Here is a 57,671-nt window from a genome sequence, read left to right on the forward strand (position 1 = left end):
CAGACCCGGCACACACCTCTCAGTCACGAAAGGTCGCTCAGTCCCGCCGTCTCGTGCTCCAGAAGGTGACGTCTTCCTGTCCATGAGCAAAAGAACAATTTTGAATATAAGGGCAAAAGGGAAGGTGCGGATCATTTTGTTGATTTTAGGGGTAAGGGGTTGGGAATGTTGGGGTTTTTGGCGGGATAAGTGGGAAGATATAGTTAAAAAAATTGGTAGATAGTTTAGATGTGCCAATTATATATATTCCGTTTTCCATTATTCGATACAACCATAACGACAGAAACAACTATCAATCTAACAAGAAACTAAGTACAACTTATGATAATACTGAAGCGATAATAATTTCTTGAGTTTGCTAGGTATACGTGCATTGGTCACAATACACTTGGGGAGGTACCTTTGAGAATTAGATCCATAAAGATTACTAATTATAAGTGTTTTGAATCACTCGAACACTCATTCAAGAATTTTGGAGTTTTTGTTGGAGAAAATAATACTGGGAAATCGGCTCTTTTTCTAGCATTAGATACTTTTCTCTCTTCAACGGGTAAAAAGGCCAATATTAGTATTGATGACTTTCATATTAATAAAGACGATGAAAAAGCCAACGAGTTATCGATAGAAATAACCTTTGACAGCCTTAACGAGCAAGCCGTCCACGATTTTAAGGAATACACGCATACCCCAAAAGTTACATTAAAATTAACTGCTCGACGAGAAGGTGAAATTATCAATTCAAAGTTTACTGGCATTAGACGTGGATTAAAAGAATTCACTCAAGCTTTTGAGCTTTCAAAGATATCCCCTATCAGTGATTTCAACGAAGAGTATGCCAAGCTTCAAAAATCCTTTGATGGATTACCTCCAAAAACGCAAGTCTCTAATAAGGATGCAAAGTTAGATGCTTTGAGGACCTATGAAGCGAAGGTACCCGATGATTGTGTAGATATTGAGAGCAATGACGAAGCTTATGGGGCGATTGGCCCAAATCCAATCATAAGAAAGTATTTGAAATGGGTTTTCATACCTGCCGTAAAAAACGCTGCTGAAGAATCCCTTGAGGGACGAAACACGTTATCAGAACTGATCGCATTCGCAGCTAGAAAACAAACTAATTTTGACGAAAAAATTGCGCAGCTTGAAAAAACAATATCAAGTGAGCTATCCGAAATTCAAAACCATCAGAGATCAGCGTTAGATGATGTTGCAAAGAGCTTAAACCTGAATTTTCAGCAAATATCGATGGGTAACGAGACAATCGAACTAGATTGGGAGCATAATTCAGGTGACTTAAAAATTGTACACCCAAAAGCGGCGGTAAAACTTGTTAGTGGGTCTCATAGAGGGGCAATTGAACTTTTTGGGCATGGACTTCAGAGAAATTATTTAGTTGCACTTTTTAAAATAATTAGTGAAATTCAAGAAGAGGAATCCGATTTTACCCCAAGTTTATTGATAGCTTTTGAAGAACCTGAATTATATCAACACCCACCTCAGGCAAAGTTACTTGCAAGATATTTGTTTGAGCTGTCTAATCATGAGCAAGTATTAATAACAACACATTCACCGTTATTTATAACACCTGATTTTTTTGATAAACTTAGCACTGTTAGGAACAGTAAAGGAAAAACTATATTAAAAAATGTTTCTCTAGAAGATTTTACTGAATCTATAGGGAAGATTTTTAATACTAACACTGATGCAGTGGCTAGTACCATTGCAAGTTTTCATACTCTATTCAACTTAGAAATAGTTGAGATCTTTTTCAGCCGATTTGTAGTGCTAGTAGAAGGTTTAGAAGACCTTGGCTATCTAAATGCTGCAATTGAAGCATATGGCAAAAGAGCGAAATTTCTTGAACTTGGAATAAATATTGTCCCGGCCCTCGGAAAGAATCAAATCACACCAATAATTGAAATTTGCAAACACTTTGGAATCCCATTCTTCGTAATAATAGATTGTGACAACAAATACCAAGGTGCAAAGAAGTCTGTAAATAAAGGAATTATAGAAACTAATTTACGTTTGTTCTCTCAGCTTGGAATTGAATGCGAAAGTGGCTTCATAGAGAAAACGTTAATGCAAGAGAATTTCTGCGTATGGCCGGACAACATATCCAAATCAGTGCTTGATGAACACCCAAACTTCGAAAAGAACCTGAGTATTGCTAAGTCCACTTACGGATGTAGGGACTTCAAAAACCCAAAACTTGTTTATTCTGCTATTTTAAGACAAATTGAAGAACACGGTGAAATTAAATGTCTGCGCGCTGTTTTAGAAAATATATATAATGTAGCTGAAAAAGAAGTGAAATAATGCCTGCTGTTCAGTCCAGAGCGATATCATTTATAGACTATGACCCGGTATCAAAGGTTTTAGTTATTACCTTTGTCAAAAGTGGTAAATATGACTTTCCCAATTTTCCATTAAAACTCTACGAAGAGTTTTTACAATCCAAATCCAAAGGGAAATTTTACAACCTTTATATTAAAGGGAAATTCTAAACCTATTCCGCCGCCTCGCGGCTTCCCCGCAACACCTCAGCCCGTTCCTCAACCGACCGCACGATATCGTCAATCATATCCTCGTTATCGGTCTTCCCCGTCTTTTTCCCCGCGTGATACATCATGCCGTAGCCGGCGCTTCCGCCGGTGAAGCCGATATCGGTGAACATGGCTTCGCCCGGGCCGTTGACGACGCAGCCGATGATGGAAAGCGAGATTGGCTCGCTGATATGGGCCAGTCTGTCTTCTAGCGTCTTGACCGTCTCTATGACGTTAAAGCCTTGCCGGGCGCAGGACGGGCAGGAGATGATATTGACGCCGCGCGTGCGAAGCCCCAGCGATTTGAGCATGTCGAAGCCGACCTTGATCTCTTCCACCGGATCGGCGGAAAGGCTGACCCGTATGGTGTCGCCAATTCCCGCCCATAACAAATTGCCCATGCCGATAGAGGATTTGACCGTGCCGATGCGCGTGCCGCCGGCCTCTGTAATCCCCAGATGCAGCGGCGCGTCTGTGGCGTCCGCGAGTTGGTGATAGGCGGCGACGGTCAGAAAGATATCTGACGCCTTGACCGAGATTTTATAGTCGTGGAAGCCTTCGTCATCGAGCATGCGGGCGTGCATCAGCGCGCTCTCGACCATGGCGTCGGGGCAAGGTTCGCCGTATTTTTCCAGCAGTTCGCGCTCCAAGCTGCCGCCGTTCACCCCGATACGGATGGAGCAGCCATTGGCTCTGGCTGCCGCGACGACTTCTTTCACCCGCGACTGCCCGCCAATATTGCCGGGATTGATGCGCAGGCAGGCCGCGCCGTTTTCCGCCGCCTCTATGCCGCGTTTATAATGGAAATGGATATCCGCCACGAGGGGGACCTGGACCTGATCGACGATGGACCTTAGCGCGGCCGCGCTATCCGGATCGGGTACGGAGACGCGGACGATATCGGCCCCCGCCTCTTGCAGGGCCAGCACCTGCCCCACCGTCGCCTCGACGTCATGGGTCAGCGTATTGGTCATGGACTGCACGGCGATGGGGGCGTCGCCGCCGACCTCGACGCTGCCAACGCGGATCTTGCGGCTCTTGCGGCGCTCAATCGTGCGCCACGGGCGGATGGAATTGATATCTGTCGGTTGGGAACTCATGGGGCCTTAGTGCCACGGCCACGTGTCAGAATAAAGACGAAAAGGCGGCGAGTGGTGTGCGGCTATTTATATTCGTAATCGCAGGACGAGCAGTTTTTGGCGAGTAATGGCAAGGGTGGTTCCCCCTCCAGTCTGTTGATGAGGGATTGATTGCATTGAGGGCATCGGAAAATTGCTTCGGAGGCTACCGCAAAAGCAAACAGCGCAAAAACTATCAGAAACGCACACGCTAGCCCGAAAAGTTCAGCAATACTCCAAGAGGCCGCAAAGAGAAAAAACAAACATCCCCAATAAATCCAGCGATTATAAGGGGAGCGGATCACGCTATTGGGTCAGTTCGGCTTTCGTCGGACGCGTGCCGGCCAGAGAGGGCGAGTAAAGCGGCGCGTCGCGCAGGGGCTCCCCTGCGACGCCGAGGGGGCCGAAATCGCGCGCGCCAATAGCGAGGCTGACCGCGCCGGAATCGCGCACAGAGACGGTGTAGCCGGAGCCTTTCGGCGCCGCATAGCGCTCTCCGGTCACGAAAATCCGGCTGACCAGTGTTTTGCCTGCGCGGTTTTTGACTTCGATCCAGCTCGGCGCTGTCGCGGTGAGCGTGACCATATCCGGGTCGGCGGCCTGCGTTTCGCTGACCTCTCCGGACAAAGTGGAGACGGTGGGAATAGCAGGCTCGGAGGCGACGGTCTGAGTATTGCCGCCATACCAGACGCCGAGCATGACCGCGAAACCGATCACGCCGAGCGCGGGGATCAGCCCGCGCGGCAGGCGGAGACGCTTTTTCGGGACGAAATGCGGGCGATCGCGCATGCCGAGATTTTGCGGTACGGCGCTATCAACCTTATACCGCGCCACGGCGTCCGCCCCGTTCATGCCGATGAAATTGGCATAGGTGCGAACATAGCCGAGCACATAGCCGACAGAAGGCAGGCGCTCTATATCCAGCGTTTCAATGGCGTTGAGAAATTCCGGACGGATATGCGTGCCGTCCGTAACATCTTCCAGGCTCAGATCGAGCACGCGGCGACGCGCCCTCAGGCTTTCGCCAATATGAAGCGGTTTCAGGGGGGACGTCTCAGAGGCTGTGTCTGGCGCCGCATCTGTGTTCAGAGGCTGTGTCACGGCAAAATCATTAAAGAAGTGTGGTGAAAGTAGCGTTAATCAAAATGAATAAAAATGCAAAGCGCTTTCACATGTTTAGCCGTATTTTCGCTGTTGGATAACATGCGCCGTTTAAGCGGACGCCTCCCGCCGCCTCGCGATCATCGCGCCGCCCACGGTAAAGACTATCAGGCCGATCCAGAACAGACGAGTGAGCACCGGCGCGCTCAGCGGCAGGGCCATGGAGGCGGCAAAGCTCGTCGCCATCAGGATGGGCGCGCCCCAGATCAGCCCTTTCCACGCGCCTTCCAGCGCCGGCGCGTCCCGGCCCTTATTGCGGCGCTTGAGGAAATAGATCTGCAGGCCCGACGTGATGATATAGAGCAGGCATATCCCGAAAATCCCGAAGGCGAGCTTGACCGGCAGGCCGCCGAACTGGCCAAAGTGAACCTTGTACACCGAATCCGCGACCTGCTGCCCGATCGTGCCGTCGGCTGACCCGACCGTGTCGATAAACTCTCCGTCTCCGGTGAAGTTGTATTTCTCGGCATAGATGAGGCGGCGCGGATGCTCGGCCATGATCTGAAGGTACTGCCCCGCCGTTTTCGGATCGTGCAGGATGACATAGGCGGGCGGTTTGTCCGGATGGTTTTCAGCCATATAGCGCAGGGCTCGATCAATATTGGCCAGGGGCGCGGGGGTCTCATCGACAGCGGGTTCGCCGCCAAAAACTGGCGCAAAAACCGCGCCCCGGTCTCCGCCATATTTCATCGGGGCGAGCGCGGCAATGGACAGAACCGCCAGACCGATCATCGCCCCGGTTAGGGAGTTGGAAATATGAAACGGCGCCGTCCAGACGCTCAGCCGGTTATGCAAATCGACCTTTTTGATCTGCTCCGATTTTGACCGGCGAAAGGAAAAGGCGTCCCGGAATATATTCGGATGGGCCAACAATCCCGTAATCGACATGGCAAAGAGAAACACACCGAAAATCGCGACCACAATCATGCCGAAAGATTTCGGCAAATGCAGATAATAATGCAGATCGATCAGAAACGTGCTCCACGGATGCGCGATTTCGTCTGACAGCGCGCCCTCTGCCGTGATGTAACGTTCCTGATTATCCGTCTGCACCAAAGCGCGGCTATGGCCGCCAGACGGCATTTGAATATAGAGATGGGCAGAGCTCGGCTCTTCGTTAAATCCGGCTTCGGCGGCCCGCTGCGCGCTTTCCGGCGAAAGATATTCCACCCGCGGTTCGCCGCGCTGCTCCAGCTTGTGAATGTCTTCTTTAAACACGCTGACGGTTCCGCTCAGACAAATGATGTAGAGCACGGCGGACAAGGCTATGCCCATCACAGAATGGGCGGACAGCGCGCGCCTTACGAGCGTAGGCGCGTTGGTTCTGACAATTGGAGGCTGCGTTTTTTCGAGCATTACAAGGCCCCGTTTCCAATAAACAAAATGGCCGTACTGCTCAGTCCCAAAAGTGCATAAGTCCCGAGTTTCATCGCTCTTTTACGAGAGGTCAGGGATAACGCGCTCAGTCCTGCCCAGAGGATGGGAAAAACAAACAACGCCAAGACAAGCGAATTGGACGCATGAACCCCAGTTTGCCAGAGCAGCTCATGCAGCCCAATGGCCGTCAGAAACGACAAAGCTCCGCAGCCTAATGTCACCCAAAGTGCTGTTCCAATACGTCTGGTTACGACCAAGGCCCCGACCTTTTCAGTCGGTTTTATCTTTCTGATTTTGCGCCGGCGGGCTTTCTTCGGGGCGTTATCAAGAAACGCCTGATAGGCGACGAATAAAAGCGCCTGAAGACTGATAACAATAGCGCCCAAAGCTATTCCGCGATCTTTACCGCCAGCCGCGCCCCAAAAAAGCAGGGCAAGTAATAACATGGCCCATCCCGAATAGCTGAGCAGCTGCTTGTTCGGATGACCTTTCCAGGCCCTGTAAAGCGAGAAGAGGCCCAGGCCTGAAAGACCTGTCCCTATCAGAGCGCATATAATTTCAACAAATGTCATTTCAGCTCAAAGACCTTCCTCATCAGAGACCTCCGCCGGGCAAGCGGAGGGTCTTGAATTAAATAAATCAGAAACGATAGGCGGCCCGCGCGACGACGGTTCGGCCTTCGCCCGGGAAACAATCCCCGCGCGCCAAACATGTCCCATAATATTCTGTGTCAAACACATTCCGGGCATTTAGCGTTAAATCGACCTGTTCAAAGGAATAGCCAATCAAACCATCTAAAACAGTGTATCCATCTGTCTCGACTTTTACGACGGACGGTTGGAAATTATTCGAAGCAAGGAAGGAGACGCCCTGACTTTCATTATCTCCGGCGTGCCTGACGCCCGCCCCCAGTCGAAAGCCTTTCAGCTGACCTTGGGAGGGTTTCCACGTCACCCAGGCCGAACCTTGAACGTCGGGAATACTGGAAATCGGAATTCCATTCGGGTCTTCGGTGTCCAGCGTGCTGAAAGCGCCGTCCAGATAAATATCTCCAATTGCGGTTTGCGCTTCGACCTCAAACCCTTTTATTTTCGCAACGCCTTCCTGCTGAGAGGCCGCATTCTGCAGGGCCTGCGGATTGGGCAGATTGGATTGTTCAATATCGAAATAGGCTGCTGTGATATAAGTGCGAGTTCCGGGAGGTTGATATTTCACCCCGATTTCAATCTGCTCACCTTCCTGAGGTTTGAGGTTTTCGCCCGTATTCGCATCTACCCCGACAGTCGCCTGAAAAGACTCCGCGTAATTAACATAGGGGTTCAATCCGAATGACGTTTTATACAAACCGCCAAAGCTGAAACTTGTCGCGCTGTCATCCTGAACGGTTGTGCCATTTCCGGACTCCAGATCGTCAAATCGCACTCCGGCATTTAGAACAAAATTACCAACGCTGATTTGGTCATTAACGTAATAGCCAATGGTCTCAGTCGTGCTTTCAGAGAGGCCTCGCGCCGCGTTGAAGGCGGCTTCAGTCGGTATTTCAGAACCGTCATAAACGGGGTTGAAAAGATTGAAACTTGTGGGCCTGCCCAAGAAAGCCGCGCGGCGTTCTGTTTCGACATCCTGATAGTTTACCCCTGCCAGAATTTCGTGAGACGCCGGGCCGGTTTCGAAACTGGCGCGCAATCGGCTGTCCAATGCAAACTGGTTAGACCCGGCCGGAGCGTCATACCAGCTTCGTCCAATAGCGGTGCCGTCCGGCGTTGTGCGGGCTGTGCCTGCCCCGAGAAAGGAAACCCAGCTTTGTCTGTAGTCAGCCTCATTATTGCGATATCGCGCCGTCCCCTCGAGCGAGAAAATCTCGTTTAGTTTTTGTTGCCCGAACAGGGTGATGGAGAATGACTCGGTATCATATCTGTTAAAGTCCGGGCTGCCGACATAAAGAGATGGATCGACTTCGTTTCCGGTTGTTCCAGCGCAAATTTCAGCTTCGGAAATTTGAACCTCATCACTACCGCATCCGGAAACGGAGAGCGGGAGAAACTGGTGAGACGTATCGCTTTCCCTGTCCGTATAATTCACAAGCGCCGTAATTGTGGTATTCGCATTTTCAAATGTCACGGAGGGGGCAAAAACGAGCGCATTATCTTCGACAAAATCGACCTGGGTATCGCTGTCCCGAATGAGTCCGACGAGCCGGGCTGTCCATTCCCCGTCTCCTGATAAATCAATCCCGAAATCACCGGCGGCCTGAAAACGATTATGCGTGCCGTAATCCAGAACAATTTCGCGGCCAAGATTTTCCGACCCGGCCTTTTTGCTAACCGTGTTCAAAATACCGCCCGGAGACCCTTGTCCATAAAGAACAGAGGCCGGACCTTTCAGGACTTCGACCTGTTCCAGTGTGTAAATATCTGAGCGGGCATTATTGTAAAATCCGAAGAGAACCTGAATATTGTCGAGATATTCCGGAACGTCCAGACTGCGAACGCGGGGGAAATCCCCCCGTGTTGAAAAGCCGAATGTATCCCCGACAACGCCGGCTGTGTAATTCAGTGTATCATCCAGAGTCAGAGAGCCCCTTTCCAGAAACTCGTCCGCGTCAATGACGCTCACGGATCGGGCCGTTTCCAAAATCGGGATGTCCGATTTTGTCGCGCCAAAGGTCGAGACACGGCCTGTGACTACTATTTCGTCGTCCTGATCCGAAGCTGCCTGCGCTTGTGCTATCTGGGCCTGCGCAGAAACCGTCTGGAAAAATATAATAGGCAAGGCAGCCAAAGCGCTACCTAATAATCGGCGTTGAAGACTCACACGTCTCTCCTTCAAACTTCATTCTAATATTGCGAGTTATTCGCAGTTAATATCAGGAGGCGCCTAGCGCAACTGATAATAAGTCGCAAGAACAAAGTGAAGAAAAAGTCAGGCCTATAGGGACTTCGGTTTCGAAAAATAAATCGGGGTGGAAAATGCTGTGATATTTGGCAGGCCCAAACAACCAGAAGTCTTGATAATGGCAGTTACGCCCCGGCCCCATAAAGTTTTGGACGAAACGGTTTTTGCCAAAGGATCTTTCCCGCGCCCGCACTGGCCTTACTGAGAAAATGTAAATAGAGCCCCGGTTTCATAACCCGGCATATCGCCGCCAAAGGGCCAAACATTATGACTTGCGCCGCACCGATACACATCCATTTCAGGATCCCGAGCAGGTTAAGTGGCCCTAAATCCGCGTGTTTTCGAGTCGGGCCCTGGCCAAAGGCAAAACTGCGAACGCGAATATATTTTGCTGTCTGGCGTTTGGCCGGGATATCTTCAAAAACATAGGTTTCCTTTGTCCAGCCCATCTGGCCGCCCTGTTTCAAAAAAGCCTCGAATAATATGTCATCTTCGCCGCCGGTTTCGTTCATGGCGGGACTGAAAACCGGAGACGGCAGAGTGACGGCTTCTCTATCGATTAAGGAATTTCCGGCCCCGAAAAACCGATCAATTTTTCCGGTTTCCAGATCAGGTCTGTCTCTGGAGAAGAAACGTTTCAGATACGCGCTATGCGGCGAGCTCTCATCCACGCAGGCCCGGGTCTGGCAGAAAACGGCGCAGCAATTATGCGCTTTCAGGACCTTATACATCTCCTCCAACCAGTTCGGCGCGGCGTATTGGTCGTCATCCAGAAAAGCAATGTATCGGCCCGAAGCCACATCCATGGCCGCATTGCGGGCATTGGAGACGCCCGGTATCTTAGCATGGACATAATGAACTTTTACGCCGGAAGCCCGGTCAAAAACGGCCACGTGTTCACGGGCGTCCGCGTTTGGATTGTTATCCGCCACAACGATTTCAAAAGGGAGGTCAGCAAAAAGTTGAGTTCTGAGACTCTCGAGTGTTTTCGAGAGTCCCTCCGCCCGCCGGTAAGTGGGCACAACCACCGATATTTTATTTTCATGCCGCATATCAGGCCCAGCCAAAGAGAAAGGTTTTAAGGACCTCACCCTACACACCGCTCCTCTTAAGAAAGGCGAATAGAATTTCTTTTATGCGGCCGATGACTTTCGGCTCGCAAACAAAAATGTGGTCAAATCTTCGCCGCATTCGGGCGGCCGGACTATTGGGGTTTTCTCCGCCGATATAATTCCAGCTTTCATAACCAAGCTTTTGCAGTCTACCCGCAAAACTTGGCGCCGTGATATTTACGTCTTTCGTATATCTGGCGGAGTTACAAAAATACTTCTTGTAGGACTCATGACCTGTTGAAAGGTCATAACTTTCCAGCCCCATCCGGCCCATTTCCTCGATAACTTTATATAACAGCAATATGCCGGGGCTGTAATTTTCAAAGTCAGGGTTATAGGCCGAAATCCAGGGATGAAAACTGGTTTCATCGCGTATGCCAAAATGCCCGACAATCATCTCTCCATCGACTTTAAGGCATGTCATAAAACCGGACAGATTGCTATCTTCAGAGCTTTCCAACTGGGCGACCCGGTCTAGAATTGACGCGCTATTTTGGGACGCCGTAATGTCCAGAAGCCCCTCTCTTGAGAACTGCCGGCTCTTCCACGTCAGCAAAGTTTCAACCGGAAGGGTCTTCGCCGCGCCAAAAACAAAGTCTATCTTACCGCATTCGCGCTCAAGCTTGTTCATCAGACGGCGAAAGTTCTTATAGCGTTTTGCATGTTGGGATCGGTGGGATTCCAGATTCTTCTCCGCCGTTTGGCCGTTCAGATGAATAATGAAAGACCGTGTCGCCGCCTCTTTTTCAGCTTCGTCCAGTTCGGACGGAGTCAACAAGACGGAATTTGAGCGATAGGCTGCATATCCAGAAAGCTCGATTATCCGTTCCAGCGTCATATCTGTATATTTCGAGACGATTGGCGCGGCGTAATCCGAAAAGGGCGCGCCGACAGGTCTGATCAGGCCAAAGCTCCGCTCGAACACAGGCAGGATGGCCACAAGAGTCTCGTTTTCGCGAACCAGAAGACATCTGACGTCCTGTCTGGACTTGGCCACCAGATCCATGAATTCCGGGGACAGAAGCGGCGTGTCATATTGAAAACTGGAAAGCTTTAATTCTTTCCATTCCCAACGCTCCTGCTCCGTTAGATCTTCAGGTTTGATAACGCGGCAAGAAAAACTTGATTTCAAGGGGGCCTTATTTTCTGGCTCCAGCCGTTTTATCTCCCCGCCCTTGAGTAATTCGAAACTTAGAGCCGTCGGAGCTTTTTCGGGAAGCGGAGAAATCTTCTTCAGCACCCGGGCGGCGCCCGCCTTCGTCACGGTCGACAAATTGACCTTATCCGGAAAGGGCGCGTGAGAGCTGCTGTCCTTGCGCAAACTTGCATTGGTATGAAGCGCGTTCGCTTTCAGCAGACCTTCAGCCGTCATGAACTCGCAGGACAGTGAGACATTTAATGAATTGCCATTCTGAACCCGGTGCGGCGCAGTTTGCGGCCACGTCACGGCGAGGCCCGGCTCCAGCGAAATCACATCGGCCGCGTCTTCAAAGCGATCCTGATAGGTCATTTGCTCATCTTGGCGTCGGAGGGCAAAGGCCGAAATCTGGTCCGGCTCTACAAAGGGCGCGCGCTTGGGATAGATGGAAATTTTCTTGTCACCGCGAATCTGCACCAGACAGACGAGCGGAATATCCAGATGGTAATGGACGTGAATATTCGGCGAGGAAATCAGAACGCCAACATCTTCTTTGTAGGTCGCGGTGCCAGAGGCCTGTTTGAGCTGGTCGAAAATCGTCTCCGCCAGCGCTTCATATTCGGGCAGCTCTTTATTCACGGCGCGTAGGTTGAGCCAGATTTGCCCGTCTCTGACGGCGTCCAGAATGTCTGCACCCGATAGCGTAGGGACGTGTCCGTGTTCGGCCTTTTGCGCCGAATTACTATGGTCGGGGAAGCGATAAATTCCCAGCTTTTCCCTCGGATATCGATCCAGCAATTCCGCCAGCTTCTCATCGGAGAATTGATCAAGATGATGAAGATTATGCGCGGCTTGATATGTAGACTTACCTAGGCTTTTCTTGAGAGTGCTTGGCCAGTAGAAACGAGGATAGGGCATGCGGCCAGGCTCCCCTTCCAGCAGGAAGGCTTTCCCTAAAACGGCCAGCGATGCGCCCATATGTTCAACCCTAAAGTCTGTATCATTCTGACCCTCAAACGGGCAAAATGATGTGGTACAGGGGTTTACATGCACGTCTTATGCCAGGGCGGCCATGGAGTGGAGCTTCTGAAGTAAGTAATCTATGCTGGGTCGTGAGACGGAGCTATATAATGCGAAGAGCTGAGACCCAGATGTCTATCCTGCCAATCTGTCACATGACAGACCCGCCGCGCTCACCTATATCATGTTCATGTTGATTGCTCCTTCTTACCGCGCCCCGCTTTTTGCCTTGCTGCTTTCGGGCGGGCTTTTGATCGGCGCTTGGGTGTCTCAATACGGATTTGGCTATCAGCCCTGCACTATGTGTTACTGGCAGCGCCATATTCACAAGGCGGTGGTGATTGTGGCGGTGCTTGCCCTGATCATGGCCCGGATGGGACTGCCTTTGCATAAGGCTCTGACGCTTTTGCTTGTATTTTTACTGCTGGGGAGTGCGGGACTCGCTTTTTACCATGCCGGCGTCGAATTTAAATGGTGGGACGGGCCGAAAACCTGCTCGGGCGGCAGTGGAGCTTTGCCTGATTTTTCGGGCGGCGATCCTTTTGCCAATCTCGACAAGAAAATTATGCCGCCTTCATGTTCCGACGCGGTCTGGGTTTTCCTCGGCCTGTCGATGGCGACATGGAACGCCCTGCTCTCGCTCGGTGGCGCTGTCGTGACGGCTGTGTTAGGGTTTAGACATGCCAAACGCTAAGAGAACCAATCCTAGAATTGCCGAAATGCTCCGCGTCGATCACGCGGGGGAATACGGCGCTGTGGCTATTTACAAAGGCCAGAAGGCCGTCTTTGGCGCAAATCCGAAGACCAAAGAGATGGCGGATCAATTGCAGGAAATGCAGGACGAAGAGCAAAAGCACCTGGACGCGTTTGACAAGCTTTTGGTGGAACGAAATGTGCGTCCCACCGCCATGACGCCTATCTGGAATGTGGCCGGTTATGGTCTGGGCGTTGTCACGGCGCTGATGGGCGAAAAAGCCGCCCATGCCTGCACCGAAGCGGTCGAGACCGTTATCGAGCAGCACTATGGCAGCCAGTCCGAAGAAATTGCTGACGTAGAACCCGAACTTGCCGCCACATTCGCCGAGTTTCGCGAAGATGAACTGCATCACCGCGATATTGCCGTGGAAGGCGGGGCCAAAGACGCCCCTGCCTATGGCCTGTTGTCACGCTTTATCCGACAAGGGTGTCTGGCGGCCATTAAAATCACCGAAAAAATATAGTTATGGCTCGTTTGGGCACAGACGATAACTGCGCCCCTCCAGTTCGAAGGTTTCACTGTCAATGACGGTTACGGTCATATCGGTATCGCTGCGCTCGTCTGTATAGGTATCAACACAGTCATTAATTCCGACATAAGTGCCATCCGTTTCGGACTCCATATAGAAACGGCAATCCCGTGTCGCAGAGCCGGAAATCCAGCCCCCTTCCACGCGTCGTCGTCCGGCATTGGCCGGAGACGTGCAGCTTTCCCCTTCGATCACGTAGGTTCCGTTATCTAACGGTAGTCGGAAAGTTCCGTAGCGCGTTTTTCTCTCGCCCAAATCTTGAAAGGCCACAATACGGGGGAAATTTTCGTCCATAACATTCCCCGCGGCGTCACGTTGCGGCGCAGTGTCAAATTTGGCTTTCGCCGCGCCGAGAAACTCCTGCGGAATCTCGCCTGCGGCGATCCAGGCCTCGCATTCCGGCGCCCCGCATAGAGCTGTTGTATCAGCGCCGCCCTCAATCGCCGGCGTATATTCGACATAGCAATTATCACCGCAGGACAACCCGCTGATCCCTATCGGTTTGAATTCCAGAGCGTCATATTCTCGGAACCGGGCCTCCATCACCTCTGCGTAGTTTTCGGAGTTAATGGGCGTATCTGCTGTCACCGTCTCAGTCTCATTGTCCGATTGCGCTTGAGAGTTTTCGGGCATCGTCTCGGAAGCAGATTGCGTATTTTCGGTCTGGTTTTCGGGCATCTGATCAGGCCCGGCTTGGCTACATCCCGCCAGAGCGCCAACGGCAAGGAGTCCGTAGATAAAAGTGAGGGGAGTATGGCGGCGAGCTAAACGGGTCATGACGATCCTTGAATTTCAATTGAAGCAAGATGTATATTTTACGCAAATACGAGATCCGCGTTCCGGCGCGATCAAATTATTTGGAGACACGTCCAAGATATCATTACCGCCCATAGAAAAACCCGCACTTTCCTGATCAGGAAAGGCGGGTTTTTTAATGTTAACTCAGAAAATCTTAATTGGCAGCATCGTCAATCGTGCGGCCGACGCTTTCAGTATCTTCGCCGACACCTTCAACAGTGTTACAGGCCGTGATGGAAAGAGCAGACATAGCGACAATAGCGGCTAGAAAGTTACGAATGTTAAAGTGTTTCACAGGATACTCCCTTGATTAGTGATAGAGATTAAACCCGTTTAAAGCGGCTCGGTTCCCATTTTTATTCTGCAAAAAGATAAAATAATCAAAGACGTGATATTTCTAGTCGGCGGCCGCTGGCGTGTCAGGCGGAATTATAAGTTCCAATTGATATCCGTTTTCCGTTGGACCGCGCTCCATAATACCTTCGACCTGCGAGGCTGAAGCTTCCATAAGACGTAGCCCGAGGCCATCGACCTTGTTTTCCGCAGTTTCTCTCAAATCTGCGTCTCCGCCCACGCCATTATCCTGGCAAAGCAGCCTTATGCCGCCCTCTGAAGCGGTCTCGACGGTGAAGGTGACAATGCCGTCCCGACCCTCCGGGAAAGCGTGCTTGATGGAATTGGCAGAAAATTCACTGACGATAACCGCAATAGCCGTGGCTTCATGCGAAGAAACGGATAACTCTTCAAACCTGCCCTTCAGCTGCACATTGGGGGGAGCCGAGGTCTGCAGAAGTTTGATAATTTTCCCGAGATAGGTTTTGAGATTAATATTTCCCGAGGATTGCGCCTGATGCAATTCCTCATGCAACAGAGCAATAGACTCGACGCGGCGCTGAACCGCCTTGAACGCTTCGCGGCCGGACGGCCCCAATGCCTTATCTTTCTCCGCGCGGGAGCTATAGAGACGAATCATGGACAATACGGATTGCAGAGAGTTTTTAACCCTGTGATCCATTTCATTGGTCAGTATTTCCTGATCCGCAACGTTCTGGTTCAGTTCGATAAGGGTCTCAACCTGCTCTCCCATGACGCTTAGCAATTTCATTTGCTTCTCTGTCAGAGAACGCGGCGTGTAATCCAGAATACAAAGAGAGCCGAGAGGCTGTCCGGTCGGGCTGTTGAGCGGCATGCCGGCGTAGAAACGAAACGGTTTGCCGGACATGAAGTCTTCGCGGCAAAGCGGGTTATTTACCGTGCGGTCATCTTTCCACGTATCGGGAATCACAAAAAGTTCTGTCTGCAATATGGTATGGGCGCAAATGGATTGTTCAATCGGCGTTTCGCAAATATCCAGCCCCTTGACCGATTTAAACCATTGGCGGTCACTATCGACCAGGCTGACCAGAGCGACAGGGACGTCGCAAAAATCACGCAGTAAATCAGTAATGGCGTCGAATTTCGGGTCAGGCGGTGTATCCAGAATATTCGCTGCCGACAAAGCGGCGATCCGAATATCTTCCATAGGATGTAAGTCGGCCTTCATTCATCACCTGTAAAACTCTACGCTTTCATGCGCCAGTGTTTTCGATTACTATTTTATAATCCAAAATCAAACAAATTTATCATAGTTTAAACCTATGTTAATTTGAAACTTAAATTCCTCTGGAGTTCCTATGAAAACCCGCGCCGCCGTTGCTTTTGAAGCTGGCAAACCCCTCGAAATTGTCGAACTTGATCTGGAAGGGCCCCAGCAAGGGGAAGTTCTGGTGGAAATCATGGCGACGGGTGTCTGCCACACGGATGCGTTCACGCTGTCCGGTGACGACCCGGAAGGAGCTTTTCCCGCGGTTCTCGGCCATGAAGGCGCGGGGATTGTCCGCGAGGTCGGCAAAGGCGTCACCTCGCTCAAGCCCGGCGACCACGTTATCCCGCTTTATACGGCTGAATGCCGTGAATGCGAATATTGTCTGAATCCGAAAACAAACCTCTGCCAGAAGGTCCGCGGCACCCAAGGGAAAGGCGTGATGCCAAACGGCACGTCGCGTTTTTCCTATAAGGGCGAAAAAATCCTGCACTATATGGGGACTTCGACCTTTTCCAATTTCACCGTTTTACCGGAAATCAGCCTTGCCAAAGTTCGCAAGGACGCGCCGTTTGATAAAATCTGTTATATCGGCTGCGGCGTTACTACCGGAATCGGCGCGGTCATGTTCACCGCCAAGGTCGAGCCGAATTCCACCGCCGTTGTCTTTGGCCTTGGCGGGATTGGCCTGAATGTTCTGCAGGGCCTTCGCCTGATCGGCGCGCGCCAGATTGTCGGCGTGGATATCAACCCGGCCCGCGAAGCGCTCGGCAAGCAATTCGGCATGACCCATTTCGTCAATCCCAAAGACCATGACGATCTGGTCGGACATCTGGTCGAGCTCACCGGCGGCGGCGCGGATTATTCTTTTGAATGTATCGGCAATGTTGATGTCATGCGCGACGCGCTGGAATGTTGTCACAAGGGCTGGGGCGAGAGCGTCATTATCGGCGTGGCTCCCGCCGGCGCGGAAATTCAGACCCGTCCCTTCCAGCTCGTCACCGGCCGCGTCTGGCGCGGCTCCGCTTTTGGCGGCGCAAGAGGCCGCACAGACGTGCCCAAAATCGTCGATATGTATATGGACGGCCGCATCGATATCGACAGCCTGATTACGCACAAAATGCCGCTTGAAGATATCAACAAAGCATTTGATTTGATGCATGAAGGCAAAAGCATCCGGAGCGTTGTGGAGTTTTAAGTGCGGGAGCTAAAGAAAACCCTTTATAACCTGCGTAGGAAATTGTTCGGAAAATACGAATTGGATGACCCTCGGCCTATTGCAAAATCCGCTCCCTACACGTTTTTTTTGCCGATTTCAGAACGCTTAGATGCGATTGAGACTGGCGATATAGTGCAACTAATTTTCCGTAGTGTGTCTACCGGTTGGGAGTGGGGTGCTGAACGCATGTGGGTTCAGGTAACAGATGTTTATGACGACAAACTTAAAGGGGTCTTGGATAATGACCCATTTGATATACCACAATTAAAAGCTGGCGATGAAATTGAATTTCAAAAATGGAATGTAATTGATGTTCAATTCCATAATCAAGATAAGGAGAAGCTTTATCGCCTTCAATCAAAACAATATTGGAACCGCTGTATCGTGGATAAATGTGTTTTAGATGGAAGCAAGAAAGTTCATCTTGTTTATCGGGAAGAACCCGATCCAGCACCTGAGGACGACAAATATCCAGATAGTGGGTGGCGTATTCGGGGTGATTATCGCGGATTAACCGACGAAGAATTAGCAGACCGACCTATTAGTTACATTGCGCTTGGAAAAGTGCTAAATGAAGATGATAGTTGGATACATTTGATCGAGAAGCCTATTGGTGACTATTGGGAAAGAAATTTTGATACAAATGGGTACGAATTTTTGCCAGAGTAGTTCCTCAAAGTATAAAAAGGAAACCTATGTTCACACACATCATGGTCGGGGCGAATGACCCACAGGAATCCATCAAATTCTATGACGCGACCTTAGGGGCGCTCGGCATAAAGGGGCAACATGTCGGTGACCGCGCCTTTTATTCGCATAATGGCGGACATTTTGGCGTCGGCGCACCGCGGGACGGCCAGAGCGCGACTTTCGGCAATGGCGGCACGATCGGGTTCAAGGCGGAAACCAAAGAACAGGTCGACGCGTTTCACGCGGCAGGATGCGCCAATGGCGGACGCTGTGAGGGCAAGCCCGGCAAACGCGACGGCGCGCCCGGCGATAATTACGGCGCTTATCTTCGCGATCCGATTGGAAATAAAATCTGCGCCTTCTGGACGGATGCACCTAAATAGAGACCCAGCTTTGGCCCGTGATTAATAAATATTGCGAAAATGATAGCATTATGCTATCATTTTTAAATGGGACAGGTTTTGATCAGAAATTTGGATGACGCCGTGGTCGTCAGTTTGAAAGCCAAAGCCAAAGCGGCGGGCCTATCTCTGGAGCAATATTTGCGGGATATTTTGACAAGCGAAGTAAAACCCACTCAGAGTCAATTAATGACCAAAGCGGCAGAAATTCGCAAAACAACAAAACGGCCTATTCGGCCTCCGGAAGATATCATACGCGAAGACCGCGATACAAATCATGGAAAACTATTTCTGTGAATGCAGATTTTGTCATCGACGCCAATATCGCTGTCCGTTTTTTTGTGAATATTGAGCACTCCGAATTCATCGAAACTCTTTTTTATAAGAAACGGCCCTTTGCCCCGGATTTAATCATTTCAGAAACATCAAGTGCCTTACGCAAATATGTATTATCAGGTGATATGTCTGTAGAAGCGGCCATGGTCTCCATTAACATGCTTCCGAGCATGATTGATCAATCCCCGACCGGAAGCATGGGCGCCGACGCAATAAAGCTTTCCATAGATTTAAATCATCCCGTGTATGACTGCTATTATGCGGTTTGCGCAAAAATGATGTCACTTCCATTTTTAACGGCGGATAAGAAGTTCGTTCGTAAAATTGAAAGCTCCAATTTCAAAGTCGAGATTATTGAATTATCACAATTGGCGAAAAACTATGAAAACTAAATCCGAATGGACATCCTTTGGCGGCAAACTGTCCGTGCATGAGCATGGCAGCAAAGTCACCGGCACGCCCATGACCTTTGCGGTTTATACGCCTCCCCCCAAAAACGGACAAGACGGGCCCTTTCCTGTCCTTTGGTACCTTTCGGGCCTGACCTGCAACTGGTCAAATGTGATGGAGAAATCCGGCCTTCAGCGCGTGGCCTCAGAGCTCGGTCTGATGATCATTGCGCCGGATACGTCACCGCGCGGTGACGGCGTTGCCAATGACGAGGCTTATGATCTCGGCCAAGGCGCGGGGTTTTACCTGACCGCGACACAAGAGCCGTGGGCCCAGCATTACAAGATGGATAAATATATCCTGTCGGAACTGACGCGTCTGGTCGCCAAGAATTTCAGCGGAGATATGGAGCGTCAGGGCGTGTTTGGTCATTCCATGGGCGGGCACGGCGCGATTACCTTTGCGTTGAAAAACCCGGATCATTTCAAGAGCTGTTCCGCCTTTTCCCCGATTACCAGCCCGTCTGTTGTGCCATGGGGCGAAAAAGCCTTCACCGCCTATCTCGGCAAAGATAAATCCGCCTGGGCGGCCTATGATGCGACGGAGCTCGTGCGCTCCGGCCATACCACAGAGGCGCATATCCTGATTGATACAGGCCTGGCCGACGATTTCCGCGAAGTGCATCTGAAACCCGAAATTTTCAAAGGCGTTTGCGAAGCGGCGGGACAAAAGCTCACCTCCCGCCTCCAGGAAGGCTATGACCATAGCTATTATTTCGTCGCAACCTTTATGGAAGACCATCTACGTTGGCATGCGGATGCCTTGGCTAAATAGATTTATTCTTACGACTTGCCTCGCAGTGAGCGGATGCCAGTCCGCCCACACAGCCGAAGTCTGCGAAAATTTTCCGGTCATTCTGGAGAGTTTCGATAGTCCAGAGTCACCAAACGTTTTAGCGCTGACTCAAGACCCGAATTATGCTCTCGGTGATGACACCGATAATAATTATCTTGTCGCGACATTTATTGGCAATCACGTCGGTAGCGAACGAAACACACGACACCTTGACCTACCCCCTTTAGACTCGGCTACACTCAGTTTCGATGTCTGGTTTGAACCGGGTTTCGATTTTGTGCGCGGGGGAAAGCTTCCCGGTTTTGCACCGGACACACCGGCCTGGGGTGGAGAGACTGTCGAACCTGCTGAATGGTCAAACCGTATACTGTCGAACCTGCTGAATGGTCAAACCGTATCATGTGGCGCGAGGGCGGAAAGCTCGTTACCTATAGCTATCATCAAAATCTGCCGCATAAATGGGGTGAGGACAGTCAGGCCGTTTCTGATAGATCTCTTCCTATAGGAAGCTGGGTTTCGCTTTCACTTTATACAGATCTTATATTCGGAAAAAGCGAGGTCTGGATGAACGGTGAGAAAATAAGCGAATTAGGCGAGTTGGATTTTTACGCCCCGGGCGAAAATTCCCCGATCACCACCCTTGCCTTTCACAGTTTTTTTGGCGGGAATACACCTGAATGGGCTCCGAAAGACAAAGAAGGCCGATACAGAAATCTCACGGCAAGATTTGATAATATCGGTGTTTATCGCGGACATTGTATAAGAAAGCGCCCGCACCGCGACTTAGGATATTAAAAAGAGAGCCGAAGCTCTCTTTTCTGATCTCAACACAGCTGTCATTCCGGGGCTCCGCAGGAGAACCCGGAAGGCCGAGAGGTTGGAAACCGCCTTAAAGAAGGCTCACACTCTCTCGACCTTCCGCGTCAAGCGCGGAATGACAGGATTATAGATCATTGGGATATAATTCAAAAAGATCTGACCAATCGGGATTGTGCTTCTCGATCAAATCAAACTTCCACGGCTTACGCCACTTTTTGAGTTTCTTTTCATAAGCGATGGCATCGTTGATATAATTGAACTCTTCCAAATAAACTAATTTGGCGATTGACCATTTCTTGGCATAACCGGTCGATTTCGGATCGCGATGTTCTTGTAAACGCATGTGTAGATCGTTCGTGACGCCGATATAAGTCGCGCCTCGCCAGCGACTGGCGAGGATGTAAATGTAATAGGATTTTTTCATACCCTTAACCTGTCATTCCGGGGCGCGAAGCGAACCCGGAAGGCCGAGAGGTTGGGAACCGCCTTAAAGAAGGCTCACGCCCTCTCGACCTTCCGCATCTTCGCTTCGCTACGTGCGGAATGACAGAATTACGATCTACTCTTCGCTCATCTCTCCATCCGCCGGCTTATCGCTCAGCTTCTGCATCAGATAGACATGCTGCAAGGCCAGGCGCTTGGCGGTTTCCTTGAGGTTTGCCGCCGCGGAATGACCGCCGTCGATATTTTCATAATAGAGGAAGTCGTGGTCCTGATCTTCCATCCGCATGGCCGTTTTCCGGGCGTGGCCGGGATGGACGCGGTCGTCTTTGGTGGAGGTGACAAAGAACACTTCGGGATAATCCACGTCGGCACGGATGTTGTGATAGGGCGAGATCTTGCGCAGGAATTCCCGTTCTTCCGGCTTGGACTCATCGTCCGGATCGCCATATTCGCCCATCCAGGACGCGCCGGCGAGCAGCTTGTTAAAGCGCAGCATATCGAGCAGAGGCACCGCCACAATCGCCGCATTAATCAGATCGGGACGCTGCGTATACATCACGCCCGTCAGAAGACCGCCATTGGAGCCGCCTTCGACGCCGAGATGTTCAGGAGACGTAATGCCCTTGTCGATCAGATCTTCCGCCACGGAAATAAAGTCATCATAGATGCGCTGACGATTGGTCTTGAGACCGGCCTGATGCCATTTCGGGCCGTATTCCCCGCCGCCTCGAATATTGGACAGCACATAGACGCCGCCATTTTCGAGCCAGAGCTTACCGCGCGTGGCGCTATAGCTCGGGTTCAGCGAAATCTCGAAACCGCCATAGCCGTAAAGCAGAGTCGGGTTCGTGCCGTCCATTTCGATGTCTTTGTTCCGAACAACGAAATACGGGATTTTCGTGCCGTCTTTCGAGGTCGAGAAAAATTGCTCGGCGACCATGTTATCGGCGTCAAACCAGCTCGGTAGGGATTTGGCTTGCGCTTTTTCCATTGTCTCCGTGTTGAACGTCCAGAGCGTGTCGGGGGTGAGGAAGCTTTCCGTACTGATAAAGGCAATGTCTTCCTTGTCATTGGTCGCGCCGATATTGACCGATCCGTTTTCCGGGAAGTCGAGCGGCGTGCTGGTCCAGTCTTCGCCGTTCCAGTCAAAGGCGTAAGCTCTGCCAGCCACGTCGCGGGAAACGCTCATAAGCACTTTGGATTTGGTCACGCCGTAGCCATTGAGCGACGACTTTTCATCCGGGCTGTACACCAGGTGGACATCGGCGATTTCGCCGTCTTCCATGAAATCCTCGATGCCGAAGCTGACCAGGTCGCCGGATTTAAATCCGCGCCAGTCTTCGTTCAAAGACAAAAGAACCTGCCCTTTAAACTCGCTGCCGAGATCGGATTTGGCCGGGATGGGGAATTGGATCGGGGCCTGCGGCGCGCCGTCCTCCATCGGGACCCAGAAGACTTCGGAGTCGTAGAATGTTTTGGAGCGGGAGATAATAATTTCGCGGCGGCCATCGGACAGCTCGAACACGCCGGGCCAGTAGCCCACATCCGTTTTCTCTCCGCGTCCAAGCTCAACCGCCTCGGACAGCGGCGTGCCGCGGGTCCAGAGTTTGGCCACCATCGGATAGCCGGAATCGGTCATTGTGCCTTCGCCGAAATCGACACCGATGACCTGATGATCCGCGTCCAGCCAGGAAGCCGTGCCTTTGGATTCCTCGGTGACGAAACCGTCATCAACAAAGGATTTAGTCTCGGCGTTAAATTCGCGCCGAACCACGGCGTCTTTACCGCCATCCGAGAGATTGACAATACAATGGGCATATTCCGGCGGCAGGCAGCTATTGCCTTTATACACCCAGTTTTTGTCTTCCGCTTCGGCCAGTTTGTCGAAATCCAGAACCGTTTCCCAGGATGTATTTTCGCCAAGATAACTGTCCAGGGTGGATTTGCGCCAGATGCCGCGCACATGGTCGGCGTCCTGCCAGAAATTATGCACTTCGCCGCCGCGATAGGACACATAAGGAATTTTATCCTTGGAGTTCAGAATTTCCAGCGCTTCGGCTTGCATCTCCTCAAAACGAGGGTCGGCCATTAGCTCATCGAGCGTACGCTTGTTCCAGGTCCTGACCTGATCCAGCGCCTCTTCGCCCAGAACCTCTTCCAGATAGAGGTGATCTTCATCCGTTTGACCGGGTGTGTCGTAAGTTACCATTTTATAATCTGTATCCTTTGTCGCCATATCGTCAGAGCTGGCCATTTCTGCGGAAGCTTTTGTGGCCTCAGCAGTTTCTGTCGTTGTGTCGCCGTTACAGGCGGTCAGAAGTAAGGCTGACCCTAAAAGCAAGCCCGTTTTAAATTTGGACAGTGTCATCACTATCTCCCCAATGTGTTATTGAAAAACCAATCAATTTTGGTGTTACTTTATCAAAGCCCAGTTTGCGCGTCGAAGCAAGTGCGCCTATATGCGCAGAATGAAGTTTTTAATCATGAACGGCGCGGGAAACCGTTTTGCGTTATTCGATGCCCGCCAGCAGCCGGATTTTGCCCTGTCTGATGAACAGGTCATCAATATCTGCACGCCCGGCAGCAAAGTCATGGGAAAAAAGGGCGCGGATCAGCTCATTATTATGCGTCAGCCGAAATCCCCTGAAGCCGATATCTTCATGGAAATTCGTAATCAGAAAGGGTTTGAAGTCAATGCCTGCGGCAATGCCACGCGCTGTATCGCCTGGCTTTTCATGCGCGACGCCGAAACGGAAAACTGCACCGTTCAGACAAATGCGGATTTGCTTCACTGCCAACTGAAAGACACCTATCAGGTGGCGGTGGATATGGGCCAGCCGCGCCTGGATTGGTCGGAAATTCCACTCAAAGAACCGATGCACACTCACCACATCGACGTCAAAATCGGCCCGATCGACAATCCGATTTTGCACAACCCCGGCGCCGTCAGCATGGGCAACCCGCATTGCGTCTTCTTTGTCGAAGATTTCGAGCGCGCCAAGCCGGAGCTGGTCGGACCCATGGTCGAGTTTTACCCCCTCTTCCCCGAGCAGACAAATGTCGGTTTCGCCAAAGTCGAGAGCAAAGAGAAAATCCGTTTGAAAGTCTGGGAACGCGGCGTCGGCATGACATTGGCCTGCGGAACAGGCGCCTGCGCCGCCGTCGTCGCCGCCCACCGGCAAAAACGCACAGGCCGCAAAGTGACCGTTATTGTCGACGGAGGCGTCCTGCACATTCATTGGCGAGAAGAGGATGACCACGTCATCATGACGGGGCCGATTGAACTTGAGAAAGAAGGAGAGGTTTAGCGGTAGACCGCCCGGCCCGCGCAAAAATCAAACCTGCTGATATAGGAGCGCTATGTTTGACTGGATTTTACAGATCATAGAAACCCTCGGCTATTTCGGGCTCGCGCTATTGATGCTGATCGAAAATGTCTTTCCGCCTATCCCGTCTGAAATTGTTATGCCGCTTGCCGGATTTTTAGCGGCGCAGGGAAAGTTTTCAATTATCGCCGTGATATTGGCCGGCTCAATTGGTTCCCTTGCCGGGGCCGTTTTCTGGTTTTTTGTCGGCAAGAGCATGGGACGCGAACGCTTAATCCATTTTTCGACACACTATGGGCGGTGGATCGCTCTGGCCCCATCGGATATTGAACGCGCGGAAGGCTGGTTTCAGCGCCACGGCAAAGCGGCCGTTTTCATAGGGCGATTAATCCCGGGGGTCAGGAGCCTTATTTCTGTCCCGGCGGGCATCGCAAATATGAACTTTATCGTCTTCCTTTTATACTCCGCTTTTGGAACGCTCCTTTGGACCGGTTTGCTCGCCGGAGCGGGCTTTGTTTTGAAGTCACAATATCAGAAAGTGGAGAACTGGCTAAATCCCGTCTCCTGGGGAGTCGTTCTTTTTCTTTTTGTATGGTACATCTACGGCGTTATCACCTTTGACAAACGCCATTTTAATAATCGTGAAGATTGAACCTCACGCTTTTTCGATTAGACCTCACGCCACATAAGCCAAAGCGCCGGACCTTTCCGGATTATTCGCATCAAAGGTAAGCGTAAAAGTCGATCCCTTCCCTGACTCACTTTTTATTTTAATATCGCCGTCCATCATTCGGGCAATTTTTCGGGAGATAGAGAGACCGAGGCCGCTGCCGCCATATTCGCGAGTTTTGGAGCTATTGGCTTGGGTAAAAGGCTCAAATAATTCGGCTTGAGCCTCCTTGGCGATACCAATGCCTGTATCAGTGACACGGATTGTAAAGCGGTGAAAACCCTCATATTCTTCAGAGGAAACATGAAGGCTTACAGACCCTTTTTCCGTAAATTTAAGCGCATTTGAGACAAGATTTGAAAGGCATTGGCCCAATCGCAGCGCATCTATACTCACAAACTCCGGGCAGTCCTCCGCAAATTCTAAATCCAAGGATATGTTTTTCTGGATTGCATGATCCCGATGGAATTCGACTGTTCGGCGAATTAAGTCAGAGATATTTTCATCTTTGAAATTCAGACTTAGTTTTCCCGACTCAATCTTCGAAAGTTCCAGAATATCTTTGACGATTTCCATTAAAGTCTCGCCTGATCTGAGTATCATATCTAAAATTTTTCTTTGCTTCGGGGGCAAGTCGAAATTCGCCATAACCTGGGCCATGCCCAATACGCCGTTCATGGGCGTCCGTATTTCATGACTCATATTTGCCAGAAATTGTGACTTGGCCAGACTTGCCGCCTCGGCAAGACGTTTCTTTTGAGTGACTTCCTGACTCATGGCGCGGGTCTCATTCAATAAGACCTTATGGAATTTGGAGATGAAAAGCAGGTCAATCGAGCTATCCGTTAGTGAGAAATCTGAGAAATTCAGCTCTCTCGGAGTGCGCCCTTCTATCTCGCAAAAAGCATGCCCGAGCAGAAATATGAAACCCTGCCCGGTTCTCATGACGCCGCCCCGTAAAGCGAGGCCCTCCCCTAAGCCCTGCCCCGTTAGGACAGCCTCTCGAATATCTTTCTCTTTTTCCTGTAAGGACAGCTTCCGAGGAAAATCAATCTTGAAAAGATTTTGCAGTTTTTCCCCAAATGCGGCTTCCGTCAAATGGTGTTGCAAGGACGGCCCGAGCCCGGATATACGCGCCGTCCTATCGATTTCAATATGAGCCGGAAATAATTGGTCCAATCTGGTCTTATCGAGCGTAAGAGACATGATCTTAGACTGCCATATCCAATGCCGGGTTGGGATTGCTTTGCAACACAGCCGGGCACTCTGCACGGTTTAAAGTAAAATACGTTCCTTTCTCCGTGACTTTATACCCTATTTCCATTTGCTCATCGAAATATTCCAGAACGCCCTCAAAAATACCCAGTACCAACTCCTCCAGTCCGTCTCGTTGCGATTTATAAATAACTTCCAGCCGATTTGGCGTTGCAGAAATCAATTGAAACGACGGCAGAACAGCTTTGGGCAATGTTCTGTTTAAACTTTCATGCATGCGATCCAGATTTTCAATAAATTCGACTAAATTTCTACCTGTCAAAGCAATAATATCGCCATATCCGGCCGCGATAGTATATTCTACCCAGTGGCGGCCCGCGGCGCGAAGAACCTCATTAAGGGTCATATTGCATTGCAACGAAATCGCTTCGATGAGGCTGTAGGTCATGACGTCGTCATAATGCGCGGCGCTGATGAGATGTTCTTCCGACAGACCCGAAACAGAGAGAGATGTCTCCCAGGACTCCTCGCCAAAGACTTTGATAACGGCATGACGGGCGCCCTTGTGTATCATTCCGTACATATATTTAACGCTTTCAGTGCTATGAATATTTTGACCCTGCTTGATACCACCTAAGATTTAAAAAACTCTCAACCCCTAAGATTTTCTTCCCCTCTAAGCGCGGAAAAATTTGGTTCTGGTCAAATCGCCGTGAATTCCGTAATCCCGTTTCATGTCTGATTTGTTTCGTAAGGAAGCTTTGGAAAATCGCTCGCGCGCGCTTTACGGCGAAGTAACGCTTAAAGGGCCGCTGAGCAGCTGGCTTCTGACGGGGCTTATTCTTTTATTTGCTTTGGTCATTATGGGTTTGCTGTTCGGCCTGACGGTTGAAACCGGGGATGGATCCATGCGCCTCATCATCTGGCTTTTAAACGGCGCAAAAGACGGATAAATGGGTTTATTTTCGCGCAAAAGCCTGCCGGTTATTCTGCAAACGGAAATGACGGAATGCGGTCTGGCCTGTATGGCGATGATTGCACGCTATCATGGACACGATATTGATCTGAATGTTCTGCGCCGGCGGCATCTCGTGTCCATGAGCGGCACGTCTTTGGGCGGGCTGATGAAAATTGCCGCGACGCTGGATTTTGCCCCCCGGCCTTTGCGCGTAGAGCTTGATCAGCTTCACAAAGTCCAGACCCCGGCCATCTTGCATTGGGATCTCAACCATTTCGTTGTTCTGAAATCTGTCAAAGGTGACAAAGTCAAAATTATTGACCCTGGTATCGGTCAGCGCGTGATGTCTTTAGCCAAGGTTTCAAAACATTTTACCGGCGTGGCAATGGAGCTCACCCCGACGGCGGAGTTTAGCGCGCAGGAAGAACGCCTGCGTCCGCACCTGTCCTTGCTCTGGTCACGACTGGTCGGATTGAAACGCGCGATTTTTCAAACCTTAAGCCTGTCGATTGTCCTGCAGCTTATCATTCTGGTGAGTCCGTTTTACCTGCAACTCGTTGTCGACGGAGCGCTGCCGCGCGGAGATTACCAACTCCTCATGGGCCTGGCGATTGGCTTTGCCGGGCTTGCCGTTCTTCGCGCGGTCAGTGAAGCGGTCAGGGGTTGGGCCATTCTGATTTACGGCAATCAGATGAGCCTACAAATGGTCGGAAACGTCTTCCGCCATATGATACGCCTGCCGACACGATATTTCGAAAAACGCCATGTCGGCGATATCATAAGCCGGATTGGCAGCACCAAACCTATACAGGAAGCGCTGACCCAATCTGTTGTTTCGGTCTTGATCGACGGCGTTATGGCCGCGCTGATGCTGGTGGTGATGTTTTTCTACTCTCCCCTCCTCTTCGGCATTGTCTTTCTTAGCGCTGTTTTGCTCATCACCGCGACGCTGCTGATTTATCCGCATTTGCGGCGTACGCAGGAGGAAACCATCTATGCCAAGGCGGTCGAAAATACGCATGTCATAGAATCCATCCGCGCCAATACGACAGTCAAACTGTTCGGCCGCGAGGCGGAACGCGAAGCGTCCTGGCGCAATCTTTATTCCGACTTTATCAATGCCAATGTCGATTACGGCAAATATCTTATCCTTCAGAAATTCGCCGAAACCCTCATCAACGGCCTGCAAATAGTTGTGGTGGTCTGGGCCGCCGCCGTGCTGATGATGGGCGAAGGCAGCGGGTTTACACTCGGTATGCTCGTCGCCTTTTTGGCCTATCGCCAATATTTCACTGATGCCGTCTCTCAGCTTTTGCAAAAGGGAATAGAGTTCCGCCTGCTCTCGCTTCATCTTGACCGCTTATCCGATATTATTTTTGAGCAAAGAGAAGCGAAGCGCGCTGTTACAAGCCAGACATCCGAGATTGAAGGGCATATCTCGCTTAAGGATGTTTCCTTCCGATATGCCGAGTCCGACCCCTGGGTTCTGGAAAATCGGTCGCTGGATATTCCCGCCGGGCAAATGGTGACGCTGACGGGTAAGAGCGGCGGCGGAAAAACAACGCTCATGAAACTCATGCTGGGCTTGTACGCGCCAGATAGCGGGGAACTGAGCGTTGACGGGCAATCCCTTTCAGAGATCGGGCTGACAAATTGGCGGTCCCAAATAGGAGTCGTCATGCAGGATGACCGCCTGCTCTCCGGCACAATTGCGGACAATATCAGCTTTTTCGATCCGGAAATGGATATGGAGCGCGTTCAAAGAGCCGCTCAATCCGCGCAGATCCATGAAACGATTGCCCGCTTGCCCATGAATTACCTCTCCGTTGTCGGGGATATGGGCTCCATTCTGTCGGGCGGACAGAAGCAAAGGCTGCTTCTGGCACGGGCGCTCTATCAAAATCCCAAGGTTCTGTTTCTGGATGAGGGCACGGCCAATCTGGATACAGAGACCGAAAAAGCGATTGTCGATGTCATAAACAATCTGGAAATCACTCGTATCATTGTGGCACATCGCCCGGCTTTCATTAAAGCGTCGGACATCGTTATCACGATTTAAGACTGCCCAAAATTTAGGCGACGCCCCAATTTCAGGCTCATAAACGGAAAAATTGTCTCTTTTTTGCAACTATTCCTAGCAAAATACGTAGTTTACATATCATTAACCATTGATTGTTTTAAAATAGAGCAATAAATACTTGCCAAACATTATGGTTTCTGATGTTTTAACAAAGAGTACCTATGGTGGTGCTCTCAACACTAATGAAAGAGCAAATCAATGCGTGAGCTTACTCTTGAAGAAGTTGAAGTCGTCACAGGTGGATTTCCCATCATCATCGGCGGTGCCGGTGAAAACGGCGAAGACTAAAATAAGCGTATAGATGTGGATTCTATGACCCGCCTTTCGGCGGGTTTTTTTATGCGTCAAATTTAAAACAAGTGTAATTCTTAGATTATGGCCACCGAATTTTAATCTTTTTTTCCTATTCCCGGTATTCAAGACGAATGGGATTGTCATGGCTTACAGCCAAAATATTTGGAGAAAGATGAAAAACGGTCTGTTCCTAACCGGATCAGTCCTGTCTTTATGCATCCTACAATTCGCTCAGGCCGAGACGACCCGCACAGATCCTTCCATCACCGCAAATTCAATTGCCAATCAAATCGAAGAGCTGAACTTGGTCGAGCTCAACAGTAATGAAGCTCTCATAAAGCCAGAAGATGTAGAACTCGCTCGCAAACAAATACTTGAAGCACTTACGGGTGGAAACAGGGATAGATTTGAAAAAGCCGTTGCCTATTATCGTCAGTTGGCAAATGAAACCGACTCGCTAAGAGATAAAAATATCGTCGAGATATTTGAGACTTTTTCTAATATTTATCAATTTAAAAACCCAAGCGAAAACTATCAAGAACTCACAGACGCCCTTAGCTCTTTTTCGAAAAATCCGGACTGGCTGGTAAGTTTCCACGCGAAACGGCTACTCTCCTTTGTGCACACCCTTTCCTTTAAAAACGGTCTCGCTCTAAGAGTCGCTCAAGACGCGATTGACATCATCCCAAATGATCTTTCTCCAGAGGCGACAGAATCCCGTATTTTTGCACTTGAGCTTTTAGCGTATCTTCAGAATATCACATGGAATAAAGATCTGGCTTTATATAATACTCAACGTCTCATCGACTTGAAGTTGGAAGCGGGTCAGCCAATTGATGGAATTGAGCTCTTAAATAATTTGATGTATTCCCTCACGGAATGGCGAGATTACGAAACTCGCCTGGAATTAGCGAAAACTCTCAAACGACTCGAAACCAAATTTGGATCGACGACTCCAGGTCTTTCCAGCACACATATTGCTCGTGTTAATAATGACATTGGAAATTACGAAGAAGCAAAAGTCGCCGCTCAGGAAGCTTTGAACGAAACGAAAATAGACTCAATTTCTCATATCGCTTCTGTGCAACTTGCAACGGCCTATGCTGGCTTGGGAAATACAGCCGAAGCTAGAAAAATTCTTAGCTCTATGAGCGAGTCATTAAAAGTGAATGATGCAACAATCATTTATGCAAATGCTCTGATTGCTCTTGAAGAAGGCAATATAGATAAAGCTCTTTCTTTATTAAATCAAAAATACGATCGCAAAGTCACACAAATTCTCAAATCCACCAATCGCGACACCATGGAGATGCTTGCCGATCTGGAAAACTCCAGTGAACGTCAGGCCGAGCGTGAAGCCGCCCTGCAAAGAGAGGCCGCCCTTGTCCAAACGAAGCTCGATCAACAGCAGCGTATCAACAAACTCCTGATCGCGTTTCTTTTACTCGTCGCCATGTCCGGTGTCGGCGCCCTCCTATTCGCCCGCCACAGAGATAAACTCGCCAAGCTTCTGGCGATTAAATCTCGCGAGGCCGAGAGCGCGGATCGATTGAAAACCGAATTTCTCGGCATGGTCAGTCATGAACTCCGCACGCCTCTTAACGGAATTATCGGATTGGCCGACCTTTTGGCAACGTCCGGCCCCACCGAAGAAGTGCGTCAACGCGGCGATATCATTTTAACCTCCGGCAATATTCTCTTCTCGCTGATTGAAAGCATTATCGACATGTCGCGGCTAGAGGCAGGAAAATTGCAGCTCGCCCCGGAGCCCACAAATCTTAAATCAGTCATCGAAAATAATCTGTCTGAGTTCGAAGACCGGGCCGCCGAAAAAGGCCTCGTTTTTACGGCTTTTGTGGCACCTGAGTGCGCTCAGGAACTTGAACTGGATGAAGCCCGGGTCAAGCAATGTATCGGTACACTTCTATGCAACGCGATGAAGTTCACTGATGAAGGCCGCGTCCACCTTCATGTTACGGCGGAAGATGATCCGAATTCCGGACAAACGGAAATCACCGCGATTGTGGCCGATACCGGTCAGGGGATCAGCGAAGATGTCCAGTCCAAACTATTTACGCCTTTCCTTCAGGCCGATGCCTCCATGACCCGAAAACATGGCGGCTCCGGTCTGCGTCTGGCGATTGCGCGTATGCTCGCGCGTATGATGGAGGGTGACATCACCCTTAACTCTCGCGAAGGCCGGGGATCTGAATTTACTCTGACATTCAAGTCTGCCTCTGCCAAACCTGTTGAGCAAGAGGCCGAACTTTTGCAAGAAACTGAAATTAAGCCGCAAAAAGTTCAGAGATTAGCCAAGCAAAAAAAGAAAGACATATCGGCCCTCTCGGCATCGTCCGAGATTTCCGGCCCGTCCTTCCTGATAGAGCCGACGGCTCCATCCGCAACGCCATCTCAGGCCGATAACGGCGTGGGCCGCGTTCTTATTGTGGAAGACATTCGGTCTAATCAAGACGTCATCGCGGTGATGCTTGATAAAGCCGGCATTCAACACGTCCCTGTCGGAAGCGGCGAGGAAGCGCTCCGCGTTCTGAATACGCAAAGATTTGATATTGTCCTTATGGATATACACATGCCCGGAATAGACGGGATTGAAACGGCCAGACGGATAAGGACCAGTCATCAACCCTGGTCAAACATCCCTATTATTGCTTTGACAGCCGATGCCGACCCGCAAAATAAAGTGGCCTGTATGGCCGTCGGCATTGATGAATTCCTCACCAAGCCTGTCATGGGTAAAAACCTGATAAAAGCCATGCAGAGCCTGAGCGGCTCTAGTCTGGACGATGATTTACCTCTTTCGGATAACCAGAGACAACAGGCCTAGAGAATCATCTGAACAATCATGACAGGCACGGCAAAGCTCAAAGCCAGTCCCGCCAAGATAAAAAACCCGTCCCGCCCGGTAATGCCCAATCCCATCAAGCCAATGATAAAACCGGGTATAACCACGCCAAAGGGCACGGCCCCGAGCGGCAACATGGTGGCCGCCAGTAAAGTGGCAACTAAGGCCGCAATAACAAGCATTGGCCCTCTGGCCGCCCATTCAAGACGTGGACTGACGATGTTATCGATACGTTTAAGCCACGGCCCGGCATGCTGTCTCGTCTTTTCGAGGCTCTTCGCGCTCACTTTTACACGTCGGAGAAATTTAGGCATCCAGGGATGAGATCGCCGAAATAAAAGCTGAACCGAAAAAAGCATAACAATCACGCCGAGCGCCATGGGTAATCCTGGAAGCATTCCGAGTGGGGTCAAAAGGAAAAGACCGCAGAGTAGCAACACAGGGCCAAAGGAACGGTTGCCCAAGGCCTCTATGATAGTTTTCATATCTACCGTTTCGCCCCCGGCAATATCTTCTACCCGATCAAGAAGCCCCATAAGCGGCGCATCGCTTTGCTCGCCTGTCTTAAAATCGGACTTTGTCTCTTCTGTCATGGCCCTGCGCTATCACACCCTTTAACATTGAGACAGTCAATATAGCCGCAACGCATTTACATTTGCGATTAAATTTACCAAGAGCCGTTCTCTCACTCTTGAACGAAGGCAGTTCACAACATGGCTCTGGATGTCTGGCTAGCACTGGTGGCGCTCTTTTTTGTCGGCGGCCTGACCCCGGGCCCCGCCGTTATGCTCGTGCTTGCCTCTTCTTTTCGATACGGATTCAAGCCCGCTTTATTGCCGGCCATGGGTGTCGCCTCCGCCAATGTCATGTGGCTGGTTCTGGCCGCTTCGGGCACGGCCGTCTTGTTCGAGCTTTATCCGGCGGCCACATTGGCGCTCAAGCTCGTTGGCCTTGCCGTTCTGATTTATATGGGACTATCCACCATGTTCGGGCCGCTCCCCAATCTGGATGTCTCCGCCGAGGACGCGCCGAGGCGCTCCCGCCTCTACGGGAAAGGCGTTTTGCTCCAAGCCACCTCTCCTATGCCGGTTGTCTATTTCGGCATGCTACTGCCGCAATTCTTTCAAGCCGATGCGGCATTGGGGCCGCAATTTGTTATTATGCTTGTGACAATTACCTGTTTGGAAATGTTCGGCCTCTCAGTTTATGCCGCCGGAGCCTTGGTGATTAAGCGTATTCTAAAAAGCCAGAGGGCGGCCCGCACATTTAATGTCCTAATCGGTCTTGTCATGATTGCCTCAGGCGCTTGGGCGGTATTTTCGACAGCATAAGACTTGCAACCTTGCGCAAGCACGCTAAGAGGCGCGGGCAAAACCAAATGAGGAATCTGACCCAATGAAAATGAAGAAAATCAAAGCCGGAGAAAACCCGCCTTTTGATATCAATGTCATCATCGAAGTGCCTTTGGGGGGCGAGCCCATCAAATATGAGATGGACAAAGACTCCGGCGCCATGTTTGTGGATCGGTTCCTTTACACGTCCATGCGCTATCCGTGTAATTACGGCTTTATTCCGCATACATTGTCAAATGACGGCGACCCCACAGACGTTCTGGTTGTCGGTCAGCGCGCCCTTATGCCGGGCTGCGTCGTCCGCGCCCGCCCGGTCGGCGTTCTCATGATGGAAGACGAAGCCGGCATAGACGAAAAAATCGTCGCCGTGCCGCATGGTAAGCTTACCCCCTATTACGATAAAATTAAGAGCTATACCGATCTGCCGCAGGTGCTGCAGGACCGCATTCCGCACTTTTTCAATCATTACAAAGATTTGGAAAAAGAAAAGTGGGTCAAAGTTCTGGGGTGGGAAGATTCGGAAAAAGCCGCAGAGCTCATTCTGGAAGGTATTGAAACCGGAAAAAAGTAGCCCGCGTTCTATCCAAATAAAAAGCCCCGCTGATGCGGGGCTTTTTTGTGATTTCAATTAGGCGCTCAAAAATTGGTCGATATAGTCAATATATCCGACTTATTGTCTTCGGATAACCTCTAGGCCCGCTCGACCATCATCTTTTTGACTTCGGCAATGGCTTTGGCGGGGTTTAGACCTTTCGGGCAGACATTGGCGCAGTTCATGATGGTGTGGCAGCGATAGAGCTTGAACGGATCTTCGAGATTGTCGAGACGTGCGTCATCCGCGTCATCGCGGCTATCGGCGAGCCAGCGATAAGCCTGCAGCAGAGCCGCCGGACCGAGATAGCGGTCACCATTCCACCAATAGGACGGACAGGCGGTAGAGCAACACGCGCACAAGATACATTCATAATATCCATCGAGCTTATCGCGGTCCTGTGGAGCCTGCTTGATTTCTTCGGTTGGCAAAGGCGTCGAAGTCTGAAGCCAAGGCTCGATGGAGGCATATTGCTTGTAAAAATTGGAAAGGTCCGGGACAAGATCTCGGACAACCGGCAAATGCGGGAGGGGCGAGATCGTAATCGTATCTCCGCCGCCCACGTCATCAATTCCCTTCGTACAGGCCAGCGTATTCCGGCCGCCAATCGTCATGGCGCAGGAGCCGCACACGCCTTCGCGGCACGACCGGCGAAAGGCCAGTGTTGAGTCAATTTCATTTTTGATTTTGAACAGCGCGTCAAGCACCATTGGTCCGCATTCATCCAGGTCGAGCTGGTAGGTGTCCCAATAAGGGGTCCCGCCATCACTTGGATCATAACGATAGATTTTAAACGTTTTGAGCCGTTTGGCGCCTTTTTTCGCGGGCCAGGTTTTGCCATCACGGATTTTGGAATTTTTCGGTAGGGTCAGCTGAACCATGGTTTACCTTGAAAATATAAAATTTTGAACCTGTCTTATAGACAGAACTATATTAAATACGAAGGGGAAAGCTGATAAGTTTTCCATTCATTTTGACGCATCCGAATAAAGTCGGCGGTTAAGAGCCCATAGCGGGCTTCTGTCTTGAAAGGAAGTTTTACTCGGCGGCCAGAGATAAAAGTTCAGGATTGAGGCTGACTTCCCGGAAATCGGGAATTTCGCAATCGAGCGTCTCGGCCCCGTGAACGGGACGCGCCCAAAGAAAGGACAATGACTCTTCGGGACAATTTAGGGTGTGAGCGACATCTGTCTGAATGACTTTTCGGACGCGTAAGGAGGCTTCTGTTGAAGCTCTTAAAGCGCCGCAAACAAAATCTGCTCCGGCATAGCAAGGGGGATTTGTGATCTCGTCCTCTTGGACATCGACATTCAAAATATCCCTAAAACCCGTTTGCTCTTTTGGCATGTTTTCCCCTTTACAATGCAACTTAAAAGATTGCGACGCGCTCACCAGACCCCCATCTTTGCGCCTTGTCACATATCTTATTGATTTATTAAGAGGATTTTCCGGCTCATGTGAAATGATTTTTGCAGAAATCCCTAATTTTTCATATATTTGATACATTTTCAGTCGGCGCGCACAATCTAGCCGCGAAAGCGAGGCCGGCAAGCTCAACAGAAACTTTGTCACCTGATAAAGGGCTTTACCCAGATCGTCTGAGCCTTCGGGTCAATATCAGGCTTGATAAGATCCGAATACGCGGCGCAGGATTTCACTCGTCCTCTTGGCCGGGTTTTCCCGAATGGCCTTCTCCTCATCCGCAATATAAGTGAAGACACCTTCCAGGCCATACTCCACGCCGTGGCCAATGAGGTCCGATTTCGCATTAGCGCCTAAGCCTGCCGCAAAAGGCACAGAACTAAGTTGGGCCGAAATCTGGTCGACAAGTTGCAACGCCCCTGTCTGCTGCAGCGCGTTACTCATGATCGGCGTAAATAGCGTCGTCAGGCGATCCGTCGTCTTTCCCTGTAAATATTGTGTCGCCGCATTCTCCGGGCCGCGCACAATCCCAATGGCGTCCTGAATGGAAAGGTCTGAGACCGCGTCGATAAAAATATCCTTGGCCACGGGCGCCGCTTTCTCCGCCCCGCGGTTAAGCTGGGTTTGAAGCTCACTCAGTAATCCGCCTGCTCCGATAGGTTGCAATATGTTTTGCACCTCTTGCAGGCGCTGCGGCAGAGGAATCCGAATGCGCCCGTTGTTCAGAAACCCGCCCTCGCGGCCCACCGTACTGATCGCTGCGCCCACTCCGTTATTCAAAGCCGCCCGGATGCCGGCTGCCGCTTCGCCCTGTGACAGAGCGCCGGAATTGACAATCCCTTCAAAAATGGACGGATCAATCGTTTCGCAGGCAGAGAGGCCCAAAGCCGGGAGAGCCATTAGAATGTGACGGCGATTGAGGGTCATAATCTGTCCTTACTCGTTTTGGTAATCCTTGAATTCAGGGGCCCGCTTTTCAAAAAAGGCCGTGACGCCTTCTCGGCAATCGTCGCTGACAAACGCTTTTTCCAGCAAGGCACTTTCTTCCATATGCGCTTTAAACGGCGCGGCGTCCAGCGCGCCAAAGCCCGTCATGGAGTGATGCAAGAGACGCTTATTCTGTATTGTGGAGGTTGGGGAGCAGTTTTGCGCAATATCTCGCGCTATGGCCAGACTATGCGGCAGAACGTCTTCCGGCTCTTTTAGTTCGCTGACGAGGCCCGCCGAGAGTACGTCCTCCGCCTTCAGGATATCGGATTTCAAAATCCACTCGCTCGCTTTGGAATATCCAACCAGCCTGGGCAAAAACCAGCTTGAGGCGCCGTCAAAGACAATGCCCCGCCGGGCAAAGGGAAAGGCAAATTTTGATTTTACGGACGCAATACGAAGATCCATCGGCAAAAGCATCGTCGCGCCGATGCCGACAGCCGCGCCGTTTACCGCGCCGATTATCGGCGTCGCACACTCAAACATCGCCAGGACGAGCTCCCCGCCTTTATCCCGCGCGATGCCTTCGTGATAGTTGACGCCGCTGACCGCTTTGAATCCTTCGGAAATATCGGCCCCCGCGCAAAAGGCCCGGCCCGCGCCCGTCACGACAATCACGCGAACGGAATTATCCGCATCCAGTTCGGCATAAGCCTCCATGAGCTCATCACACATTTGCAGATTGAAAGCGTTCATCTGCTCGGGGCGGTTAAGGGTAATAACCGCAACAGAGGAATTTTCAGCGTCGCGTGTAACGGTAATGGTTTTCATATTGTCCAACTTATTTTGCAGAATCCGTTCCCTTATGAAGCATAAAAAAAGCGGGTCCAAGACCCGCTTTTTCGATAGTTTTGCATTTGATTAATAAACGCGCTTCTTCGGTTCGATATAATCAATGCCGTCGGTCATGGTGTAATCATGGACGGGGCGATAGTCGATTTTGACTTTGTTTTTGCCGTAATCATACCACGCCAAAGTGTGTTTCATCCATTTGGCGTCATTTCGGTCCGGGTAATCCTCATGCGCGTGGGCGCCGCGGCTTTCCTTGCGGTTATCCGCAGACGCAATTGTGACTCGGGCTTGTCCAATAAGATTGTCGAGCTCCAGCGCTTCCATCAGATCGGTATTCCAGATCATGGTTTTATCCGTAACAGAAATATCGGCCATATCCGCCGCAATAGCTTCGACTTTTTTAAGGCCTTCGCTCAAACTTTCCTCGGTTCTGAAAACCGCGCAATGTTCCTGCATGGCTTTCTGCATTCGCAAGCGAAGATCCGCCGTTGAGGATTTGCCATTGGCGTTTTTATATTTCTCAAGACGGGCAATAGCCTCGTCGCCGGCATTGGCGGGGAGAGGTTTTTGCTCAGCATTAGCTTCCAGAACTTCGCCGCAACGCATTCCGGCCGCGCGGCCAAAGACAACCAAATCGATCAAGCTGTTGGAGCCAAGACGGTTCGCGCCGTGAACGGATACGCAGGCCGCCTCGCCGACCGCCATGAGTCCTTTGACAACACTGTCTGGATTCTTGCCTTTTTTCGTCAGGACTTCGCCGTGGAAATTGGTCTGGATACCGCCCATATTGTAATGGCACGTCGGCAGAACCGGAATAGGTTCCTTGGTCACATCAACGCCTGCAAAAATCTTGGCGGTTTCGGAAATGCCGGGCAAACGCTCGGCCAGAACGGCCGGATCCAAATGATCCAGATGCAGGAAGATATGATCCTTGTCCGGACCAACGCCGCGGCCTTCGCGGATTTCAATCGTCATAGCGCGGGACACAACATCTCGTGACGCCAGATCTTTGGCCGAGGGCGCGTAACGCTCCATAAAGCGCTCGCCCTCCGAATTAGTGAGGTAGCCCCCTTCGCCGCGAGAGCCTTCGGTAATCAGGCACCCTGCCCCGTAAATACCGGTCGGATGGAATTGAACAAACTCCATGTCCTGAACCGGGAGTCCGGCGCGAAGCACCATGGCATTACCGTCGCCCGTACAGGTATGGGCGGAGGTCGCGGAGAAAAAGACGCGGCCATAGCCGCCTGTGGCAAGGATAACCGTTTGTGCGCGGAAACGGTGAAGCGTTCCATCATCCAGTTTCCAGGCTGTGAGACCGCGGCATTCGCCGTCTTCCATGATCAGGTCGAGCGCGAAATATTCGATAAAGAACTCGGCGTCATTACGAAGGGACTGGCCGTAAAGCGTGTGAAGCATGGCATGACCCGTCCGGTCTGCCGCCGCGCAGGTGCGCTGGGCTTCCGGGCCCTTGCCCATATTCTGCATCATGCCGCCAAAGGGACGCTGGTATATCTTGCCTTCTTCCGTCCGTGAAAACGGCATGCCCCAATGTTCCAGCTCGTAAACCGCCTTTGGTGCTTCGCGGCAGAGATATTCAATGGAATCCTGATCGCCGAGCCAGTCAGAGCCTTTGACCGTGTCATACATGTGCCAGCGCCAATCATCATCGCCCATATTTCCGAGGGACGCAGCGATACCGCCTTGGGCCGCAACCGTATGAGAACGGGTTGGAAAAACCTTGGTCACACAAGCTGTCTTCAGACCGGCTTGGGCCGCCCCGAGCGTGGCGCGGAGGCCGGAGCCGCCTGCCCCGACAACAACAACGTCGTAAGTGTGATCAATCCATTTTGTTATTTTGGCAGTCATATCGACTTTCCTAATTCTTTAACTCTTAGCCCAGAAAGGCAAGTTTGAGGACAGCGTAAGCGATGGCGAGCCAGATAAGGCCCGCGGCAATCTTGTTCAGGAGCAAGCCGAAACGACGACCCCCTCCGTCGAAATAATCAAGGATCACTTCATCCATTTCCAATTTGCAATACCAGACGGCCGCCGTGGCAAAAGCCAGCAGTCCCAGACCGCCTACCGGACTGGAAATCCAAGCCAGCAGCCCGTCGCTGCCAGTGCCCAATGCGGCAACAACCGACCAGAGCGCGAATGGCAGACCGATGATAAGGCCCCATCCAGTTAAACCGTGTATTTTATGATGTGTCGTGCCGTGACCCTTGCCGACATGTTGAGCTGTATAGCCCGATGTGTCAGGTGTTTCTATCTTGGACGTATCTGATGGATTGGCGCTCATGAGAAAACTCCTGATCCGGTAAGTGTCACAATGAGCGCTACGAAAAGAGCCAGCGCAATCATGGCATATGACAGTGTGTTATTTAACTTCGGTTCAAACATGGCCCCGCGATCCCAGATGGCATGGCGAAGCTGCGCCAGAGCCATGAAGGTAAATGCAAAGACAAACACGAAAAGGCCAATCGCGCCTAGTGGGCTGAATATCAGACCTTCAAGCGGCAGAGACCCCGATGTTGAGAGACATAGGAGACCAATCGCCACCAAAAACAGAGCCAAATAACTAATAATAGCACTTGCCCGGTGTAAAATGGAGGACATCATGGCCGGATGCCAGCGCCAGACCTGCAAATGCGGCGACATGGGCCGCTTATCATTCCAAGATGAAGACATTGAAAACTCTCTCTTTAAGTTGGGCGCAACCTAATCCGCCCATCACTATAGTCAACGCATATCGCTTTTTAATAGTACTATACATACGTCAGGACGGGTCGTTTAGATTAAACTCCGCGCGGAAATGTCGCCCTTCACGGTTTAGCTCATAGGCCAATAGCTCATTCGGCGTAATTTCAAGAGCCCAGACATTGCCGACCGAGGCGTCCAATCCATTTTCTCTAAATAAGGATTTGGAAAACTCATCCGCTGGAAATTCCTGCCGGATGGCGGTGCCATCATTTACGGTTCTGCCGCCATACCTGCTGACCGGGTCGGGGGAGCCATCTTTGAGCGTATGGATATGGGTCAGCTTAATCCATTCCTTATTGGCAGAAGCCGGCATGATCGTCCAGACACGGCTTCGGTCTTCCCCGACGGCAAGCGGCATTTTCACTTCGACCTCCGAGCAGTCAATCGGTCCAACGGTCAGGGTTTTATCCCGCCAATCGGCATCTTCCGGATCATCACTGACGACTTCCCCTTCAAATGTTTGCCCGCAGAGGTCAACCAGATTGGACGCAAATTGTGCATGAGGCAAAAGCTCTGCTTCTGACTGACAGGCTGTCAGCAGAAAAAGGCAGGGGATAAAATATTTCATAGGTTTTCCTAACATATCCTATTGAATTAAAACACGGTCATATTCTGTTCGATAACCTTGGCGTTATACCGTCCAAACCCTACATTGCTATTAGATTAACTGTCGCGGGGCCTCATATAGGTGTTTTTCGCGCCGTTTTTGCAAAGGATGTATTATGAAAAAGACTCTTCTCATCGCCGCAAGCGGGATCGCGCTTATAGCGGCGCCCCTGGCCATTTCACAAGGCGTCTATTCCAACAGCCCGGCCATTGGGCAAAGCGGCGTTCTGACCATGGACAATACACGCGGCGTCCTCACCATGGCGCCTCTTCTGGAAGTCGTGACGCCTGCGGTTGTGTCCATTGATGTTGAAGGCACGCGGACACGTGATGCGGGTGAAATGAGCGAGCAGGAAGAATTTCTACGCCGCTTCTTTGGCGGGCAATTACCGGATCAACCCCAGAGCCGCCCGCTTCGCGGTCTAGGCTCCGGCGTCATCATTAATGCGGATAAAGGCCTGATCATCACGAATAATCATGTCGTCAAAGACGCCGATCGCATTACGATCACGCTCAAGGACAAACGTGAATTGCAGGGCGAACTGGTCGGAACTGACCCGAAAACCGATATAGCTCTGGTCAAAATACATGCAGAAAACCTTAAAGATTTGAGAATTGCCAATAGCCGCGACGTTAAAGTCGGCGATTACGTCATTGCAGTCGGCAATCCCTATGGTCTGTCCAGTACCGTTACGACCGGTATCGTCAGCGCCCTGGGACGCGAGCAAGGTGGCAGCGATAATTATCAGGACTATATTCAGACCGACGCGTCCATTAATCCGGGCAATTCCGGCGGCGCGCTCGTCAATTCCAAAGGCGAGCTTATTGGAATGAATACGGCCATCCTGTCCCGTTCCGGCGGCAATAACGGCATTGGATTTGCGGTCCCGACCCAGATCATCAGCTCTGTCATAGAGCAGCTCGAAGAAAACGGAGAAGTGCGCCGCGGACGTATTGGCGTCTTAATTCAGAACATTACTCCGGGTCTGCGCCAATCTCTCAATCTGACGACTTTGAACGGCGCTTTGGTGAGCTCTGTCGAAGACGGGACACCTGCCGACAAAGCCGGATTGGAACCGGGGGATGTTATTACGGCCTTTAATGGCGGCGCGATTCGCGACAGCTCGGACATTCGCAATGCGGTCGGACTTCTGGTTCCCGGCACTCAGGCGGATCTGACCTATATTCGCGACGGCAAAACCCGTACGACAAAAATCAAAGTGGCCGAAGTGGATAAAGATGAAGTCCTGAGCGCCGACGCGGCCGCCCCGGCTAATCCGTCAATGGAATCCTTCTCCGGCGCGACCATTCGGAATATCCCGAGTGATGTGGAATTACGCGGCGGCGACGCGGGTGTCTTTGTCGACTCCGTTGAAGTTGGCTCAAATGCTTTCCGCGCCGGTTTGCGCCGCGGAGACGTCATCCGCGCGGTGAACCGCAGAGATGTTGCTGACTTGAAAGAGTTCGAGGCCCGCATCAAAGACAAGGAAGGCCCCTTTGCCCTTTCTGTCCAGCGCGGCGGCTCCCGCATCTTCCTTGCGGTTGAGTAAAACGTCTTAAATGACAAAATAAAACCCGCGTCCTGAACGCGGGTTTTTTTTATTGGCCCAAGCCAGAAATTAATTAGCCCAAGAAATTGTTAGCCCCGGCAATAAATTAGCCAAAGGGATTGTCCAGACTGTGGCTCGGCTCTGTAAACCAGACCGGACCGTCCTCATCCATATAGAAGTGATCTTCCAGTCTCACGCCAAACTCGCCCTCCAGCACGATCATCGGCTCGTTTGAAAAACACATGCCGGGCGCCAGAGGCGTCTTATCGCCCATATGGAGATAAGGCCATTCATGGATATCCAGTCCAATGCCGTGACCTGTTCTGTGGGGCAGGCCGGGCGTTTTGTAACCGGGTCCGAAGCCGCGCTTTTCAAGCTCATCCCGCGCCGCTATATCAACAGCCGCGCAAGGCTCACCCAAACGCGCGGCTTCAAAGGCTTTTATCTGCGCGGCCTTTTCCGCCTCCCAAACTTCTCTCTGCCTGTCATTGGGCTCGCCAAAGACATAAGAGCGCGTAATATCGGAAAGATAATCGTGAAGCTGACATCCCGTATCAATTAACACCATATCGCCTTTTTCAAGCGGTTTCGGGTTTTTGACGCCGTGAGGAAAAGAGGAGTCCGGCCCGAACAGAACAATCTTGAAAAACGAGCCTTTCGGCGCGCCGACCTTTTGGTGGGCGGCGTGAAGAAAATCATTCACCTCGGCGGTCGTGATACCTTCGCGCAGCATAGAGGCCGCGGCTTTATGCACCTCCAAAGTCATTTGCTTGGCGCGGCGCATTAAATTCAATTCCTGTTCGGATTTGATCATCCGGCACGCGGCGGTGATTTCAGACCCGTTGGTAAAGTTAAATTCCGCGCCGGCCTTGGCCAACCCATCTGAAACAAAAAACGGCGTCGCTTCGTCAATTCCGATCGTGCCATTTTTGATTCCCATCTTAGCGAGATGGCCGAACATTAACGGATACGGGCTTTCATGCTCCTCCCAGGGAAGGACATCGCCTTTGACAGTCATAAACTGGTTCAGCGTCCCGACCTCGAAGGCCGGAGATATGTAGACGGGATCCCCTTCGGGCAGGAGAATAGCGCCGACCATACGTTCTGAATCCGGCCAGCGCGTGCCGGTAAAATAATAGAGCGAGGAACCGGCGTGGAGGTAAAGCGCGGCCCAGTTTTTCTCGGCCATCATTTTCTGCGCTTTGGCAATTCGGGATTTGAATTCCTCTAAACCAATCGGCTTGAAACCCTCCGTCATATCGCTCAGGGTTGCCAGGGCCTGCTCAGGGGTCTTTCCGCCTACACCAATCGTCATCGCCGTCTCCAATTTACACTATAAAGAATCTAGCCTGTATATAGGGACGAGACCTAATAATTCAAAATCGGCGCGAGCCAGCGTTCCGTATCCTCCACCGTCATTTTCTTGCGCCGGGCATAATCCTCGACCTGATCTTTCTCGATCTTGCCGACGCCGAAATAAACGCTTTCGGGATGGCCGAAATAGATCCCCGAAACAGAACTGGCCGGATGCATGGCAAAGCTTTGCGTCAGGATAACCTCGGTTTCCTTTGTGGCGTCCAGCAGGCTGAACAATGTGGCCTTTTCCGTGTGATCGGGCTGGGCCGGGTAGCCGGGAGCCGGTCGAATACCCGCATAACGCTCTGCAATCAGGTCCTCGCCGCTAAAGTCCTCATCCGGGGCATAGCCCCAGAATTCGCGGCGCACCCTTGCATGAAGATGTTCAGCAAAAGCTTCGGCCAAACGGTCACAAAGAGCTTTGAACAGGATGGAGTTATAATCATCTCCGGCTTCGGTGAAGGCTTTGGACTTGGCCTCTTCCCCCAAGCCGGCCGTCACGCAGAACCCGCCAATATAGTCGCCATTGGGCGAGCAGAAATCAGAGATAGAGAAATTCGGCTTCTTGTTATCCCCTTTGGAGATTTGCTGGCGCAAGCCGTGGAAAGTGACTTTCTTATCACTCATCTCTTCGTCGGAATAAACTTCGATATCATCGCCGATTTGTTTGGCAGGCCAGAAACCGAAGACTCCATTGGCTTTGACCCATTTTTCTTCAATCATCTGATCCAGCATTTTCTGGGCGTCTTCATAGAGGTCCCGTGCCGCCTCTCCATACATTTCATTTTCCAGAATGGCCGGGAACCGTCCTTTGAGCTGCCATGTCGCAAAAAACGGCGTCCAATCTATATAGTCGCGGAGTTTCTCAAGCGGGTATTCTGTCAGCGTTTTTGTGCCGATAAAACTTGGCTTATGCGGGGTAAAGGTGTCCCACCCGCCTTCCGGCTGCCAGATATTATCGCGGGCTTCTTTGAGCGTCAGGCGGGCCTTGGCGCTTTGGCCGCGATTATGTGCGTCACGGGCGCGTTCATAGTCTGCCTTGATTTCGGCGGCATATTTTTCTTTGCCCTCGCCCAGAAGCGTGCTGACCACGCCGACCGCGCGGGACGCATCGGTGACATAAACGGTAGGGCCGTTTTTATAGGCCGGCTCAATCTTGACCGCCGTATGGGTTTTGGAGGTCGTCGCCCCGCCAATAAGCAAAGGCATATCCATGCCAAGACGCTGCATCTCTTTCCCGACATACACCATCTCGTCGAGCGACGGCGTAATCAGGCCGGAGAGGCCGACCATATCGACCTTGTGTTCTTTGGCCGCCGCCAGGATTTTGTCGCAAGGCACCATCACGCCCAGATCGACAACGTCATAGCCGTTACACTGCAGGACCACGCCGACAATGTTTTTGCCAATATCATGCACGTCGCCTTTCACGGTGGCCATCAGAACCGTGCCGTTGGACGACCCGGCTGTGCCAAGCTCTTCTTTCTCGGCTTCCATAAAGGGCATTAAATGGGCGACGGAGGCTTTCATGACGCGGGCGGATTTCACCACTTGCGGCAGGAACATTTTCCCCGATCCAAACAGATCGCCCACGACATTCATGCCGTCCATCAGCGGCCCTTCAATGACGTGGAGCGGACGGTCGGCGGCCAGGCGCGCTTCTTCGGTGTCTTCGATGATATAGTCGGTAATGCCGCGCACGAGAGAGTGTTCAAGACGTTTAGCGACGGAAAGTTTACGCCACTCATCATTGACAACGGCCGCTTTGCCTTTGCCGTCACCGCGATATTTCTCGGCAATGTCCAACAATCTGTCCGTCGCATCATCGCGGCGGTTGAGGACAACATCTTCGACGCGTTCACGAAGTTCATCGGGAATATCATCATAAATCGTGAGCTGCCCCGCATTGACGATCGCCATGTCCAGCCCCGCCGGAATAGCGTGATACAAAAACACTGAATGCATCGCTTCGCGCACCGGTTCGTTTCCGCGAAAGGCGAAACTGACATTGGATAATCCGCCAGAAATACGCGCGTGAGGCAAATTGGCTTTAATCCGCTTACAGGCTTCGAAAAACTCGACGGCATAATCATTATGCTCTTCAATCCCGGTCGCGATCGCAAAGATGTTCGGATCGAAAATAATATCTTCCGGCGGGAAATTAATTTCTTCCGTCAGAAGTTTATAGGCGCGTTCGCAAATTTCATATTTATGATCCGCCGTTTCGGCCTGGCCTTCTTCGTCAAAGGCCATGACTACAACCGCCGCGCCGAGGTCGCGGCACATTTTAGCATGTTTCAGAAACGGCTCCTCGCCCTCTTTCATAGAGATCGAGTTGACCACGCATTTGCCCTGAACGCATTTCAGGCCTGCCTCCAGCACTTCCCATTTGGAGCTGTCGATCATAATCGGCACGCGCGAAATATCCGGCTCACCGGCGACCAGCTGCAAGATACGCTCCATCGCGGCCACGCCATCAATCAGGCCGTCATCCATATTGATGTCGATAATCTGCGCGCCGCTTTCAACCTGCTGGCGGGCGACCGAAAGCGCTTTGTCGTAATCGCCTTTGACAATTAATTTCTTGAACCGCGCCGAGCCGGACACATTCGTCCGCTCGCCGATATTTACGAAATTTGCTGTAGAACTCATGACTATACCGCTATCTGAAATGGCTCTAACCCTGACAAACGCAATGTCGTTTCGGGGTCAACGGGCTTACGCGGCGGCAAGCCGTCTGCTGCTTTTGCAATGGCCGCGATATGATCCGGCGTGGTTCCGCAGCACCCGCCGAGGATATTGACGAAACCCTCTTGCACCCAGGGCTTGATCTGATCGGCCATATCCGCCGGGCTCTCGTCATATTCCCCGAAGGCATTAGGGAGGCCCGCATTGGGGAAAGCGATGACATGCGTATTAGCCACGCGCGAAATCGCTTCAATATGCGGACGCATTTCATCCGCGCCGAGCGCGCAGTTCAGGCCCACCGCAAAAGGTTTGGCATGGGCAATCGAAATCCAGAACGCCTCCGCCGTTTGGCCAGAAAGCGTTCTGCCGGACCGGTCGGTAATCGTGCCGGAAATGATGATGGGCTTTTCGTAGCCGACAGCATCGAAAACATGACGCGCGGCGGCGATGGCGGCTTTACAGTTGAGTGTATCAAACACGGTCTCAATCAAGATCGCATCGACCAAATCCACCATGGCTTCGATCTGGCCGATATAGCTGGCTTTTACCTCGTCAAAAGTCACGTCGCGAAAGCCGGGATCCTCAACTTTGGGCGAGATGGACAAGGTCTTGTTCATCGGCCCGACAGAGCCGAGGACGCAGCGGGGTTTCTCCGGCGTTTTTTCTGTCCACGCATCCGCGCAGTCGCGCGCGATCTGCGCCGCCGCCCGCGCAATTTCCGGCGCAAGATCGGCCATATCATAATCGGCCTGAGAAATTGTCGTCGCGTTAAAGCTGTTGGTCTCGATTAAATCCGCGCCGGCCGCGAGGAAATCATTGTGAACTTTTGCAACCACGTCCGGCTTGGTTAGGACAAGCAGGTCATTATTACCCTGCAAAGGGGACGGCCAGTCCTTGAACCGCTCGCCGCGAAAATCCGCTTCTTCCAGCCCCTGTTTTTGCAGCATTGTGCCCATAGCGCCGTCCAGCATGATGATCCGCTCTTTGATTGCTTTTTCAATCTGTGGCCAGTGGGACATAGGGCTATCCTTTTTTGCATTTGGGCGGCGTTTAACAGGCTTAGCCCGAAGAGTATATAAAGAAATCTTTATATCGCAGTTTTTTTACTTGCCCTCCCCGATAAAATCCTTAGAGGGGACGCCGTTGGTCGCCTGCTGCGTTTTCAAAATGCAATGGGCGTGAATATGGGAAGCGCGCTGAAACTGCGCCACGGCTCCCGCCGCTGTAAAGGGTGAGAGGCGACACATATGTCACTGGGAAACCGGGAAGACGTGTCGCTTCGTTTGATCCCCAAGTCAGAAGACCTGCCAACGACGTCGCCAGCACGCTTGGGCGGGATGCACCAATGCGTATGGAAAGGCCCGAATGGTCGGGCTCTCCAATGACGACACTCTTTTGACCGTCACCCTGCCCTTTTCGGGCGGGACTAAAATGGAGTGTGACATGAAACGATTATTATTAGGCGTCGCGCTAAGCGCCTTCGCCGCAAACAGCTTTGCCCAAACCCAGGCCGATTATGAAGACACGGCTGAAGCGGACGCAGAAAATTCAGCCGACTTTAACTCAAATGAAATCGTCGTCACCGCTGATCGCATCGGATATTCGACCCGGGACGAGCTGACAGCCCCCGTCACTATTTTGACGGAAGTGGAAATCCGCAATCGGAACCAGGCCTATGTAACCGACCTTCTTCGCACCGTGCCGAGCCTGGCGGTCAGCCAGTCCGGCGGCGGCGGAAGTCTGACAAATTTACGTCTGCGCGGCTCTGAAGCCAACCACACGCTCATCCTGATTGACGGGGTCGAGGTCAATAATCCGACAGACGGGGCCTTTGATTTTGGCGGACTTCGCAGCGATGACGTCGTCAAAATTGAAGTCCTGCGCGGCGAGCAATCCGCGCTTTACGGCTCTGACGCCGTAGGCGGGGTCATCAATATTATCACTCGCTCTGGCGAAGTAAGAGAAGGTTTTAGCGCCTCCGTCGAAGCCGGAAGCCGCGAAACCTTGGAAGGCCAGTTCAGCGGCGTTGTCCCGCTCGGCAACGCGGCGCTTTCAATCAACGGAAATGCTTTCACCACCGAAGGTTATGACGTCTCCGGCTTAGGCGGCGAAAAAGATGGAGCAGATAGCCGCCGCCTTTCTGTTGGGCTTAACCAGATTGAACTCGCCGGAATTACCTTTTCCGCGAACGGCGCTATCAATCTCCGCCATACGGATTTTGACGGGGATACTGATTTTGACGGGCTTTTGAACAATACGGACAGCGAAACAGATGTTAAAACAACTACGGCCCGCATCGATGCCCGATTTGACTTCGCGGGGTTTGATCACCTCGTTCAGTCCAATATGGTCGAAACGGAAACCGATACCCAATCAGGCTTTCCTACCGTTTCCACAGGCACGCGGCAAAATGCGAGTTGGGCCGCAAAACGCAGCTTTTCCGGCCGTCACGATCTGACCCTGTTAGGCGAAGTCGAGCGCGAGGAATATGAACTCGCCGGAGATCCGGACGTGCCGGATATTTACAATTACGGCCTTGTGGCGGATTACAGCTATAAGGGTGAGACGCTAACGCTCACCGGCTCTGTCCGGCAGGATATCAATGATGTCTTTGCGGATGCCACGACCTGGCGCGTGGGCGCGGGCTATAATTTCAGCTGGGACGGGCGCGTTCGCGGCTCCGTTGGGACGGGCGTAAAAAACCCTACCCTCGTCGAGCTGTTCGGATTTTTCCCGGCCAGCCGTTTTACCGGAAACCCGGATTTGAAACCCGAAAACTCACTGGGCTACTCTATTGGATATGAGCAGAATGTGGGCGATCTCACCCTCTCGGCAGATTATTTCCGGTCCGAACTAGAAGACGAAATCACCACCGTCTTTAATCCTGATTTCACCAGCACCGTCATCAACCTCTCGACCGATAGCACGCGTGAAGGTATCGAATTGGCGGCTCAGTGGGACATCGCCGACACAGTTTACCTGAGCGGGTCAGCCAGTTTCCTGGACAGCGATCAAGACGGAATTGAGGAAATCCGGCGCCCGGAATTTCTCGCCAGCGCGACGGCGACATGGGACGCGACGGATAAAGTGTCTCTGACCGTCAACGCCGATCATACAGGCTCTCAGCTTGATACTAATTTCGGCACGTTTTCAACGGTCGAGCTGGACTCCTACACCCTCATCGGGGCGAATGTCCGATATGCGGTGTCTGACATCGTGAGCATTTACCTGCGCGGGACGAACCTCGCCGATGAAAACTATCAAGAGGTGTTCGGATATGCGAGCGAAGGCAGAGGCGTCTTTGCGGGCGTAAGGGCAGATTTTTAGGCCTCCTACTCGATCACTCCGCGCTTGACGCGGAAGGTCGAGAGAGGGTGTGCCATAAATGAAGCGGTCTCCAACCTCTCGGCCTTCCGGGTTCGCCATGCGCCCCGGAATGACAGAAAAAATAACCCCTACTCCCGGTCCGGGCGTTCTATCGTAAGCTCTGTGGGCGAGATCACATTCTCGCCCATAAACGCGTAATAGCGTTCCACTTCATATCCGGCCTCTTCCAGCTCTGTTATCAGGCTGTCTTCGCCCAATAAATGCGCGACGCCGACAGCTGCAACGGATGTCCCGCTCCCTTCCAGATGGCGGATAAGTGTGTCAGCCCATTTTTCGTTCCGCTCGACCAGAACAGAGCGGTACATTTCGCCGGCCTCGGCCTTGAGCGGATCAATCATTTGCTGGGTCATGAAATCGGTTTGTCCCACGGACCAGCCCTGCGCCAAACGTTTGAGCTGCCGCCCGAGGTCGCTGAACTCCTCCATGGTTTCTGTCAGCACTTCGAGCTGCAGACCTTCGGGTAAATCCGCCGTGGCGCGAATCTGGTCTTCGACATCCTCCAGATAAAGAATGTTCTTGCGCTGGCGCTTTGCCATCGATTTCAGCGCTTCATCGGCGGACAGGTTGGTTGAAAGTCCAGCTTCCTCGGCGGCTGTCAGGGTCAGATATTCACTGGCCAGCCACGGCTTCATGGAGTCCAGACTGGCGAGCGGGATATTGCCGTTATTGGCGACGGCATCCAGAAGTTTGAGCTGATAATTATCAAGGCTGTCGGCGAGGCGCAGCCCGTCTTTTCGCAGGCCAAGTTGAGCGCTGACCACGGTCGCGTCAATGCGGCCGGACTCCGTCGTATCCACTTCGAAATAAACCGTTCCGGCCTCTTGCATAACGCCGCGAAGATCGTCTTTCAGCCAGTTCATATCCTCGGGCAAAAGATGCAATGTCCCGAACAAATAAAGCTCACTGTCATAGTCGCTGACTTTCCAGATCGCCGGACCGTCATTACGGGCGCGGGCCTTTGCCACGCGGTCGTCAACCGACACTGTCGGACCGGAGCTGCTGTCACAGCCCCCCAAAAGAAAAAGCGCCGCAGCGGCCGAAAAAAGAGTGGAAAGTCTTAGCATATCTTGGTCTATCCCAGCCTAAAGCAGATGAAAACCGTCATTGCGCAGCTGGGAAACTTCCCCTAAGAGGCGGGTCTTGGAAGCACCTATAGCTCAGCTGGATAGAGCGCTGCCCTCCGAAGGCAGAGGTCGCACGTTCGAATCGTGCTAGGTGCGCCATTTTCCTTTAAAGACTACTCTTCGTCGGTCTGTACCAAGCCGATATTTAGGTCGGGGGCTTTGGCATTTGTGAACTCCGGCTCGGAGCGTTCATGGGCGTCCTCTCCCACATAAGTGATGCGGTAGATGATCCCGTTTTCATCATCCGAGAGATATAACGCGCCGTCAGGGCCTTGGGCCAGACCTGCGAGGCGGCCCATTTGCCCCCAGCCCGTGGGGCTTTCCTCATCCTGCATAAGGAAACCCGTCACAAATGGCTTCATTCCAACGGGCTGGCCGTTCTCGAAATCCACTCTGAGGACTTCGTAACCTGAGGGCGGCATGCGGTTCCAGGAGCCTCGAAACGCAATAAAAGCGTCCCCTTTATAATCATCCGGGAGCGCGTTTTTGGCGTCAAAAGCTAGCTGCATCGGCGCCGCATGCGGGGTGTGGAGCCCGATAGGTTCCTGACTGCCAGCGGCATAGTCTGAAAAGCTCTGATCCGGCGGCGTATCTTGCGGATTGAACCGCGAGAGGGCGTAAACATAAGGCCAGCCATATCGGTTCCCTTCGGTCAGACGGTTAAATTCCTCGTGTTGCTCATTGTCGCCGAGCCAATCTATGCCGTGGTCAAAGCCATAAGCGGCGCCTGTCGTAGGCTCGAATCCGTAGCCGATTGTGTTTCGCAGCCCGGAGGCAAAAATGCGGCGATCCGTTCCGTCAGGGTTCAGAGAGACTATTGCCGCGCTTTCATCATCCGTCTCCGCACAGGCATTACAGGTCGAGCCGATGGAGACATATAATCGTCCGTCCGGGCCCATCACCACCATCCGATTAGGGTGTTGCCCGCCATCCGGAAAGTCTGTGGCAATGACCTCTAATTCGCCTAGGGTTCCATTTTCCAGCCGAGGCGCGCGGTAGAGATCCGTGACGGTCATGAGATAGGCGGTATCGCCCACAATCTCGATTCCGTGCATCTGGTCCTTTTGGGCAACGACCTGTTTTTTGTCGGCAATTCCGTCATTATCCGTGTCGTGTAGCATCAGTACATCACCCTGGGCCCGGCGAGTTATATAAAGCCTGCCATCGTCCGCAACCCGCATCATTCGAGCGTTCTTTAAATTACGCGCATATACATTTATATCGAACCCTTGCGGGAGGGCGAGCCGCGCCATGCGCTCTTCGCTCCACTCCAGGGGGATAGGTTTGAGGACATGTCCCACGATCTCGACGCCTTTGCGTCCTTTATCTTCTTCGGCGGAAGGATCGCTACTGCCGGCGCCCGCCTGAGCAAAAGCCGATACGGGCAAGATGGCGGCGGCAAGGGTCAGCAGAAATGGGGAATAGCGCATTTTACAAGTCTCCGATAACAAGCTTTCTAATCGAACTCGTATGGCCGCATACGGTTCCGCAGATAATAATGATAAATTCGAAGCTCAATTAATTAATACCCGCAGGCATCCCAATTAAGGAGCTGACAGGGTGTTCCAATCTGGTTTTCAATGTGACAAGGTAAGATTCGGAATTTTTCTGACGCGCGCATTCTTCTCTAGAAAGCAGCTAATCAATCACCTGGATTTATACACGGGCCAGTAGATTGTTGCCGTGTCCTGCACCGTTCTGATTGACCAGCTCAGCCGCTTCGCGATTTTTAAGGATCCGACCTTTCGGCGGGGTAGAATTTGTCGGCGCTGTTTTAATATTGCGGGAATATCTTTCAGGCCGTCTCGGAAACCGTTCATCTGATCCCTGAAATTTGGATGAGATTTATTCCGGTAAATCAAATAAATCTGACTGAGTAAGAACAGAGGAAACATAATAAAAAGCAGAAGAAGAGGTGTATTCTTCACGACCAGAGGCACGTTGTTTTTATTTGAATGATAAAATTTGAACCCGAATTGTTTGCCGGTAGAGCTTGAGCCGACATGATGCGCGCGCGCTCCGGGGCATTGAAGACATTTCTCTCCAAAAAGACGTAGCCGATAGGCCAGATCGACATCTTCGAGATAACAGAAAAACCGCGCGTCAAATCCGCCGCTTTCCAGGAAAATCTCCCGCCGATACGCCGCCGCCGCGCCGCAGGGGCCAAACACCTCGACGGGTTCAGCCGGCAGCACGGTGTCCGGCTCGTTAAGGGCAGAGGATTTCGCCAAGCCGAATATTGTCAGGTAATCTCCAAATCCGTCGAGCTTGTTTTCGGTATCGGCTTGGATGAGGGTAGAGCTCAGCATGGAAAAATCGGGATGCGCCTCACTGGCCGCTTTGAGGTTTTCGAGCCAATTCGGCTCGGGCCAGGCATCAGGATTCAAAGTAATGACCCACTCTGTCCGGGCCGTTTTGGCGCCATAATTACTCGCCCCAGCAAAGCCGTCATTCGTCTCGGAGTAATGCCGGTAATAGCGCTCATTCGGCAGGTTTAAATCCCGCACCGCCTCATCCGGCGAGTCATTGTCAATGATGAAAACTTCAAAATCCTGACAGCTTTGTCCGGCCAGACTATCAATGCATTTCTGCAGATCCGAGCCGCTATTATAGGACACTATAATAATTCTTGCCCATAGAGCCGGAGCGTCGGGGGAGGCCTCGGAAGGCGCAGATATATCCGGTCGAGCCAATGCCAAGGCTTAAGCCTGCGCGGCGGAAGGGTTGATGGCCTGCCCAATTTTTTGAAGGCTTTGTGTCAGCGGCGTCTCCGGCGACCAGCCGAGGTCTTTTTGAGCGTGGGCAATATCCAAAACGGCATAAGGCAGATCAAACTCCCGCCCCGCGGCATATGTCACGGAGATATCCCGCTGAAATTCATTTTCGATAAGGCCTATGATATCTTTCTCGGTGTGGGCGGTTCCACTGCCGATATTGTACGTACCCGAATAGGATGTATCGGACTTATGAAGACGGAGAATGAAGTCGGCAAAATCATCGACGTCAAAGTAATCCCGCCCATTTTGTCCCTCGCCAAACACCGTAAGCTCCTGACCCGTCAGACACGCTTTCACGGCTGCCGACACAAATCCGTGCGAGGTGCCGACCTGCCAATGACCAATCGGATTTGCCAGGCGAAGAGTAAGAATATTGGGCGAGCTGACATGTCTGAAATAATCAAGGCTCGTCTCGTTCAATAATTTTCCCAGTGCGTAAGGCGTCACAGGATGAGCGTCAGCCTTTTCAGAAATGGGCGCGTTGTGATCCGGGCCGTAAATCTGTCCGCCGCTCGACAGATAAATCAATTGGCAATTCGGATTTATATCAAATAAATGCTCGGTAAAGGTCGTCACATTTTCCAAATCCGCAGAGACAACATCCATGACTTTCCGGGCGCCGGTGGACGGTCTGGAATTATTTGCCAGATAAACAATCGTCTTCGCCTGTTTGAGATAGGCCTCGATCTCTAGGTCGTCAGAGCGGCAAAATTCGACGTCCGGGGCTGATGTTTTCATAAAATCGGGTCTGGACTGCCGAGAGAACGCAACGGCCTTGCAGGAACTTACCTGGGCTCTTTCACAAAGGTGGCGCCCGATAAATCCGGTGCCTCCGTAAAGAACCAGCATAATTTCTCCTGTAGCAATCTTATTTTGGGCAACGTATAGAGTTTACTGTTTATTCTCTAGTAAAAAAATCCGGAAATTGATGTGACAACAATCCAGAAGTTCAGAACCGATATTCAGGGTATGCGGGCCGTGGCCGTCTTGCTCGTTCTATTGTTTCATGTCTTTCCGGGCGTCATGCCCGGCGGGTATATTGGCGTAGATATCTTTTTCGTAATTTCAGGTTTCCTGATTTGCGGCATCATTCTGAAAAATACGGAACGGGACGGAAAATTCGACGCCCTGAAGTTTTATGCCAAGCGGATCAGAAGATTATTGCCGGCGGCCACGCTCGTGCTCATCCTCACGGCTGTCGCGGCCTATTTCATCCTGCCTCAGACCCGGTGGGTAGATACGGGCCGAGAGATAATCGCCAGTACCTTATATGTTGAAAACCTCTATCTGCACTTCCAGTCAATTAATTATTTAACAGCGGATAAACCGCCGAGCCCCTTACAGCATTTCTGGTCGCTCTCCGTTGAGGAACAGTTCTACATCTTCTGGCCTCTCATCATGCTTTTGATGGTGATTGTGGCCAGATCTTTGCGCATGACCTTGCGCGTGTCGATCATCGCCCTGCTCGTCCTAATCTTTGCCCTTTCGCTTGCCAGCTCAATCTATGTCACGGCGACCAATCCCGCGGCGGCCTATTTCGTTACCTACACGCGCGTCTGGGAACTGGCGCTTGGCGGCGCTTTGGCCTGCGCGGCGCCTTTTATTCGATTGCCGGAAAAATTACGGACGCCTATTGCCGCGCTCGGCCTGCTCATGGTGTTGGGAAGCGGCATTTTATTTACTGAAAATACGCCTTTTCCGGGGTCTATGGCCCTTATTCCAACGGTGGGCGTCGGGTTTCTCTTATGGGCCGGCATACTCTATGAAAGTGACAAGAACGGCGCTGTTCAAAAGGCGCTTTCCTTTAGGCCCCTGACCTATATTGGCGATATTTCCTATTCGCTTTATCTCTGGCACTGGCCGGTTGTAATCTTTGCGATCGCCCTGTTCGGGCCTGAAATATCAGTTTCGGCAGGACTGGCAGTAATAATTCTATCGGTTTTGGGCGCCGCGCTTTCAACGCATTTCCTCGAAAACCCGATACGCCATACGGACAAACTTAAATCCAAACTCGAATTATACCTTTTGGGTGCTTTTTCCATGGCGATTGCGGTCATTGCCGGTCTTTTGCTTATGCTGGCCGCCCCGAAAGAAGAAAGTTTTACCGCCGGCGGGGAAGAAACCGAGCAGTTCCAGAGCGATTACCCCGGCGCGGCCGCCATTGGCACAGACGCTTCGGATTTACCGGTGGTTACGCCTGCCTTTATTCCGTCTCTGGCCAATGCACGGAAAGATGTCGCCACGGTCTACGCGGATCAATGCCATACAGCACAGCCGGATACGGCGCCTTTAGCTTGCGTTTATAACCCCGTTAAAGGGGAGGACGGGCGACCGGTGATGGAAAAGCAGGATGAGCTTTCGGAAGCGTCCGACAAGAAAGTCGTCTTGGTCGGCGATTCCCACGCCGCGCAATGGCTACCCGCCTTGAAAAAAATTGCGGCAAAGCGCAACTGGACGATCGTGACCTACACCAAATCCTCCTGCGCCTTTAACAAAATTTTGCTGACGTTCGCGCAAAAACCCTATGAAGAATGTCAGGCTTGGGGGCAGCTTGTCGTTGAAGAAATAAAGACATTGAAACCAGATCTGGTTATTACGGGACAATTTCCTAAATATGCCGAAGGGGCAGAAACATGGGAAGATAATGTCGAGAAAGTCGCTGCCGGCGCGGCCAGCTACTGGAACGCCTTTGGCGAGGAAGGAATTCGCGTTGCGGCCTTGAATGAGTCCCCGCGTTTTGAAACTCACATTCCTGACTGTATCGCAGAAAACCTGCCGGACTGGTCAGCCTGTAATATAACCCGGGAGGCCGCTTTCAGCCGCGGCGGAACCATGCTTCGCGCCTCAGAGCTCTCTCCGAATACAAGCTTTATCGATATGACGGACAGCATCTGCGGCGAAGAGATTTGCTCTGTGATTGTCGGCAATATTCTGGTCTATCGGGATCAGCACCACCTGACCGCGACCTATGTTCGCACGATTACGCCTGAGTTGGAAAAAGCGCTGTTGTCAGCGATAGAGAGATAAAATCAGAGTTTTAATGAGGAGGAGGCCGGGATTTTTACAGGCCTTCCAAATAGCCGGATGTCTCCTGCCATTCCAACTCTTTGACAGTGAAACTGTCTATATTCCCGGAGAGATATTCTATCGTGACGGCCACATCGTAAAGGGTCATTTCAAAACGGCCGGATGTTCCTCCGCTATTTTTTACAGGCCTTGTATTCGACGCCCTCTTAGCGCTCAGGCGAATTTGGTATTGGCTGTAATTAAATTGGACTTCAGGAGACGCATTGAAATCTGTTAGCTTGATGACTTCCAGCGCCTGATCTCTGGCTTCAATCTGTAGCTCAACCCGTTCGATCTGTCCGACGACATTCACGAACTGCCCCTGCAGGGCAAATAGAGGCAAAAGGCAGGCGGCCATAATCGCGATCGCGACCATGGCCTCCAGAACCGAAAATCCTGCTTCTTCGGTTGTAGGCTTTAATTTGAGACGCTTGGTAGACAAACGTAGCCTTTCACGCATTGAAATATAGGGGCCGTATTAAGGCTTATTCGGCAGTAGTGTCATCATGCGGCTCTCATCCCGCAAAAATCCATCGACGCGGTCGGTCAAGCGGTTCACGAACCGCTCTTTGTCAGGCTGTCCGCGCAAGACATAAGCCGTTATCAAGAGCACCAGTTC

General features: G+C 51.6%; 51 protein-coding genes, 1 tRNA gene, 2 pseudogenes and 1 riboswitch (1 of these 55 running past the window's edge). Of the genes and pseudogenes, 23 read left to right on the forward strand and 31 right to left on the reverse strand.

Going from position 1 to position 57,671, the window contains the following annotated elements; translation table 11 throughout:
- Positions 1–402: 402 nt before the first annotated feature.
- Both ACN0IC_RS08750 and ACN0IC_RS08755 read left to right on the forward strand, forming a co-directional pair.
- Positions 403–2,319, forward strand: a complete 1,917-nt coding sequence (locus ACN0IC_RS08750) for an ATP-dependent nuclease (RefSeq protein ID WP_416878398.1) — start codon at positions 403–405, stop codon at positions 2,317–2,319.
- A complete protein-coding gene (locus ACN0IC_RS08755; protein ID WP_416878399.1) occupies positions 2,319–2,507 on the forward strand; it encodes a KTSC domain-containing protein in 189 nt (62 codons plus the stop codon). The genes ACN0IC_RS08750 and ACN0IC_RS08755 overlap by 1 nt, the downstream gene beginning before the upstream one ends.
- 2 nt (positions 2,508–2,509) lie before the next feature.
- Here ACN0IC_RS08755 and ispG read toward each other — a convergent pair whose 3' ends face one another.
- From ispG to ACN0IC_RS08790, 7 genes are all read right to left on the reverse strand, one after another.
- A complete protein-coding gene (gene ispG, locus ACN0IC_RS08760; protein ID WP_416878400.1) occupies positions 2,510–3,646 on the reverse strand; it encodes a flavodoxin-dependent (E)-4-hydroxy-3-methylbut-2-enyl-diphosphate synthase in 1,137 nt (378 codons plus the stop codon).
- A gap of 324 nt (positions 3,647–3,970) precedes the next feature.
- Entirely contained in the window at positions 3,971–4,765 is a 795-nt protein-coding gene (locus ACN0IC_RS08765; RefSeq protein WP_416878401.1) for a helix-turn-helix domain-containing protein, read from the reverse strand.
- 111 nt (positions 4,766–4,876) lie between these two features.
- On the reverse strand, positions 4,877–6,181 hold the full coding sequence (locus ACN0IC_RS08770) for a PepSY-associated TM helix domain-containing protein (RefSeq protein ID WP_416878402.1): 1,305 nt from the start codon (positions 6,179–6,181) through the stop codon (positions 4,877–4,879).
- Positions 6,181–6,774 (reverse strand): hypothetical protein, encoded by a 594-nt coding sequence (locus ACN0IC_RS08775; protein WP_416878403.1) that lies wholly within the window; start codon positions 6,772–6,774, stop codon positions 6,181–6,183. Before ACN0IC_RS08775 ends, ACN0IC_RS08770 begins: the two co-directional genes overlap by 1 nt.
- A 67-nt stretch (positions 6,775–6,841) precedes the next feature.
- Positions 6,842–9,016, reverse strand: a complete 2,175-nt coding sequence (locus tag ACN0IC_RS08780; protein ID WP_416878404.1) for a TonB-dependent siderophore receptor — start codon at positions 9,014–9,016, stop codon at positions 6,842–6,844.
- 206 nt (positions 9,017–9,222) lie between these two features.
- Positions 9,223–10,149 carry a glycosyltransferase family 2 protein gene (locus tag ACN0IC_RS08785; protein ID WP_416878405.1) on the reverse strand — a complete coding sequence of 309 codons (927 nt, stop codon included), beginning with the start codon at positions 10,147–10,149 and terminating at the stop codon, positions 9,223–9,225.
- Between the two features lie 40 nt (positions 10,150–10,189).
- Complete coding sequence (locus ACN0IC_RS08790) at positions 10,190–12,325, reverse strand: GNAT family N-acetyltransferase (RefSeq protein ID WP_416878406.1); 2,136 nt, start codon at positions 12,323–12,325, stop codon at positions 10,190–10,192.
- Positions 12,326–12,557: 232 nt separating this feature from the next.
- Between ACN0IC_RS08790 and ACN0IC_RS08795 the strand changes: the two genes are divergently transcribed.
- Both ACN0IC_RS08795 and ACN0IC_RS08800 read left to right on the forward strand, forming a co-directional pair.
- Complete coding sequence (locus tag ACN0IC_RS08795; protein ID WP_416878407.1) at positions 12,558–13,061, forward strand: disulfide bond formation protein B; 504 nt, start codon at positions 12,558–12,560, stop codon at positions 13,059–13,061.
- Entirely contained in the window at positions 13,048–13,587 is a 540-nt protein-coding gene (locus tag ACN0IC_RS08800) for a demethoxyubiquinone hydroxylase family protein (protein WP_416878408.1), read from the forward strand. Before ACN0IC_RS08795 ends, ACN0IC_RS08800 begins: the two co-directional genes overlap by 14 nt.
- Here the strand turns inward: ACN0IC_RS08800 and ACN0IC_RS08805 are convergent, their stop codons facing one another.
- From ACN0IC_RS08805 to ACN0IC_RS08815, 3 genes are all read right to left on the reverse strand, one after another.
- Positions 13,588–14,430, reverse strand: coding sequence for a lipoprotein (locus ACN0IC_RS08805; RefSeq protein WP_416878409.1), 843 nt, complete (start codon positions 14,428–14,430; stop codon positions 13,588–13,590).
- Between the two features lie 175 nt (positions 14,431–14,605).
- A complete protein-coding gene (locus tag ACN0IC_RS08810; RefSeq protein WP_415810680.1) occupies positions 14,606–14,746 on the reverse strand; it encodes an entericidin A/B family lipoprotein in 141 nt (46 codons plus the stop codon).
- A gap of 102 nt (positions 14,747–14,848) precedes the next feature.
- Positions 14,849–15,994: a histidine kinase dimerization/phosphoacceptor domain -containing protein gene (locus ACN0IC_RS08815; RefSeq protein ID WP_416878410.1), complete on the reverse strand. Its 1,146-nt coding sequence runs from the start codon at positions 15,992–15,994 to the stop codon at positions 14,849–14,851.
- 130 nt (positions 15,995–16,124) lie between these two features.
- On the opposite strand from ACN0IC_RS08815, the gene ACN0IC_RS08820 reads away from it, so the two are divergent.
- From ACN0IC_RS08820 to ACN0IC_RS08855, 8 genes and pseudogenes are all read left to right on the forward strand, one after another.
- Entirely contained in the window at positions 16,125–17,231 is a 1,107-nt protein-coding gene (locus ACN0IC_RS08820) for an S-(hydroxymethyl)glutathione dehydrogenase/class III alcohol dehydrogenase (protein ID WP_416878411.1), read from the forward strand.
- On the forward strand, positions 17,232–17,921 hold the full coding sequence (locus tag ACN0IC_RS08825; protein ID WP_416878412.1) for an immunity protein Imm33 domain-containing protein: 690 nt from the start codon (positions 17,232–17,234) through the stop codon (positions 17,919–17,921).
- 26 nt (positions 17,922–17,947) lie between these two features.
- Positions 17,948–18,325, forward strand: coding sequence for a VOC family protein (locus tag ACN0IC_RS08830; RefSeq protein WP_416878413.1), 378 nt, complete (start codon positions 17,948–17,950; stop codon positions 18,323–18,325).
- Between the two features lie 78 nt (positions 18,326–18,403).
- Positions 18,404–18,640: a FitA-like ribbon-helix-helix domain-containing protein gene (locus tag ACN0IC_RS08835; RefSeq protein ID WP_416878414.1), complete on the forward strand. Its 237-nt coding sequence runs from the start codon at positions 18,404–18,406 to the stop codon at positions 18,638–18,640.
- Positions 18,637–19,071: a type II toxin-antitoxin system VapC family toxin gene (locus tag ACN0IC_RS08840; RefSeq protein WP_416878415.1), complete on the forward strand. Its 435-nt coding sequence runs from the start codon at positions 18,637–18,639 to the stop codon at positions 19,069–19,071. The genes ACN0IC_RS08835 and ACN0IC_RS08840 overlap by 4 nt, the downstream gene beginning before the upstream one ends.
- The gene (gene fghA / locus ACN0IC_RS08845) at positions 19,061–19,903 is read left to right on the forward strand and encodes an S-formylglutathione hydrolase (RefSeq protein WP_416878416.1); all 843 of its coding nucleotides are present in this window, start codon (positions 19,061–19,063) and stop codon (positions 19,901–19,903) included. The genes ACN0IC_RS08840 and fghA overlap by 11 nt, the downstream gene beginning before the upstream one ends.
- Positions 19,887–20,219 (forward strand): annotated as a pseudogene (locus tag ACN0IC_RS08850) (hypothetical protein); the annotation flags it as partial. The gene fghA and the pseudogene ACN0IC_RS08850, both read left to right, overlap by 17 nt.
- A 56-nt stretch (positions 20,220–20,275) precedes the next feature.
- Complete coding sequence (locus tag ACN0IC_RS08855) at positions 20,276–20,719, forward strand: polysaccharide lyase (RefSeq protein WP_416878417.1); 444 nt, start codon at positions 20,276–20,278, stop codon at positions 20,717–20,719.
- A 148-nt stretch (positions 20,720–20,867) separates the two neighbouring features.
- Here ACN0IC_RS08855 and ACN0IC_RS08860 read toward each other — a convergent pair whose 3' ends face one another.
- Both ACN0IC_RS08860 and ACN0IC_RS08865 read right to left on the reverse strand, forming a co-directional pair.
- Positions 20,868–21,167: a GIY-YIG nuclease family protein gene (locus ACN0IC_RS08860; RefSeq protein ID WP_416878418.1), complete on the reverse strand. Its 300-nt coding sequence runs from the start codon at positions 21,165–21,167 to the stop codon at positions 20,868–20,870.
- Between the two features lie 135 nt (positions 21,168–21,302).
- The gene (locus tag ACN0IC_RS08865; RefSeq protein WP_416878419.1) at positions 21,303–23,555 is read right to left on the reverse strand and encodes a prolyl oligopeptidase family serine peptidase; all 2,253 of its coding nucleotides are present in this window, start codon (positions 23,553–23,555) and stop codon (positions 21,303–21,305) included.
- A 100-nt stretch (positions 23,556–23,655) separates the two neighbouring features.
- On the opposite strand from ACN0IC_RS08865, the gene dapF reads away from it, so the two are divergent.
- Positions 23,656–24,495, forward strand: a complete 840-nt coding sequence (gene dapF, locus ACN0IC_RS08870; protein WP_416878420.1) for a diaminopimelate epimerase — start codon at positions 23,656–23,658, stop codon at positions 24,493–24,495.
- Between the two features lie 52 nt (positions 24,496–24,547).
- Positions 24,548–25,165 (forward strand): DedA family protein, encoded by a 618-nt coding sequence (locus ACN0IC_RS08875; protein ID WP_416878421.1) that lies wholly within the window; start codon positions 24,548–24,550, stop codon positions 25,163–25,165.
- 24 nt (positions 25,166–25,189) lie between these two features.
- Here ACN0IC_RS08875 and ACN0IC_RS08880 read toward each other — a convergent pair whose 3' ends face one another.
- Together ACN0IC_RS08880 and ACN0IC_RS08885 are read right to left on the reverse strand one after the other, a co-directional pair.
- On the reverse strand, positions 25,190–26,389 hold the full coding sequence (locus ACN0IC_RS08880; RefSeq protein ID WP_416878422.1) for a sensor histidine kinase: 1,200 nt from the start codon (positions 26,387–26,389) through the stop codon (positions 25,190–25,192).
- A 4-nt stretch (positions 26,390–26,393) separates the two neighbouring features.
- Positions 26,394–26,981: a heme NO-binding domain-containing protein gene (locus tag ACN0IC_RS08885; RefSeq protein WP_416878423.1), complete on the reverse strand. Its 588-nt coding sequence runs from the start codon at positions 26,979–26,981 to the stop codon at positions 26,394–26,396.
- Positions 26,982–27,132: 151 nt separating this feature from the next.
- Between ACN0IC_RS08885 and ACN0IC_RS08890 the strand changes: the two genes are divergently transcribed.
- From ACN0IC_RS08890 to ACN0IC_RS08900, 3 genes are all read left to right on the forward strand, one after another.
- Complete coding sequence (locus ACN0IC_RS08890; protein WP_416878424.1) at positions 27,133–27,351, forward strand: hypothetical protein; 219 nt, start codon at positions 27,133–27,135, stop codon at positions 27,349–27,351.
- Positions 27,352–29,415: a peptidase domain-containing ABC transporter gene (locus ACN0IC_RS08895; protein ID WP_416878425.1), complete on the forward strand. Its 2,064-nt coding sequence runs from the start codon at positions 27,352–27,354 to the stop codon at positions 29,413–29,415.
- A 457-nt stretch (positions 29,416–29,872) separates the two neighbouring features.
- A complete protein-coding gene (locus ACN0IC_RS08900) occupies positions 29,873–32,575 on the forward strand; it encodes a response regulator (protein ID WP_416878426.1) in 2,703 nt (900 codons plus the stop codon).
- Here ACN0IC_RS08900 and ACN0IC_RS08905 read toward each other — a convergent pair.
- The gene (locus tag ACN0IC_RS08905; RefSeq protein ID WP_416878427.1) at positions 32,572–33,186 is read right to left on the reverse strand and encodes an exopolysaccharide biosynthesis protein; all 615 of its coding nucleotides are present in this window, start codon (positions 33,184–33,186) and stop codon (positions 32,572–32,574) included. The genes ACN0IC_RS08900 and ACN0IC_RS08905 overlap by 4 nt on opposite strands.
- A gap of 120 nt (positions 33,187–33,306) precedes the next feature.
- On the opposite strand from ACN0IC_RS08905, the gene ACN0IC_RS08910 reads away from it, so the two are divergent.
- Positions 33,307–33,924 (forward strand): LysE family translocator, encoded by a 618-nt coding sequence (locus ACN0IC_RS08910; RefSeq protein WP_416878428.1) that lies wholly within the window; start codon positions 33,307–33,309, stop codon positions 33,922–33,924.
- A gap of 64 nt (positions 33,925–33,988) precedes the next feature.
- The gene (gene ppa / locus ACN0IC_RS08915; RefSeq protein WP_416878429.1) at positions 33,989–34,516 is read left to right on the forward strand and encodes an inorganic diphosphatase; all 528 of its coding nucleotides are present in this window, start codon (positions 33,989–33,991) and stop codon (positions 34,514–34,516) included.
- Positions 34,517–34,635: 119 nt separating this feature from the next.
- On the opposite strand, the gene ACN0IC_RS08920 is transcribed toward ppa, so the two are convergent.
- The 8 genes from ACN0IC_RS08920 to ACN0IC_RS08955 form a co-directional block, all read right to left on the reverse strand.
- The gene (locus tag ACN0IC_RS08920) at positions 34,636–35,418 is read right to left on the reverse strand and encodes a succinate dehydrogenase iron-sulfur subunit (protein WP_416878430.1); all 783 of its coding nucleotides are present in this window, start codon (positions 35,416–35,418) and stop codon (positions 34,636–34,638) included.
- A gap of 157 nt (positions 35,419–35,575) precedes the next feature.
- Positions 35,576–35,884, reverse strand: a complete 309-nt coding sequence (locus ACN0IC_RS08925; RefSeq protein ID WP_416878431.1) for a hypothetical protein — start codon at positions 35,882–35,884, stop codon at positions 35,576–35,578.
- A gap of 270 nt (positions 35,885–36,154) precedes the next feature.
- Positions 36,155–36,886: a DUF4197 domain-containing protein gene (locus tag ACN0IC_RS08930; RefSeq protein WP_416878432.1), complete on the reverse strand. Its 732-nt coding sequence runs from the start codon at positions 36,884–36,886 to the stop codon at positions 36,155–36,157.
- A 9-nt stretch (positions 36,887–36,895) separates the two neighbouring features.
- On the reverse strand, positions 36,896–37,717 hold the full coding sequence (locus ACN0IC_RS08935; RefSeq protein ID WP_416878433.1) for an enoyl-CoA hydratase-related protein: 822 nt from the start codon (positions 37,715–37,717) through the stop codon (positions 36,896–36,898).
- A 90-nt stretch (positions 37,718–37,807) separates the two neighbouring features.
- Positions 37,808–39,604 (reverse strand): succinate dehydrogenase flavoprotein subunit, encoded by a 1,797-nt coding sequence (gene sdhA / locus ACN0IC_RS08940; protein WP_416878434.1) that lies wholly within the window; start codon positions 39,602–39,604, stop codon positions 37,808–37,810.
- A 25-nt stretch (positions 39,605–39,629) separates the two neighbouring features.
- Positions 39,630–40,037 carry a hypothetical protein gene (locus ACN0IC_RS08945; RefSeq protein WP_416878435.1) on the reverse strand — a complete coding sequence of 136 codons (408 nt, stop codon included), beginning with the start codon at positions 40,035–40,037 and terminating at the stop codon, positions 39,630–39,632.
- Complete coding sequence (gene sdhC / locus ACN0IC_RS08950) at positions 40,034–40,426, reverse strand: succinate dehydrogenase, cytochrome b556 subunit (RefSeq protein ID WP_416878436.1); 393 nt, start codon at positions 40,424–40,426, stop codon at positions 40,034–40,036. Before sdhC ends, ACN0IC_RS08945 begins: the two co-directional genes overlap by 4 nt.
- Positions 40,427–40,514: 88 nt before the next feature.
- Entirely contained in the window at positions 40,515–41,066 is a 552-nt protein-coding gene (locus ACN0IC_RS08955) for a hypothetical protein (protein WP_416878437.1), read from the reverse strand.
- 154 nt (positions 41,067–41,220) lie between these two features.
- Here ACN0IC_RS08955 and ACN0IC_RS08960 point away from each other — a divergent pair, with 154 nt between their 5' ends.
- Positions 41,221–42,654 (forward strand): Do family serine endopeptidase, encoded by a 1,434-nt coding sequence (locus tag ACN0IC_RS08960; protein WP_416878438.1) that lies wholly within the window; start codon positions 41,221–41,223, stop codon positions 42,652–42,654.
- A gap of 106 nt (positions 42,655–42,760) precedes the next feature.
- Here the strand turns inward: ACN0IC_RS08960 and ACN0IC_RS08965 are convergent, their stop codons facing one another.
- The gene (locus ACN0IC_RS08965) at positions 42,761–43,969 is read right to left on the reverse strand and encodes a M24 family metallopeptidase (protein WP_416878439.1); all 1,209 of its coding nucleotides are present in this window, start codon (positions 43,967–43,969) and stop codon (positions 42,761–42,763) included.
- A gap of 53 nt (positions 43,970–44,022) precedes the next feature.
- Positions 44,023–47,717 (reverse strand): annotated as a pseudogene (gene metH / locus ACN0IC_RS08970) (methionine synthase).
- A 108-nt stretch (positions 47,718–47,825) separates the two neighbouring features.
- A riboswitch (cobalamin riboswitch) is annotated at positions 47,826–48,025 on the forward strand.
- Between the two features lie 116 nt (positions 48,026–48,141).
- On the opposite strand from metH, the gene ACN0IC_RS08975 reads away from it, so the two are divergent.
- Positions 48,142–50,025 carry a TonB-dependent receptor plug domain-containing protein gene (locus tag ACN0IC_RS08975; protein WP_416878440.1) on the forward strand — a complete coding sequence of 628 codons (1,884 nt, stop codon included), beginning with the start codon at positions 48,142–48,144 and terminating at the stop codon, positions 50,023–50,025.
- Between the two features lie 128 nt (positions 50,026–50,153).
- Here ACN0IC_RS08975 and ACN0IC_RS08980 read toward each other — a convergent pair whose 3' ends face one another.
- A complete protein-coding gene (locus ACN0IC_RS08980) occupies positions 50,154–51,149 on the reverse strand; it encodes a TraB/GumN family protein (protein ID WP_416878441.1) in 996 nt (331 codons plus the stop codon).
- An 82-nt stretch (positions 51,150–51,231) separates the two neighbouring features.
- Here ACN0IC_RS08980 and ACN0IC_RS08985 point away from each other — a divergent pair.
- Positions 51,232–51,308: transfer RNA gene (locus ACN0IC_RS08985), tRNA-Arg, on the forward strand.
- A 14-nt stretch (positions 51,309–51,322) separates the two neighbouring features.
- Here the strand turns inward: ACN0IC_RS08985 and ACN0IC_RS08990 are convergent.
- The 3 genes from ACN0IC_RS08990 to ACN0IC_RS09000 form a co-directional block, all read right to left on the reverse strand.
- A complete protein-coding gene (locus ACN0IC_RS08990) occupies positions 51,323–52,639 on the reverse strand; it encodes a PQQ-dependent sugar dehydrogenase (protein WP_416878442.1) in 1,317 nt (438 codons plus the stop codon).
- Between the two features lie 216 nt (positions 52,640–52,855).
- Entirely contained in the window at positions 52,856–53,908 is a 1,053-nt protein-coding gene (locus ACN0IC_RS08995; protein WP_416878443.1) for a glycosyltransferase family 2 protein, read from the reverse strand.
- 3 nt (positions 53,909–53,911) lie between these two features.
- Positions 53,912–54,835: an NAD-dependent epimerase/dehydratase family protein gene (locus ACN0IC_RS09000; protein ID WP_416878444.1), complete on the reverse strand. Its 924-nt coding sequence runs from the start codon at positions 54,833–54,835 to the stop codon at positions 53,912–53,914.
- A gap of 81 nt (positions 54,836–54,916) precedes the next feature.
- Between ACN0IC_RS09000 and ACN0IC_RS09005 the strand changes: the two genes are divergently transcribed.
- Positions 54,917–57,013, forward strand: coding sequence for an acyltransferase family protein (locus tag ACN0IC_RS09005; RefSeq protein WP_416878445.1), 2,097 nt, complete (start codon positions 54,917–54,919; stop codon positions 57,011–57,013).
- Between the two features lie 34 nt (positions 57,014–57,047).
- Here ACN0IC_RS09005 and ACN0IC_RS09010 read toward each other — a convergent pair whose 3' ends face one another.
- Both ACN0IC_RS09010 and ACN0IC_RS09015 read right to left on the reverse strand, forming a co-directional pair.
- Positions 57,048–57,494, reverse strand: a complete 447-nt coding sequence (locus ACN0IC_RS09010) for a hypothetical protein (protein WP_416878446.1) — start codon at positions 57,492–57,494, stop codon at positions 57,048–57,050.
- A 36-nt stretch (positions 57,495–57,530) separates the two neighbouring features.
- A protein-coding gene (locus ACN0IC_RS09015; protein ID WP_416878447.1) for a secretin N-terminal domain-containing protein crosses the window boundary here: on the reverse strand, positions 57,531–57,671 show its final stretch. 1,914 nt of this gene lie beyond the right edge of the window; 141 of the gene's 2,055 nt are visible here — the last part of the coding sequence; its start codon lies beyond the right edge, outside the window — the gene reads right to left on this strand; its stop codon occupies positions 57,531–57,533.

It is taken from the genome of Litorimonas sp., from assembly GCA_029936425.1.
GTDB lineage: Bacteria > Pseudomonadota > Alphaproteobacteria > Caulobacterales > Maricaulaceae > Litorimonas.

Coding starts and splice junctions, on each gene's coding strand:
- ACN0IC_RS08755 (WP_416878399.1), top strand. CDS start 2,319: ATGCCTGCTGTTCAGTCCAGAGCGATATCATTTATAGACTATGACCCG.
- ispG (WP_416878400.1), bottom strand. CDS start 3,646: ATGAGTTCCCAACCGACAGATATCAATTCCATCCGCCCGTGGCGCACG.
- ACN0IC_RS08770 (WP_416878402.1), bottom strand. CDS start 6,181: ATGCTCGAAAAAACGCAGCCTCCAATTGTCAGAACCAACGCGCCTACG.
- ACN0IC_RS08775 (WP_416878403.1), bottom strand. CDS start 6,774: ATGACATTTGTTGAAATTATATGCGCTCTGATAGGGACAGGTCTTTCA.
- ACN0IC_RS08785 (WP_416878405.1), bottom strand. CDS start 10,149: ATGCGGCATGAAAATAAAATATCGGTGGTTGTGCCCACTTACCGGCGG.
- ACN0IC_RS08790 (WP_416878406.1), bottom strand. CDS start 12,325: ATGGGCGCATCGCTGGCCGTTTTAGGGAAAGCCTTCCTGCTGGAAGGG.
- ACN0IC_RS08795 (WP_416878407.1), top strand. CDS start 12,558: ATGTTGATTGCTCCTTCTTACCGCGCCCCGCTTTTTGCCTTGCTGCTT.
- ACN0IC_RS08800 (WP_416878408.1), top strand. CDS start 13,048: ATGCCAAACGCTAAGAGAACCAATCCTAGAATTGCCGAAATGCTCCGC.
- ACN0IC_RS08805 (WP_416878409.1), bottom strand. CDS start 14,430: ATGACCCGTTTAGCTCGCCGCCATACTCCCCTCACTTTTATCTACGGA.
- ACN0IC_RS08815 (WP_416878410.1), bottom strand. CDS start 15,994: ATGAAGGCCGACTTACATCCTATGGAAGATATTCGGATCGCCGCTTTG.
- ACN0IC_RS08820 (WP_416878411.1), top strand. CDS start 16,125: ATGAAAACCCGCGCCGCCGTTGCTTTTGAAGCTGGCAAACCCCTCGAA.
- ACN0IC_RS08830 (WP_416878413.1), top strand. CDS start 17,948: ATGTTCACACACATCATGGTCGGGGCGAATGACCCACAGGAATCCATC.
- fghA (WP_416878416.1), top strand. CDS start 19,061: ATGAAAACTAAATCCGAATGGACATCCTTTGGCGGCAAACTGTCCGTG.
- ACN0IC_RS08855 (WP_416878417.1), top strand. CDS start 20,276: ATGGTCAAACCGTATACTGTCGAACCTGCTGAATGGTCAAACCGTATC.
- ACN0IC_RS08860 (WP_416878418.1), bottom strand. CDS start 21,167: ATGAAAAAATCCTATTACATTTACATCCTCGCCAGTCGCTGGCGAGGC.
- ACN0IC_RS08865 (WP_416878419.1), bottom strand. CDS start 23,555: ATGACACTGTCCAAATTTAAAACGGGCTTGCTTTTAGGGTCAGCCTTA.
- dapF (WP_416878420.1), top strand. CDS start 23,656: ATGAAGTTTTTAATCATGAACGGCGCGGGAAACCGTTTTGCGTTATTC.
- ACN0IC_RS08875 (WP_416878421.1), top strand. CDS start 24,548: ATGTTTGACTGGATTTTACAGATCATAGAAACCCTCGGCTATTTCGGG.
- ACN0IC_RS08880 (WP_416878422.1), bottom strand. CDS start 26,389: ATGTCTCTTACGCTCGATAAGACCAGATTGGACCAATTATTTCCGGCT.
- ACN0IC_RS08885 (WP_416878423.1), bottom strand. CDS start 26,981: ATGTACGGAATGATACACAAGGGCGCCCGTCATGCCGTTATCAAAGTC.
- ACN0IC_RS08890 (WP_416878424.1), top strand. CDS start 27,133: ATGTCTGATTTGTTTCGTAAGGAAGCTTTGGAAAATCGCTCGCGCGCG.
- ACN0IC_RS08895 (WP_416878425.1), top strand. CDS start 27,352: ATGGGTTTATTTTCGCGCAAAAGCCTGCCGGTTATTCTGCAAACGGAA.
- ACN0IC_RS08900 (WP_416878426.1), top strand. CDS start 29,873: ATGGCTTACAGCCAAAATATTTGGAGAAAGATGAAAAACGGTCTGTTC.
- ACN0IC_RS08905 (WP_416878427.1), bottom strand. CDS start 33,186: ATGACAGAAGAGACAAAGTCCGATTTTAAGACAGGCGAGCAAAGCGAT.
- ACN0IC_RS08910 (WP_416878428.1), top strand. CDS start 33,307: ATGGCTCTGGATGTCTGGCTAGCACTGGTGGCGCTCTTTTTTGTCGGC.
- ppa (WP_416878429.1), top strand. CDS start 33,989: ATGAAAATGAAGAAAATCAAAGCCGGAGAAAACCCGCCTTTTGATATC.
- ACN0IC_RS08920 (WP_416878430.1), bottom strand. CDS start 35,418: ATGGTTCAGCTGACCCTACCGAAAAATTCCAAAATCCGTGATGGCAAA.
- ACN0IC_RS08925 (WP_416878431.1), bottom strand. CDS start 35,884: ATGCCAAAAGAGCAAACGGGTTTTAGGGATATTTTGAATGTCGATGTC.
- ACN0IC_RS08930 (WP_416878432.1), bottom strand. CDS start 36,886: ATGACCCTCAATCGCCGTCACATTCTAATGGCTCTCCCGGCTTTGGGC.
- ACN0IC_RS08935 (WP_416878433.1), bottom strand. CDS start 37,717: ATGAAAACCATTACCGTTACACGCGACGCTGAAAATTCCTCTGTTGCG.
- sdhA (WP_416878434.1), bottom strand. CDS start 39,604: ATGACTGCCAAAATAACAAAATGGATTGATCACACTTACGACGTTGTT.
- ACN0IC_RS08945 (WP_416878435.1), bottom strand. CDS start 40,037: ATGAGCGCCAATCCATCAGATACGTCCAAGATAGAAACACCTGACACA.
- sdhC (WP_416878436.1), bottom strand. CDS start 40,426: ATGTCTTCATCTTGGAATGATAAGCGGCCCATGTCGCCGCATTTGCAG.
- ACN0IC_RS08955 (WP_416878437.1), bottom strand. CDS start 41,066: ATGAAATATTTTATCCCCTGCCTTTTTCTGCTGACAGCCTGTCAGTCA.
- ACN0IC_RS08960 (WP_416878438.1), top strand. CDS start 41,221: ATGAAAAAGACTCTTCTCATCGCCGCAAGCGGGATCGCGCTTATAGCG.
- ACN0IC_RS08965 (WP_416878439.1), bottom strand. CDS start 43,969: ATGACGATTGGTGTAGGCGGAAAGACCCCTGAGCAGGCCCTGGCAACC.
- ACN0IC_RS08975 (WP_416878440.1), top strand. CDS start 48,142: ATGAAACGATTATTATTAGGCGTCGCGCTAAGCGCCTTCGCCGCAAAC.
- ACN0IC_RS08980 (WP_416878441.1), bottom strand. CDS start 51,149: ATGCTAAGACTTTCCACTCTTTTTTCGGCCGCTGCGGCGCTTTTTCTT.
- ACN0IC_RS08990 (WP_416878442.1), bottom strand. CDS start 52,639: ATGCGCTATTCCCCATTTCTGCTGACCCTTGCCGCCGCCATCTTGCCC.
- ACN0IC_RS09000 (WP_416878444.1), bottom strand. CDS start 54,835: ATGCTGGTTCTTTACGGAGGCACCGGATTTATCGGGCGCCACCTTTGT.